Below are 54,232 nucleotides of genomic sequence, written 5' to 3'. Positions count from 1 at the left end.
CGTCCGCCTTCATGCGCGCGATGATCGCGTAGCGGCTGCGATCGGCGAGACAGACGTTGCACGGTGCGCCGGTCGGCACGTACAGCTTGCCGTCGGGGCCGAACGCGATGAATTTCCAGCCGTGATGGTGTTCGGTCGGCAGCGCGTCGGTGACGACGGCGGGTGCGGGCGGCGTGGCGAGCCGGTCGTCGATGCGATCGAGCCGCAGGATGCGCGATACGGCTGATATATAGAGTGCGCCGTCACGGTAGGCGACACCGACGGGCATGTCGAGCCCGGAAGCGATCACGTAGCGCGCGCTGATCCGGCCCTCGTGCATCACGAACGCGTGCACGCGGCCTTCCCGCGTGCCGACATACAGGATGCCGCGTGGCGACCACGCCATTTCGCGCGCGGTCGGTACCGCGTCGGCCAGCACTTCGACGTGGAAGCCGGGCGGCACGACGAGTTCGCCCACCGGCAGCGGCGCGGCTGACGCCATTGCGGATACGAGGCAGGCAAGGCCGGCAAGCAGCGCCGCAAAACGGTGCTGCTTGCGGCGCATCGAGGCGGCGCGAAGGGGCGGCATGACGGTGTGGAACGTCCCGGACACGACGATTCTATGCCCGGCGGACAGGCCGCCCGCGGATTTTTTGCGCGTAAGTGTTTGTTGTACCTCTGGTTTCCGGCTATAATCGCGTGTTTCAGTAGTTTCGAACCCGGTTTTCCCGAAGGACATTATATGGTTATCATCCGTCTGGCTCGTGGCGGCTCGAAGAAGCGCCCGTTCTACAACATCGTTGCTACCGATTCGCGCAACCGTCGTGACGGCCGCTTCATCGAGCGCGTCGGCTTCTACAACCCGGTCGCCACTAAGGGCGAATCGCTGCGTATCGCTCAGGATCGCCTGACGTACTGGCAAGGCGTTGGCGCGCAACTGTCGCCGACCGTCCAGCGTCTCGTGAAGGAAGCGCAAAAGGCGCAACCGGCTGCCTAACATGGCACGGTGTGCCGGTCGTGCCGGCTGTGAGGTGCATTGATGGCGGGTCACGATTCCGGTAATGCAAGGCGCGGGCGTGCGTCGTTTGGCGCATTCGTCCGCAAGCCGGTCGAGCGCGACGTTGTCGCGAACGCCGGTCAGGCTGCCGAGCAGGGCAGTCTCGAAGTGGCGCAAGCCTGGCCCGACGATGCCGTCGAGGTCGGGGCTGTGGTCGACGCCTATGGCCTGAAGGGTTGGGTCAAGGTGGCGACGCATGCCGACGCCGGTCGCGGTGGCGACGCGCTGCTCAAGGCGCGCCGCTGGTGGCTGGAGCGCGGTGCGGAGCGGCTTTCCGTCCGCATCCTGCAGTCGAAGACGCACAGCGACACTGTCGTTGCGCAACCCGCGGGCGTGAGCGACCGCGATGCCGCGCTGGCCATGCGCGGTTTTCGCGTGTTCGTGCGCCGGGAAGATTTCCCGGCATTGGCCGCGGACGAATTCTATTGGGTCGACCTGATCGGTCTCGATGTCGTCAACGAGCAATCGGTGGCGCTCGGAAAGGTGAGCGGGATGATCGACAACGGCGTGCATTCGATCATGCGTGTCGAGTATCCGGCGACCGGCAAAGACGGTCAGCCGACCACCGACGAGCGGTTGATTCCGTTCGTCGGCGTATACGTCAAAACGGTGGATCAGGCGGCGCGTCGCATCGTCGTCGACTGGGAAGCCGATTACTGAAATGAACCAGGTTACCGAGAGCGCGGTGCAGTTCGACGTCGTCACGCTCTTTCCCGAGATGTTCCGTGCACTGACCGACTGGGGGATCACCAGCCGGGCCGTCAAGCAAGGGCGCTTCGGGTTGCGCACCTGGAACCCGCGTGATTTCACGACGGACAACTACCGCACGGTCGACGATCGTCCGTACGGCGGCGGTCCGGGCATGGTGATGCTGGCCAGGCCGCTCGAAGCCGCGATCGATGCCGCGAAAGCGGCGCAGGCGGAACAGGGTATCGCGAGCACGCGTGTCGTGATGATGTCGCCGCAAGGCGCACCGCTCACGCACGATCGCGCGGTGCGGATGGCGCAGGAACCCGGCGTTGTCGTGCTGTGCGGCCGTTATGAAGCGATCGACCAGCGCCTGCTCGATCGTTGCGTCGACGAGGAAATCAGCCTCGGCGATTTCGTATTGTCGGGCGGCGAACTGCCGGCGATGGCGATGATGGATGCGGTCGTGCGGTTGCTGCCCGGCGTGCTGAACGATTCGCTGTCGGCCGTGCAGGACAGTTTCGCCGACGGCCTGCTCGATTGTCCGCACTACACGCGCCCCGAGGAATACGATGGCATGCGCGTGCCGGACGTACTGCTCGGTGGGCATCATGCCGAGATCGAGCGGTGGCGGCGCCAGGAAGCATTGAGGAATACGTTGCGGAAGCGGCCGGACCTGATCGTCCGGGCGCGCCGCGAGAAGTTGTTGAGCCGGGCCGACGAGGCGTGGCTTGCGAACCTCGCACGCGAAGCGAAGGACGCCTCCTGAGGCGGTGTCGCGGGCGGGAATTGGCGGTGTCGTGCATGCGTGTGCGGCGCCTGATGTGAATCCATCCTCTATCGGGGCCAGGCCTGGAAGCAGGCGGGTGCCAACGCCGACACGATGGCATAAGGAGTCAGTAATGAATCTGATCGCAAAACTTGAGCAGGAAGAAATCGAGCGCGCGCTCGCCGGCAAGACGATCCCCGAATTCGCCCCGGGCGATACGGTGATCGTGAACGTGAACGTGGTTGAAGGTAACCGCAAGCGCGTTCAGGCCTACGAAGGCGTCGTGATCGCTATTCGCAACCGTGGCCTGAACTCGAATTTCATCGTCCGCAAGATCTCGTCGGGCGAAGGCGTCGAGCGTACGTTCCAGACGTACTCGCCGCTGCTGGCAAGCATCGTCGTGAAGCGCCGCGGTGATGTGCGTCGTGCGAAGCTGTACTACCTGCGCGAGCGTTCGGGCAAGTCGGCTCGTATCAAGGAAAAGCTGGTGTCGAAGGATCGCGCCGCAGCAGCTTCCCAAGAGTAAGAGCTGTAAGGAAAAAGCACCCACCCGGGTGCTTTTTTCATTCTGGCGCGACAATATGCTCGATACGACACAAACACGAGAGCCCCATTGAATCGCCGCCCCATCATCGATCCCGAAGTCCTGCCGGTCGAAGGCACCGGCGCCGGCCTGCCGGCCATCGATTCCCGCCTGATGACACCGTCCGGCCTGCGCGACCGTTTCGCGCGCACGCTCGAGTGGAGCGTCGAGCCCGACGAGGCGAGACTGCAGGAGGGCGTCGATCCGCGTAGCGCGGCCGTCCTCGTCCCGCTCGTCGTCCGCGAGTCCGGCCTCACCATGCTGCTGACCCAGCGCGCCGACCACCTGAACGACCACGCCGGACAGATCAGCTTCCCCGGCGGTCGCCGCGAACCGTTCGATCGTGACGCGACCGCAACCGCGTTGCGCGAGGCGAAGGAAGAGATCGGGCTGGCGGACGAGCGTGTCGAGATCCTCGGCGCGTTACCCGACTACCTGACCGGCACGGGCTTCTGCGTGACGCCGGTGGTCGGCCTCGTGCATCCGCCGTTCACCGTGCAGGCCGACACGTTCGAAGTGGCCGAGATTTTCGAGGTGCCGCTCGCGTTCCTGATGAATCCCGCGAACCATCAGGTTCGGGTGTTTCGCTGGGAAGGCGGCGAGCGTCGTTTTTTTGCGATGCCCTATCCGAATGGCGAACCCGGCGGGCATTACTTCATCTGGGGCGCAACTGCCGGCATGTTGCGCAATCTGTACCGCTTCTTGGCCGCCGGCTAGGCGCGCACGGCGGCCGGCGCGCGCGGCCGGCTGCCGCACGACCGCGCCGGCAGCCATCCGGTGCTTACGCTGTGCTATCGTTATGCAAAAAATGACATAACTCCGAAGACGGCGCCACGCATGACTTTCTTTTCGGTTCTCCTCGCCCTCATCATCGAACAGGTCCGCGCGTTGTCGCCGAACAATCCGGTGTTCGCGCTGTTCCAGTTTCATGCGGAAACCGTCGCGCATGGTCTCGACGCAGGCAAGCAGAAGCACGGCATCCTCGCATGGCTCGCGGTCGTGCTGCCGTGGGTGCTGATCGTCGCGCTGATCTATTTCCTGCTGTACAAGGTGAGCTTCGTGCTCGCGTTCATCTGGAACGTCGTCGTCGTGTATTTCACGCTCGGCTTCCGCCAGTTCAGCCACTACTTCACCGACATCCACCTCGCGCTCAACAACGATGACGTGCCGCGTGCGCGCGAAATCCTGCACGAGTGGACGGGTATCGACACGGTCGACATGCCGGTCGGCGAAATCGTCCGCCATACGCTGATTCACGCCGTTGTCGCATCGCATCGTCACGTGTTCGGCGTGTTCTTCTGGTACGTGCTGCCGATCGGCCCGGCCGGCGCCGTGCTGTACCGGATTTCCGAATACCTCGCGCGCAGCTGGTCGACGCCGGGCGACGACCGCACGGCAGCTTTTTCGACGTTCGCGCAGCGCGCGTTCTTCGTGATCGACTGGATTCCCTCGCGACTGACCGCGCTCGGCTTTGCAATCGTCGGTAACTTCGAGGACGCGATCTACGCGTGGCGCAACCATACGCGCCAGTGGCCCGATCCGAACGACGGCGTCCTGCTGGCAGCCGGTAGCGGTGCGCTCGGTGCACGCCTCGCGGGGCCGCTCGCGGAACCGTCGAGCCTCGATGCGCTGGCGGTCGGTGACAGCGGTCCGTTGACGGTCGGCGACGATTGCACGCCGCGTACGCTGCAATCCGCGGTTGGCCTTGTCTGGCGCGCGGTGATCCTGTGGATGATTCTGCTGCTGATGCTGACGCTCGCCGTCTGGGTGTCGTGACGGGGCAGTGCGGTGCCCGATGAAAGACAAAAGGCCGGCTTGATGCCGGCCTTTTTGCTGTGCGGGTCAATCGTCGCGCGGGTCGCGCACGGCGCCGCATTGCCAGCAGGCCGTGAACTGGGCCTCGAGCGCCTCCCCGCACTGCCGGCAGCGCCACGGCGCGGCGCCGGCGGACGGGCCGTGCGAAGCGGCATCGAGGAGCCGGCGCGCGAGCGCGTCGTCGCGTTCGTCGTCGAGCCACAGCTCGGGCGTGCACGCGTCGGCAGGCAGGCCGCCGAGTGCGCCGGTCGCGTAGCAGTTATGCAGCTCGCAACCGATGCCGGCCACCTGGAGCACGTTGGCCCAATGCTGCGCCGTCGCGAGATCGGGTGCCTTGAAACGCATCGCGGCTCCTGTCGGTGAGGGCCGGCCCGCATGGCACCGGCTGGCCGCCGCGCGCGTGCCGCGCGATCAGCGGACGATCTGGCTTGCCTCGTGCACGAGCTGCGCATACAGCGCATGCCGTGTCGGCGCGATGCGGCCGTCGGCGACGGCTTCGAGAATCGCGCAGCCGGGTTCGTGCAGATGATGGCAATTATAGAAACGGCAGTCCGCGAGCAGCGGCCGGAACTCCGGAAACGCGCGCTCGAGACGGCCTTCCGTCAGGTGGTAGAGGCCGAATTCCTGGAAGCCCGGCGAATCGATCAGGGCGCCGCCGCCTTCCAGCGGGTAGAGGCGCGTGAACGTCGTCGTGTGACGGCCGCTGTTGAGCGCGGCCGAAATCTCGCGGGTGGCGGCTTCGGCGTCGGGAACGAGCAGGTTCACGAGCGTCGACTTGCCCATCCCGGACTGGCCGAGCAGGATCGTCGAATGCCCGGCGAGGTGCGGCATCAGTTGCGCGCGCGCGTCGTCGGGCGAGCCTTTCACCGACAGCTCGAGCACGTCGTAGCCGAGTGCGCGGTAGGGCGCGAGGCGCTCGCGCGCGACCGGCAGCGCGGCTTCGACGTCGATCTTGTTCAGCACGACGAGCGGCTTCAGCTCGTTTGCCTCGGCGGCAATCAGCGCGCGGCCGAGCAAGTCCTCGCTGAAATAGGGCTCGGTCGCGAGCACGATCAGCAACTGGTCGAGGTTGGCCGCGAACAGCTTCGACTTGAACTGGTCGGAACGGTACAGCAGGTTGCGCCGTTCGCCGATCTCGACGATGACGCCCTGGTCGGCCGAGGCGAGTTCGTACGCGACACGGTCGCCGACCGCGATATCGCTCTTCTTGCCGCGCGGGAAGCACTGCAGCATCGGGCCGCCATCGTCGGGCGCGACGATGTAGTGACGCCCGTGCGCCGCGATCACGCGGCCTTCGGCACGCTGCGCGCCCGACGCGCGCGGGGCCGGCTTGCGGGAGGTCGGCCGGCTCATGCGTGCTGCAGCAGGCGGTCGATCCGCTGCGAGGCGGGCGGATGCGAGTAGTAGAAGGCCGTATAGACAGGGTCGGGCGTCAGCGTCGACGCATTGTCCTCATAGAGCTTCACGAGCGCGCTGACGAGATCCTGCGCGTCGGTCTGGCTGGCCGCGAATGCGTCGGCCTCGAATTCGTGCTTGCGCGACGTGAGGCTGCCGAACGGCGTCGCGAAGAACAGGAACACGGGAATCGCGAGGAAGAACAGCACGAGCGCGGCGCCCGCGTTGCTCGTGTCGAGCGACGGCGTGACGCCGAGCCCCGTGTAGAACCACGTGCGCTGCGCAAGCCAGCCGAGCAGCGCGAGCAGCACGAGGCTCAGCACGAACGACACGAGCATTCGCTTCATCACGTGGCGGCGCTTGAAGTGGCCGAGTTCGTGCGCGAGCACGGCCTCGATTTCCTGGCCGGACAGCCGCGCGAGCAGCGTGTCGAAGAACACGATCCGCTTCGAGGCGCCGAAGCCAGTGAAGTACGCGTTGCCGTGCGCGGAGCGGCGGCTGCCGTCCATCACGAACAGGCCCTTCGCCGCGAAGCCGCAGCGCTTCATCAGCGACTCGATGCGCGCGCGCAGCGCGTCGTCCTTGAGCGGTTCGAACTTGTTGAAGATCGGTGCGATGAAGGTCGGGTAGATCAGCAGCACGAGCATCTGGAACGCGACCCAGACGATCCAGGTCCACAGCCACCACAGGCTGCCGGCCTGGTTCATCAGCCACAGCACGACGAACAGCAGCGGCAGGCCGAGCGCGGCGCCAAGCAGCGAGTTTTTCAGCATGTCGGTGAAGAACAGCCGCTTGGTCATCCGGTTGAAGCCGAAGCGCTGTTCGATTCCGAACTGGCGGTAATACTCGAACGGGACGTCGATCGCGCTCGTGATCACGAGCACCGCGGCGACGAGCGCGACCTGCTGCCCGTAGCCGCGGCCGAGCCAGCCGGTGAGCAGCGTGTCGAGCGCGCCGACGCCGCCGAGCAGCGTGAGGCCGACCAGCACGGCCGCGCTGACGACGATCTCGAGCATCGTCAGCCGGGTGCGCTCGACCGTATAGTCGGCCGCGCGCTGGTGGGCGGTCAGCGGGATGGTCGCGCTGAACTGCGCGGGGACGCCGTTGCGGTGCGCGGCGACGAAGCGGATCTGCCGCGACGCGAGCCACAGCTTGGTGACGACCATCGCGAGCACGGCGAGCGCGAACAGCAGGGTGAACGAAAAGGGTGACATCGAAGGCGCCAAAGGGTTCTATGCGAGAATTATATGTTCTTGCGGACCGGGCCCGCTGATGCGATGCCGGCCGCCCGGGCGGCGCCGCGCGCTGCCCGCCATTTTCCAGGATGACTCATGACCGATACCGCCGCTTCCACCAGCCAGCCCGCGCTCGTGCGCAACGAGTTGAACCTCGTCTGGCTCGACATGGAGATGACGGGCCTCGACCCGGATAACGACCGCATCATCGAGATCGCGGTCGTCGTGACCAATTCCACGCTCGACGTCGCCGTCGAAGGCCCCGTGTTCGCGATCCACCAGAGCGACGAAACGCTCGCGAAGATGGACGACTGGAACAAGTCGACGCACGGCCGCTCGGGCCTGATCGACCGCGTGCGCGCGTCGACCGTGACCGAGGCGGACGCCGCCGCGCAGCTGCAGGCCTTCCTCGCGCAGTACGTGTCGCCCGGCAAGTCGCCGATGTGCGGCAACTCGATCTGCCAGGACCGCCGCTTCATGGCGCGCTGGATGCCCGAATTCGAGCGGTTCTTCCACTACCGCAACCTCGACGTCAGCACGCTCAAGGAGCTGTGCCGCCGCTGGCAACCGGCGATCTACAAGGGGTTCCAGAAGCGGGCGATGCACACGGCGCTCGCGGACATCCACGAGTCGATCGACGAGCTGAAGTACTACCGCGAGCATTTCCTGATTCCGGCCGCGTCGGCTCCGGCAGGCGAGTCCGCGCCGGCCGCCTGAGCGGGCCGGCACGCGCCCGGCGCCGGGTACAGGCTCAGCGCCGCGCGCTTTTCGGCCGGAACGCCGCGACCACCGCGGCGTCGGTCTCGATATACGGGCCGCCGATCAGGTCGATGCAGTAGGGCACCGCGGCGAAGATGCCGGGCACGGTCGACTTGCCGTCGGCATCGCGCAACCCTTCGAGCGTTTCCCGGATCGATTTCGGCTGGCCCGGCAGGTTGATGATCAGCGCCGCATGGTCGGCTTGGGCCGTTTCGCGGATTACCGCGACCTGCCGCGACAGGATCGCGGTCGGCACGAAATTCAGGCTGATCTGCCGCATCTGTTCACCGAACCCGGGCATTTCCTTCGTCGCCACGGCCAGCGTGGCCTCGGGCGTCACGTCGCGGCGCGCGGGGCCCGTGCCGCCGGTCGTCAGCACGAGGTCGCACCCCGCGACGTCGACGAGCTCGGCGAGCGTGGCGGAGATCGTGGGCGCATCGTCCTGGATCAGGCGCGTTTCGGCGCGCCACGGCGACGTGAGCGCGCCGGCGAGCCACTCCTGCAACGCCGGAATGCCCTTGTCTTCGTAGACGCCCGTGCTCGCGCGGTCGCTGATCGACACGAGGCCGACGACGAGCTCGTCCGGGTGGTTACGCTTCGTCGTCATGGTCGTCTCCGGCGTCGTCCGCCGCTTCGTCGTCCGCATCGGACGTGCCGCCGGCGGCCTTGATCCACTGGAACAGCTCGCGGAAATAGCGCGGCGGCTTGCCCTGCTGCGCTTCCTTGCGTGCGTTGCGGATCAGCGTGCGGCCTTCCTGGATATCGGCTTCAGGGTGCTGGCGCAGGAATTCGGTCAGCGCATCGTCGTTCGCGAGCAGCTGTTCGCGCGTGCGTTCGATCCAGTGAAGGCGGGCCGTCGCGGCCTTGTTCACGCCGCGCTGCGCGTCGAGCGCGGTGCGCAGCGCGGCCGTCTCGTCGTCGGTCAGCGAGCGCATCACGCGGCCGACGTACTGGAGCTGGCGGCGCTTGCCTTCGTGATCGGTGATCCGGCGGGCTTCGCGCACGGCGTCCGCGAGATCTTCGGGCATCGGCATGCGCTTGAGGGCGTCCTTCGGCAGGTCGACGAGCGCCTGGCCGAGCTCCTGCAGCGCGTGCATTTCGCGTTTCAACTGGGATTTGCTGGGGCGATCGTAGCCATTGTCGTCGTCCTCGACGGCATGCTCGATCGGCTGGATTCGGGTTTTGCGTGTCATGGACGGCATTGTATCGCGCCGCGGACACGCCAAGCTTGTCGGTGTCCGGCCCCGGACCTTGCTATGATCGCGGGATACGCAACATTTTGAACATGCGGGCGCCCGCCCGCCACCGGATATCAAGACGATGGCAGCCAATCTCGACGTACAAGCGCGCTATTTCCCGCACACGCAGGACCAGCTCAAGGAAATCGCCTCGGACATCCTTCGCCATGCGAAGGCCCTCGGCGCGACGGATGCCGCGACCGAAATCTCCGAGGGCGACGGCCTGTCGGTGTCGGTGCGCCGCGGCGAAGTCGAAACGATCGAGCACAACCGCGACAAGATGGTCGGCGTGACCGTGTTCATCGGCAAGAAGCGCGGCAACGCGAGCACGTCGGATTTCTCGCCGGGCGCGATCAAGGATACCGTCGCCGCCGCCTACAACATCGCGCGCTTCACGGCCGAGGACGAGGCCGCCGGCCTCGCTGAAGCCGAGCTGCTCGAAACCGACCCGCGCGACCTCGATCTGTACCACCCGTGGGCACTGACGGCCGACGAGGCCGTCGAGCTCGCCCGCCGCGCGGAAGATGCCGCGTTCGCGGTCAGCCCGCAGATCCGCAATTCGGAAGGCGCGAGCGTGTCGGCCCAGCATTCGCAGTTCGTGCTCGCGACGTCGCGTGGCTTCCTGTCCGGCTACCCGTACTCGCGCCACTACATCGCATGCGCGCCGATCGCGGGCAGCGGCCGCCACATGCAGCGCGACGACTGGTATTCGTCGAAGCGCAGCGCGACCGATCTTGCGGCGCCCGAAGCGGTGGGCCGTTATGCGGCCGAGCGTGCGCTTGCGCGGATGGGCGCGCGCCGTCTCGACACCCGCAAGGTGCCCGTGCTGTTCGAGGCGCCGCTCGCGGCCGGCCTGCTCGGCGCATTCGTCCAGGCGGTGAGCGGCGGTGCGCTGTACCGCAAGACGTCGTTCCTGGTCGACAGTCTCGGCAAGCCGGTGTTCGCGCCGCACATCCAGGTCGTCGAGGATCCGCACGTGCCGCGCGCGATGGGCAGCGCGCCGTTCGACGAGGAAGGCGTGCGTACGCGTGCGCGCAGCGTCGTCAAGGATGGCGTGGTCGAAGGCTACTTCCTGTCGACCTATTCGGCGCGCAAGCTCGGCACGCAAACCACCGGCAACGCAGGCGGCTCGCACAACCTCGCGCTGCGTAGCTCGAACACGCAGCCGGGCGACGATTTCGACGCGATGCTGAAGAAGCTCGGCACGGGCCTGTTGCTGACCGAGCTGATGGGGCAGGGCGTGAACTACGTGACGGGCGACTATTCGCGCGGCGCGGCGGGCTTCTGGGTCGAGAACGGCGTGATCCAGTATCCGGTCGAGGAAATCACCGTCGCGAGCACGTTGCAGGAAATGTTCCGGCATATCGTCGCGATCGGCGCCGATTCGATCGTGCGCGGCACGAAGGAAACCGGCTCGGTGCTGATCGAGCAGATGACGATCGCCGGGCAGTAAGCGGCGCGCGGCATCGGCCGCCATCAAACAAAAAAGCCCGACGGCGTGAGTGAGCCGGTCGGGCTTTTTTATTGCGCGCGATGCGTCAGCCGCGCTTGCGCTCGTAGACGACGAACGCATAGCCGAACGTGTTCGGCGCGGCCGCCTGGTGCGCATCGCGCGACACTTCCTGCCAGTGCTCGGCGTCGGGTGCCGGGAACGACGCGTCACCGTCGAAGTCGGCATCGATCTCGGTGACGACCAGCTTGTCGGCGAGTGCGAGACCTTCCGTGTAGAGTTGCGCGCCACCGATCAGGAACGCCTCGGGCACCCCGTCGCGCGAGGCGAGCGCCAGTGCGTCGGCGAGCGACGTGACCGTGTCGCAGCCGTCGAAGCGTCGCGCCGCATCGCGCGTAACGACGATGTTGCGGCGGCCCGGCAGCGGCCGGCCGATCGACTCGTGGGTCTTGCGGCCCATCACGATCGGTGCGCCCATCGTCGTGCGCTTGAAGAAGGCGAGATCCTCGGGAAGTTTCCAGGGCAACTGGTTGTCGCGGCCGATGATGCCGTTGCGGGCACGCGCGACGATCAGGGTCAACGTCGTCATGAAGGTCGGGGAGAGGAAAACCGGAATGGCGCCGATTCTACCGGAACGGCGGCGCGCACCGGTTCCGGGTGCGCGCATCCGCCTTCCGGCGCTGTGCGCCGCGACGGTCGAAGCCACGCGTCGCGGCGACGGAATGAATAAAAAGCGTGCCCGCCGGGGGACGGAGCACAAAACCGTTTCGTGTCGAGAGATCGCGAATGCAGCCACTGATCGATGCTCTCCGGCCTGCCCGGATCAATACGTCATCCTGATCAAATGGCTCGATCGACGGTCATTGGTGCGTACTGCCTTGTGCGGTGCCTTCCATCGCGTGCTGCACGTCGCCCGGCTGCGGTATCGGGAGCGGCATCGGCAACTGGGGCGGCGGGGGGATCTCGTCCCACAGTGTCACCGACGTCCTGCCGGCCGGCAGCGGTTGCGGCGCCGACACGGTCACGATGCCGAATCCGACACCGTGCTGCATGCCCGGCGCGTTCGATGCAAGCAGCATGGCGTGATCCGGCTTCGAGCTTTCGTCTGCGTGTACGGGCGAGGGCGGGCCGGCGGCCGCGACCGCAATGGTCATCGGCACGAAAGAAAGTAAAAGATGTTTTCGCATGGTCGATGTCTCCGACGGTTTCCCTATTCAGCGAAATGCATGCCATCGCGCCGCGACCGTTGTCGAGACTGCGATTCGTGCGCAAGCGTTGCGAGTTGCGTCGGAAAACGACTGAAAATGTTTCAGGCCTGAAACGAGGGGGCTCGGGAATACTGCGGATTCAATCGATACGCTTCAAGGATGAAAATCGGTGCATGTGTCGATGACTGCATGCATCGCTGCACAGGTGCTATGTGCAGACGATTGACATGCATCGACCTCCTGAGCGATTCGGCCGTATCGCCCGCGGCACTGAAATCGGATTGTCGTATTCAGTGCCTATAACTAAGCTATCTTGATCAAAATAACTGGACGCGAGATAAGCGCCATCATGCGAGGCTTTGTCGTTGCCGAGCATCGGCATGGCGAATCGAGCCGCCTTCGGCTGCCCCGATTCGATCCTTTCGCACGCATACTGACGTGCACGGCAATCGTTAGACGGTTGAGGAACGGGGTGAGCATATGGGAGTCGATCAGCGGCATGTGATCTACTATTCGCGCGAGCCGAACGACGCGTTGCGCGGCCATTTCGACGAATGCGGCTGGCGTGTCGATCTCGCGGAGACCGTGCGGGACGTACGGCGCGTCGTGCAGCACGGTGTCGCGACGGCCGGGCTGCTGGATTTTTCGCCGGGCTTCAAGCCCTCGGACCTGCGCGAACTCGAATCCTGTCTGAGCATTCAGCACATCGGCTGGATCGCGGCGACGCGCCGCGGCCAGTTGCAGGACGCCACGCTGCGCCATCTTATTCGTGACTACTGTTTCGACTACGTGACGATGCCGTACGAGACGTCGCGGATCGTCGAGACCGTCGGTCATGCGCACGGCATGGTCGCGCTGACCGAAACCGCTGCACCGCCCGTCGGCACGGGACGCAGCGAAGGCGAAATGGTCGGAACCTGCGATGCGATGCTCGGGCTCTTCAGGACGATTCGCCGCGTCGCGGCGACCGACGCACCGGTGTTCATCTCCGGCGAATCGGGTACGGGCAAGGAGCTGACGGCGGTCGCGATTCATGAGCGCTCGTCGCGCGCGCACGCGCCGTTCATCGCGATCAATTGCGGCGCGATCCCGTCGACGCTGCTGCAGGCCGAGCTGTTCGGCTATGAGCGCGGCGCGTTCACCGGCGCGAACCAGCGCAAGATCGGCCGCGTCGAGGCCGCCAACGGCGGCACGCTGTTTCTCGACGAGATCGGCGACTTGCCGCTCGAAAGCCAGGCAAGCCTGCTGCGCTTCCTGCAGGAAGGCAAGATCGAGCGGCTCGGTGCCCACGTATCGGTGCCCGTCGACGTGCGCGTGATCTGTGCGACGCACGTGGACATGGACGCAGCGCTGCGCGAAGGACGGTTCCGCGAGGACCTGTTCCATCGCCTGTGCGTGCTGAAGATCGAGGAGCCGCCGCTGCGCGCGCGCGGCAAGGATATCGAGATACTTGCGCGCCACATGCTCGAGCGTTTCAAGGGCGACGCACATCGCCGCCTGCGCGGCTTTTCGCCTGATGCGGTCGCGTCGCTGTACGGCTATTCGTGGCCGGGCAACGTGCGTGAACTGATCAATCGCGTGCGCCGCGCGATCGTCATGTCGGAGGGGCGGATGATCACCGCCGCCGATCTCGAGCTGAACGAATTTGCGACACTCGCACCCGTGTCGCTGCTGGAGGCGCGTGAGGCGGCCGAACGGCAGGCGATCGAGCAGGCGCTGTTGCGCCATCGCGGCCGTTTCGCAGATGCCGCGCGCGAACTCGGCGTGTCGCGCGTCACGCTCTACCGGCTGATGTGTGCGCACGGCATGCGCGATCGCGGCGACACGCTGACAGGGTTTTCGGCGCCGTTGCAGGAGCTTCCGCATCACGCTTGCTAAAATTGGCGGGTACGGCCGCCCTCGCGGCCGAAGGAACCCGCATGAAACAGTATCTCGATCTCGTTCGTACCATTCTCGATACCGGCACCTGGCAGGAGAACCGCACGGGGATCCGCACCATCAGCATGCCGGGCGCGATGCTGCGCTTCGACCTGCAGCAAGGCTTCCCGGCCGTGACGACCAAGAAGCTCGCGTTCAAGTCGGCGATCGGCGAACTGGTCGGTTTCCTGCGCGCTTCCCGCAGCGCGGCCGATTTCCGCGCGCTCGGCTGCAAGGTGTGGGACGCGAACGCGAACGAGAATGCCCAGTGGCTTGCGAACCCGTATCGCCAGGGCGTCGACGATCTCGGCGACGTGTACGGCGTGCAATGGCGCCAGTGGCCGGGCTACAAGGTGCTCGACGCGGGCGCCGACGCGCAGATCGCCGATGCGACGCGCCGCGGCTTCCGGATCGTTACGCGTTTCGACGAAGACGGCGCACCGAAGGTGCTGCTGTACAAGGCGATCGACCAGTTGCGCCAGTGCCTGGACACGATCATGGAGAACCCGTCCGATCGTCGCATCCTGTTTCACGCGTGGAACCCGGCCGTGCTCGATCAGATCGCGTTGCCCGCGTGCCATCTGCTGTACCAGTTCCTGCCGAACGCTACGAAGCGCGAAATCTCGCTGTGCCTGTACATCCGCAGCAACGACGTCGGCCTCGGCACGCCGTTCAACCTGACGGAAGGGGCCGCGCTGCTGGCGCTCGTCGGCCGGTTGACCGGCTACACGCCGCGCTGGTTCACGTACTTCATCGGCGACGCGCACATCTACGAGAACCAGCTCGACATGCTGCAGCGCCAGCTCACGCGCGAGCCTTACGACAGCCCGCGGCTCGAGATTTCCGAGCGTGTGCCGGATTACGCGAAGACGGGCGTCTATGAGCCGGAGTGGCTGGACCGGATCGAGCCGTCGGATTTCTCGCTCGTCGGCTATCGTCACCACGAGCCGCTGACCGCACCGATGGCCGTCTGATCGCGCGGCCCGGGCCGCGCGGAGGCATCGATCCGCTTCCCGCAGGAAAATGGCCCGACCGGCTGATACCGGTCGGGCCATTTTGTTTCACGTTTGCGGCGCTTACTGGCGGTGCCGCTCTTCGTGGCCGCCTTGCGGGGGCGGGTTGCTCGGGTGTGGCGCCTCGACGTGCGGCGCCGGTTGCGGCCGCGGTTCAATGCGCGGTGCGGGCATCGACGGGCGCGGCTCCATGCGTGGCGCCGGTTGCGGTCTCGGCTCCATGCGCGGCGCCTGCGGTTGCGGGCGCGGCATGTCATGCACGGCCGGGGCCGGCGGCCGGTACTCGTTCACACGTGGCGGGGCGACCTCGCGGTGCGGCGCCGGTTGCGCGAATTCGGGGTGCGGTTGCCCATGCTGCGCCGGTGTCGGGAATTCGGGGCGCGGGCGCGGCTGCGGAATCTGCGCCGTATTGTCGAGCCGTGGTTGCGGCAGTGCGCGCGGCGTTTCGTTCCGGCCGCCGGGCTGCGCGCCCTGCAGTGTGGGCGCGCCCTCCGGGTGCGGGATCGCCGCGCTGCGCACCGGCGGCAGCGCATTCTGTCCCGCCGCATGCAGTGCAGTGGGCGGAGCAGGGCGCTGGCGCTCCATCGGTGTGTGCGGCTGCATCCACGCGGGCGACGGCGCCTCGGCCGCGTGCGCATTGCCGATGCCGGCCGGACGATTGTTCGCTACCGGCGGATGGGGGACACCGTTGCCGGGCCCGAACGCCTGATGCGGCGCGGGGTTGCCGGGTGCCTGCGGCATGCCGCCGTTGGCGAAGTGCGGTGCGCCGGGGTTTTCGCCGTTCGTGGGCCGCGCGACATTCGGCACGCCGGGCATCGGTGTTCCCGGCCGCCCGGCCTGCAAGGCGGCCGGCTGGCCCTCGCGAGGCGCGCGAGCCGGCTGCACGACGGGGCCGTGCGGATTCACGAGCTGCACGTTGTGCATCGCCCATGCGCCGCCACCCGGTTTGCCCGGTACGCGGACCGGACGCGCCGTATAGTCGGCCGGCACGTTCGTCTTCACGACGGGCGCGCCGGCACCCGGCACGCGCCCGCCTTGCTGCACGAGGTGGGCGGCGGCCTGGTCGCGATACGCGGCCGGCACGGCGGGATTGCGCGTGGCGACGTACGGATGCTGGGCAATTGCCGCCGGCGGGCGGTAGCTCGCATTGCGCAGCCCGCCGGTGAAGCTCTGGCGCACCGGCGCAATGCCCGGCGTACCCGGCGTGACATGCGCATTGCGCCATTGCTGCGGGTCGACGTGCTGCGAGAAGTGTGCGACAGGCTGGCCGTGCACGAACGCGGAAGCCGGTACGGCCGTGATCGCGTGCGGCGCACGGAAGTTGACGTAGGTCTTGTTGATGTTGGTGATATTGGTGATGTTCGTCACGTTCACGGTCTTGTTCACGTTGACGTTGTTCACCACGATGTTGCGGTTCACACGGTCGTAGTAGTGCGGGCTCCAGCCGCCCCAGCCCGGATGCCACGGTTCGCCCGGGCCGAGCGCGAACCACGCGCAGCCGGCCGCGGCGACGCCGCCCACCGTGAGCGCGACGCTCCAGTCGGGGCCGCCGCCACCGCCGACGAACGCGACGAGTGCCGGTGCATAGGCCGGCGGCTGGCTGACGGCCAGCGGGCCCGGTACCCAGGCCCAGCTATCGTCCACGTACGCCCAGCGGCCGTAGTGATACGGCGCGAAACCCCATGGCGCGTCGTCGACCCACGTCCAGCCCCACGGGGCCTGCCAGATCCAGTGGCCGTCGTGATACGGCGCCCAGTCCGCCGGCGTATCGTTCGGCACCCATACCTGGCCGTAATTCGGGGTGTCGCGCCACGTGCCGTTCGCGTCGAGATCCTGGTAGCCGGGAATGTCACGGGACACATAGCGGGCCGACACCGAGCGCTCCTCGGCCGCATCGCGGCTGGCGGCCCACCGGTCGAGCGCATCGGGGCCGGGGGCGGCGGCTTGCTGCGCGACCTGCAGGTCGGTGCCCGTGAACACGACCTGCTGCCCCGGTGACAGCGGATACTGGCCGTTGCTGCCGTAGACGGTCGCGCTGCCGCTGCGCACCGTGACCGTCGTGCTCGCGCCGTTCGGCGCGACGTCGACGCGATAGTCGCCGGGGCCCGTGATGCCGAGCGCGAGGTTCGGCGTGTCGATTTCGTACGATCCGCCGGCCGGCAGATCGCGCACGTGAGTCGATACGGTGCCGAGCCCCACTTTCAGCTGGGTCGTCGTGTCGTCGAGGTTCAGTACCGACAGGCTCGTCGACTCGCCGAGCCGCACCGCGGTCGAGCCGATATGCAGTTCCGAGCGCGCACCGGCATCGTTCCAGAGCTGGTCGCCGGTCGTCAGCGGCCGGTTCACGGCGGCATACGACCACGTATCGGTGCCGGCCGGCTCGGTCGTCACGGCGCCCGACAGGTAATTGAGCCGTGCGACACGGCTGGGCGGGTCGCCGCCCGGTTGCCGTGCCGCGGCCGCATACGGAGGGGCGTCGGCCGATTGCGCGAATGCGGGGGGCAGGGCCGCAAGCGCGACGAACGCGAGCAGCGTGCAGCGGGCGGTTCGCTTGAGCGTGAACAGGGTGGCCATGGTGAGCGTCTTCGTCATTGTCGCGGCGCGTCGATTCGTGCCGTTGAGTTCACAATATCCGCTCGGCCTGTTTCAATGCTCGGTGTTTTGTAAGTCGAATGGCACGCGATGTAACAAAACCTGTCGATCGCGCGCCGTTGTCGTGCAGACGCAATGCGGGCGTCAAGCGGACGTAAGCCACTCGTCGAAAACCTGCTGTCCGGGCACGGTGACGCGCAGCACGCGCGGCCGTGCCGCACGCTCGATCCAGCCGTGCGCGCAGAAGCTCTCGAGCAGTGCCGCGCCGAGCGCGCCGCCGAGGTGTGAACGCCGCTCGCTCCAGTCGAGGCATCCGCACGCGAAGCGGCGCCGGCGCGTGCGCTGCTGTGCGACGTCGATGCCCCATTGCGCAAGCGCCTGCGTGCCGAGTTCGGTGGTCTCGATCGCATCGCCGTCCGCCTGCAGCCAGCCGCGTGCGGTGAGCCCGTCGAAGATGCGCACCGCGAGTTCGCCGGCCATGTGGTCGTAGCAGGTGCGCGCATAGCGCAATTCGGCCGGGACCGTGCGGGACGGCGGCGGCGCCGCGCGATGCGGCGCGGCCGCGCGGGCGACGTTCGCGAGTGCCTCGAGCGATGCCGCGATGTCGGCCGATGCGATCCGGTAGTAGCGGTGCCGGCCGCGCACGTCGAGCGCGAGCAGGCCGCCTTCGGTCAAGCGTGAGAGGTGGGCGCTTGCGGCGGAGGGCGACAGCCCCGCGATCATCGTCAGCTCGCCTGCCGGCCGTGCGCTGCCGTCCATCAGCACCCACAGCATCGCGGCGCGTCCCGGGTCGGCGATCAGCGAACCGATGCGGCTCAGGCCCGGAAAGTGGTGGTCGTCTTGGTCGGTCATCGTCGTGTCTCGTCAGGCGGGATGGTCTCCAGTGTAGTGGGCGCGCGCATTCGATGTTTCGGTTCCGGCTGAAATGTCGGATGCAGACGCGCCGGCGGCGTCGGTGCGGCGAACCGGGCCGCGGCCGCGTGCGGCCCGCGCGTAGAATGGCCGAAAGCGGCGGCAGCGGGCTGCCGCACGTGACACGACGCAACGATGAAGACGATTTTCTGTTTGCTGGCGGCAGCGCTCGTCTGCGCGGCCTGTGCGCAGGGCGGTGCGGGCGCGGCCGGCGAGCGCGGCGGCAGCCTCGAGATGTACGGGACGATCGATCAGGGCATCACGGTGCGCCGCTGACCGGCGCCGGCCACATGCACACCGGGCACGGCCCCACAGCCGCGCCACGCGGGGCGCCCCGCGACGCGTTGCCGCAGTGCAACGTATAATCGGCCGATTACAGCGCCCCTGCCGCCTGGAGCCAACACGATGTCCCAACCGTTCCCCGTACCGGCCGCCCTCGACCGCACCGAAACCGTATTCCGCTTCCTCGCCGAACCGTCGTCCGTGAACTTCGGCGGCAAGGTGCACGGCGGCGCGCTGATGAAGTGGATCGACGAAGTCGCGTATGCGTGCGCGGCCGTCTGGTCGAGCCGCTATTGCGTGACGGTCAGTGTCGGCAACATCCGTTTCCAGCGTCCGATCTTGGTCGGCAATCTCGTCGAGCTGAAGGCGCGCGTCGTTGCGACGGGCCGCACCAGCATGCACATCCATGTGTCCGTCCATGCCGGGGATCCGAAGGGCGGTGTGCTGCGCCAGACGACCGATTGCCTCGTCGTGTTCGTCGCGGTCGACGAGAACGGCAACCCGGTGCCGGTGCCGGCGTTCGTGCCCGAGACCGATGAGCAGAAGGTGCTCGCGAAATATGCGGCCGACGTGCGGGCCGCGCTCGACAAGATCGTCGAGATGAAGCCGGAAGAAGTCGCGAAAGGCGCGGTCTGACCGCGGCGGGCGCCGCGCATCGCGCCGCGCCCGCGATTCCGCCGGTCGTCGTTCCGTCAGCGCGACCCGATCATCTGCTCGGGGCGCACCCACGCATCGAATTCCGCCTCGGTCAGGTAGCCGAGCGCGAGCGCGGCTGCCTTCAGCGTCGTGCCTTCCTTGTGCGCCTTCTTTGCGATCTGCGCCGACTTGTCGTAGCCGATGTGCGGATTGAGCGCCGTCACGAGCATCAGCGATTCGTTCAGCAGCAGGTCGATCCGCGAGCGGTTCGGCTCGATGCCCACCGCGCAGTGGTCGTTGAAGCTCTGCGCGCCGTCGGCGAGCAGCCGCACCGACTGCAGCACGTTGTGCGCGATCATCGGCCGAAACACGTTCAGCTCGAAATTGCCGCTCGCGCCGCCGACGTTGACCGCGACGTCGTTGCCGAACACCTGGCAGCACAGCATCGTCACGGCTTCGGACTGCGTCGGGTTCACCTTGCCCGGCATGATCGAGCTGCCCGGCTCGTTTTCCGGAATCGACAGTTCGCCAAGCCCGCAGCGCGGCCCGCTCGCGAGCCAGCGGACGTCGTTCGCGATCTTCATCAGGCCGGCAGCCACCGTCTTCAGGGCGCCGTGCGCGAACACCAGTGCATCGGCGGCCGCCATCACCTCGAACTTGCTCGGCGCCGTCACGAACGGCAGCTTCGCGAGCCGGCCGATTTCATCGGCGACACGCACCGCGAACTCCGGATGCGCGTTCAGCCCCGTGCCGACCGCGGTGCCGCCGAGCGCGAGCTCATACAGGTGCGGCAATGCCGATTCAACGTGACGGATGCCCTGGTCCAGCTGCGCGACATAGCCGGAAAACTCCTGGCCGAGCGTGAGCGGCGTGGCGTCCTGCAGGTGCGTGCGGCCGATCTTCACGATGTCGGCGAAGGCCTTCGACTTCGCGTCGAGCGTCGTGCGCAGCGTGCGCAGCGCCGGCAGCAGGTGGTTGACGATCGCGTACGCGGCCGCGACGTGCATGGCGGTCGGGAACACGTCGTTCGACGACTGGCCGCGGTTCACGTCGTCGTTCGGATGAACCTTGCGCGCTTCGCCGCGCTCGCCGCCCATCAGTTCGCTCGCGCGATTCGCGATCACCTCGTTGAGGTTCATGTTGGTCTGCGTGCCGGAGCCCGTCTGCCACACGGCGAGCGGGAATTCGCGCGGATGCTTGCCGGCGATGATCTCGTCGGCCGCGTCGATGATGGCGCGCGCCTTGTCGTCGGCCAGCACGCCGAGCGACTGGTTCACGGCCGCCGCGGCGCGCTTGACGATCGCGAGCGCGTGGATCAGCTCGGGCGACTGCTTCTCGGTCGAGATCCGGAAATTCTGCAGCGAGCGCTCGGTCTGCGCGCCCCAGAGCCGGTCGGCCGGTACGGCGATCTCGCCGAACGTGTCGCGTTCCATCCGAACTGCTTCGTTCATGATCCACTCCTCCAGGAAAGGGGAAAGGCCGCGCGTCGTCGCGCGGCATCAGGCATAACCAGACGTATCGTGAGGCAGTCGCGCCGCTGGCGCGGCGTCTCGAGGTCTTCAGCCGACTAGCATAGCGCCGGCCGGGATTTCGCGTCGTGTCGCGCTCAGTGCGGCGACGTCATGAGCGACGCGCTCTTCAGATGAAAGCGCCACGCCATCAGCACGGCCACGCTGGCAAGGCCGGCCGCGAGACCCCACCAGAGGCCGCGGGCGCCGAGGCCCACGTGGAACGCGAACCAGTAGCCGGTCGGAAAACCGATGCCCCAGTAGCCGAGGGTCGCCGCGAGCATCGGGATGCGCGTGTCCTTCAGGCCGCGCAGCGCGCCCGACGCGACGGTCTGCGCGCCGTCGACGATCTGGAACACCGCGGCGATACCGAGCAGCGACGCGGCGAGCGACACCGTGGCCGCGTTCGACGGATCGTCGAGGTTCAGGTACAGGCCGACGATCGCGTGCGGCGCGACGATCAGCACGATGCCCGACAACGTCATGAACGCGACACCGAGGCCGAGTGCGACGAAACCCGCGTGCCGCGCGGCGACGGGCGCCCCCGCGCCGACCCAGTAGCCGACGCGCACGTTGGCGGCCTGGCCGATCGCGAGCGGCACCATGAACGCCACCGACGCGACGTTCAGCGCGATCTGGTGCGCGGCCAGCGACGTCGCGCCGAGCACGCCGATGGTCAGGCCGGTTGCGAGGAACAGCGTCGACTCGACCCCGTACGTGATCGCGACCGGCCAGCCGATGCCGATCAGCTCACCCATCATGGGCAGCTTCGGGCGCGCGGCGGTGACGAAATGACGGAAGCGCTGCCGGCCGTGCAGCAGCCAGATCAGGGCGAGCGCGGTGAGCCAGATCGTGATCGTCGTCGCGACCGCCGAACCGAGGAAGCCGAGGCGCGGCAGCCCGAACGCGCCGTGGATCAGGCCGTAGTTCAGCACGGCGTTGACGCCGACGCCGCCGATCGACACCCACAGCAGCCGCCGCGCCGCGCCGATCGCCGGAAGGAATGCACGCATCAGCCCGACACCGATCAGGCTGCCGAGCGCGGCGAAGCGCAGGATGCCCGTGTATTCGCCGACGTGACGCGCGAGCAACGGCGGCTCGTGGAACATCAGCAGGATCGGTTCGGACAGCGACAGCGCGATGATGGCCGGAATCGCGAGCAGCACGGACAGTGCGAAGCCGGTCCAGTAGATGTGCGGTACGCGCTCGTCGGCCTTGGCGCCGCGTGCGTGCGCGACGCTGACGCTGACCGACGACAGGACGCCTTGCAGCACGGTCACGATGACGAAGAAGAAGTTCGCGCCGAGCCCGCCCGCGGCGAGCGAATCGGGGCCGAGCGAGCCGAGCAGCACCGTGTCGGTGACGCTCATCGCCATCTGCGAGAGCTGCGCGATCGCGAGCGGCGCGGCGAGGCGGGCGGTATCGGCGGCATGACTGGACAGGGACGGCGGCGCGGCGGCCGTCCGCGTAAGACCGGAATGCGACATGGAATGGGCGCTCGCGCGGGTGCGGGCCCGCGCTATATGTATTTATTTTGAGAGACGGCTAGCTTACGGCTTTATTCGAACCGTGTCGAACGCGCGCGCCGATGGCCATGTCGCAGGCAGGGGAACCGTCGGCCCTAGGCTTCGCGCACCGCAATGCGCGTGTCGCCGAGCAGGACGACCTGGCCCGCGCGGATCTTGCAGGTCTTGCGCAGTTCGACCGCGCCGTCGACTTTCACCGCGCCGGATGCAACGATCAGCTTCGCGCTGCCGCCGCTGTCCGCGAGGCCGGTGATCTTGAGAAGGTTGTGCAGCTCGACGTATTCGCCGGTCAGCGTGAAATCCAGGTTGGGCATGACGAAGAAGGTGCGCAAGGCGCGGGAGGAAACGCTCCGCATCATACGGCACCGCGGGCCGGCACGCGAGCGCGGGCCGCCGCGGCATGCAGTTGTTAAGGACTGTGAGCGATTCGTCAGCAAATGAAACGGTGGGTAACAGTCTGAGAGATTCGAGAACCGGCCGGGCGCGCCGCGGGTCTTTTTCGTACCTGCTGCGTGTTGCGGCAGGGGAAGCGACGGGCCGCATCGCTGCGGTTCGGGCTCACAACTTCCTGAGGAGAATTGCCATGTCCAAGATTCGTACGATGCTGATCGGTGCCGCGCTGACGGCGTTCGCTACTTCGGCCGCATTTGCCCAGACGGGCACGGCGGTGCAGGGCACGGCCGGTGCCGGCGTGCAGGCGCAGACGCCGGCGGCGGGTGTCGGTGCCGGCATGCAGGGCAGTGCGGGCGCGAACGCGTCGGGCAATGCCGCCGGCGGTGCAACCGATGCGGTCGGCGCGGCAGCCGACGGCGCGAAGGATACGGCGGCGTCGGCCGTCCACTCGGCCAAGAAGCACACGAAGCATGCCGCGAAGTCGGCCAAGAGCCATGTCGGTTCGGCCAAGGCGAAGGCCGGCGAAGCGACCGAAGGCGGCGCATCGGTCGGTGCTGAGGGCGGTGCATCGGCCCAGGGCGCCACGCAGTAAGCGGTGCCTGGCGCCGCGCGACGCTCGTCCCTGACGGTGCGTCGCGACGGCGGTCATCCAACGGCCCGGTTCGCATTGCGCTAACCGGGCCGTTTTCGTGTGTCGATGCGCTTGGGGGCGCCGTTACGGGCGGCGCTGTCCTTGCCCTTGTCCCGGACCCTGTGCCGGCCGCGCGGCAGCCGGGGTGAATACGCTGCGCAGCCACGCGGCGAGCCGTGCGAAGACGTCGTACGGCTCCTCGACGAAGATCTCCGGCTTCAGCAGCCGCAGGTATTCCATGATCTGCTGCGCTTCCTGCTTCTGGAACGAGCCGTGCGCGAGCCCGAGCCGCAGCAGCCCGCGCAGTTCGCCGAGCTTGTCGCGCGCGGTGCTGCCGACGCTCATCTCGCACGCGAGCTTGGCCTCGTAGACCCGTTGCCGCAGCGATTCCGCGAGCCGCCACGCCGGTGTCTGCATCAGTTCCTCGAGTGCCTGGATGTCTTGCGCCGCTCCCTTGATCTGCGACGCGAGCGGGTCGATCAGCGACGGGTCGCCCTGCGCTTCGGCGACGATCGCCTTCGCCCAGTCGCGGCACGCCTTCGCGAGTTCGTCGGGGGTCCATTCGGAGCGGGACGCGAAGCCGAAGCCGAATTCGCCGGCCTGTCGCATCAGGATCGCGACGACGTCCGGGAATTCCTTGTCGAGCGTGCGTTTGGCCCACGCGTACTGGCCGCCCTGCAGCATCCGCTGTACCGCGTGCTCGGTCAGCGGCACCATGTTGTCGAGCAGTTTGGCGCGCAGGAAATCCTCGAACGACGGCGTCGCGAACTGCGGGTCGAGTTTCAGCGACACGCGGACGAACGCATCGTAGTCCTTGCGCAGGGACTCGAGCGTGTCGTCCTTGAGGGAAAGGGTGATCTGGCCCATGAATCGTCTCGATGGCGGCCCGCGCAAGCCGGCGGCCGGCACGGCGCACCGGGGCGGGCGCAGCGTCGACTGACCGGTGCGCGCCGAGGCCGGTGGCGGGTCTTCATCCCCTATATCGGCCTGCCGGGCGGAAACTTGAGCGCGGGTGACCGAGCGTGTGCTCAGGCGGGCAGCCAGTGGGGCAGCACGACCCCTTGCCAGAAGAAGAACACCGCGAGCCCTGCCGCGATCGTCACGAGCGGGCGGCGGGTCGCTGCCGACACGAGCACGGCCGCCAGCGCGCCGACGAGCTGCGGATTGCGCCAGGTCAGCTCGGCCGTGCCGCCGTGCGGCGAGACGGCCATCGGCACGATGATCGCGGTCAGCACGGTGACGGGCACGAAGCCGAGCGCGGTCCGCACGAGCGGCGGGAAGGCCAGCCGTTCGCCGAACAGGAACAGCGTCGAGCGGATCGCGTACGTGATGACAGCCATCCCGAGAATCAGCAGCGCGTAGCTCACGATGCGGCCTCCGTGCGCGAGCCGGCACGCGATCGTTCGTGCAGCAGCGTGAGCGCGACGCCGATCGCGACGCCGGCGGCGACGGCGCCGAGCAGTCCGAGCTTGTACGGCCAGCCCTGCCAGAAGTACGCCAGCGTGCCGGCCGTCACGGCCGCCGCGAAATAGCGCAGGGTGCCGAGCTGCGGGACGACGATCGCAATGAAGGTGGCCGCCATCGCGAAATCGAGGCCGAGCGACTGCAGGCCCGGGAACGCCGCGCCGAAACCGATGCCCGCGAGCGTCCAGACCTGCCAGTTCAGGTACATCGCGAGCCCCGAGCCGAAGAAGTAGTGGGGGCCGATCGCGCCGGGCGGGAAATGCCGGTAATGCGCATAGGCGACCGCGAACACCTCGTCGGTCATCAGCGCGCCGAGCGTTGCGCGCCAGCGCAGCGGCAGGTGCGCGACATAGGGCGCGAGCGTCGCGCTGTACAGCAGGTGACGCAGGTTCACGATCAGCGTGGTCGCGAGCACGACGACGAAGCTCGCGCTACCCGCGATCAGGCCGAGCGCGATGAACTGCGCGGAGCCCGCGAACACGGCAAGCGACATCAGCGTGCCATGCCACGCGGCGAGCGGGCCGCCGCCGACGAGCGTGCCGAAAATCACGCCGAACGGGGCGGCGCCAATCATCATCGGGATCGTGTCGCGCGCGCCGTCGAGCCATTCGTTGAACGGGCGGCGAGCGGGCGATGCGGGTGTCGGGTTCAAAGGGTGCTCCTCCATGAACGGGAGGATAGCGGGCGGGGGGCGAGCCGGCTTGTATGTTCTTGCGCTTGGGTGCCTGCTTGCAGGCGCCGGCGGCATCGCGTTGGCGGGCCGGACGCCGCGCGTCAGCTCGCCTGCCAGCGCCCGGGCGGTACGCCGAACATGCGTTTGAAATGTCGTGTGAAGTGGCTTTGGTCGACGAAGCCGCTGGCCGCCGCGACATCGGCGACGGGCACGCCCGCGCGCAGCGGCGCCAGCGCGCGCTGCAGGCGCAACTGGTTGCGCCACGCATGCGGCGGCATGCCGTTCGTGCGGGTGAACAGGCGCGCGGCATGGAACGGCGACAGGCCGGCTGCCTGCGCGACTTCGTCGAGCGTCACCGTGCACGTCAGATCGGCGGCGAGCCGTTCGCGCATCGCGTCGACGCGGGGTTCGTCCGACGCGAGCGGCGCCGGTCGCGGCTGGGCGTCGGCATGGCGCACGATCAGCGTCGACAACGCATCGAGCATCGCCGTTTCGGCGGCGAGCGGATCGTAGATGCGGGGTGCGCCCGTCGCCGGAACGTCAGCTGCTTGCCCGTGCGCCTGCGAGGGCAGTGCGTGCTCGCTGCCGGCCTCCATCATCCGGTGTGCCAGCGTGAGCCGCGCCGCCAGGTCGGCGTCGCGAATCACGTCGGGCGCAAACCACGGCGCGTCCTGCGGGCGGCCGGCGATCGCGCTGGTGAGTTCGCGGATGAAATCGACCGGCATGTAGCTGACGCGATAGCACCAGCCCTCGTCGGCCGCACGCGACCCCGTATGCACTTCGCCGGGATTGATCACGGGCACGGTGCCGGTTTCTGCGACATGGCCGCTGCCGCGATAGGTGAAGCGTTCCGCGCCTTCGAGAATCACGGGGATCGTATACGCGTCGTGCCAGTGGGGCGCGAACGTGTGGTCGCGATAGGTGGCCGTGACGAGATCCGCATCGGGCAGCAGCGGCGTGCGCCAGTAGCGTGCGGAGTCGGGAAGGCGGGTGGCGGACATGATCGGGCGCGGAGCGGTCGAACCGACAGTGTATCGCTCGCGCGCCCGGCGGGCGCGGGCTTTACTTGACCGGAATCGTCGTGCCGGCCGGCATCGGCACCGCGGTGACGGCGTTCTTCGGGCTGCCGCTGACGATGCGGTCGCTGTAGGTCAGGTAGACGATCGTATTGCGCTTGGTGTCGACCACGCGCACGACGTGCAGGGTCTTGAAGATGAACGACATGCGCTCGCTGAACACGTCGGTCTGCTGCTTGAGCGGCTCCTTGAAGCTGATCGGGCCGACCTGCCGGCACGCGATCGACGCTTCGCTCGGATCCTCGGCGACGCCGAGCGTGCCCTTGATCCCGCCGGTGCGCGCGCGCGACACGTAGCAGGTCACGCCGTTCACGACCGGATCGTCATACGCCTCGACGACCACGCGATCGGAGCCCGTGACGCGGAAATGGGTGTTGACGCTGCCGACTTCCTCCGCGTGTGCGAGCGGTGCCGCGGCGAATGCGGAAAGCAGGAGGGCGAGTGGTGCTGAGCGGAGGAGGCGGTGCTTCATCGACGGAACCGGATGCGAATGCGGGACAGAGACTCTAGCATGCGCGCGACCGGGCGATGAAAGCCGAAAGGCGGGCCGGAAAAACAAAAGGCCCGTCGAATGACGGGCCTTTCGCTATTTGGCTCCCCGACCTGGGCTCGAACCAGGGACCTACGGATTAACAGTCCGGCGCTCTACCGACTGAGCTATCGGGGAATAAATCGGTACATCTGCTTGTTTGTCTACCAGCAAAAAGCCCGTCCACTTTCAACGGGCCTTTGCGTTTTTGGCTCCCCGACCTGGGCTCGAACCAGGGACCTACGGATTAACAGTCCGGCGCTCTACCGACTGAGCTATCGGGGAACAAACAACAACAGCAGAGAAACGAGATTGTATGGAGCGTTGATCAACCTGTCAACACTTTTGGGCCGCGGCGCACAAAAATTTTTTGCGGCCGCTGCGCGATCAGCGCTCGAGCAGGTGCAGTTTGTCCTGCACGTCCTTCCACTCGTCCGCGTCGGCCGGCGCCGGCTTGGTCTTCGTGATCGACGGCCAGTCCTTTGCCAGCTCGGCGTTCAGCGCGGTGAACTGCTGCTGGTCGCCCGGAACGTCTTCTTCGGCATAGATCGCATTGGTCGGGCACTCGGCGACGCACACGGCGCAGTCGATGCACTCGTCCGGATCGATGGCGAGAAAGTTGGGACCTTCACGGAAGCAATCCACCGGGCACACATCCACGCAGTCCGTGTATTTGCACTTGATGCAGCCTTCGGTCACAACGTGAGTCATTAAAACGCTCCTGCTTGGCGGTATATATGGGGTGGCGTTTGCGCCAAAACCGGCATTGTAACTGAAGCGCAAAACCCGCATGGCGTGGTCGGCTATCCGGCTTATATCGTTTCGTGATTAGTTTATGGCGGCCCGCAGAAGGGACTCGCCGACGGGGCGCGTGTGCCGTACGGCGGCGCGGCCGGGCAGGGCGGCGGGCGGTTTCGCGATGGTCGGGCCCGCATTCGGGTAACATGGCCGGCAGACCGGGCGGCGCGCGGTGCGCCGGGGCCCTGTCACGATACTGGCGGTGCCGTAATCATGATCATCACTTCGCTGCTCGACACGGATCTCTACAAGTTCACGATGATGCAGGTCGTCCTGCATCACTTTCCTGCCGCAAACGTCGAGTACCGCTTCCGGTGCCGTACGCCCGGCGTCGATCTCGTGCCGTACATCGACGAGATCCGCGACGAGGTGCGCGGCCTGTGTTCGCTGCGCTTCACCGACGTCGAACTCGACTACCTGCGGCGCATGCGCTTCATCAAGAGCGATTTCGTCGACTTCCTCGCGCTGTTCCACCTGAACGAGAAGTACATCTCGATCACGCCATCGCCGAAGGGCAACGGCGAGATCGACATCGTGATCGAGGGGCCGTGGCTGCACACGATCCTGTTCGAGATCCCGGTGCTCGCGATCGTCAACGAAGTCTATTTCCGCAACACGCAGCGCGAGCCCGACTATCGCGAAGGTCGCGAGCGGCTGTGCGAGAAGATCAAGCTGCTCGGCGCGAAGCCCGAGTTCGCCGACTGCAAGATCGCCGACTACGGCACGCGCCGGCGCTTCTCGAAGGTGTGGCACGAGGAAGTCGCCCTCACGCTGCGCGACGGGCTCGGCCCGCAGTTCGCCGGCACGAGCAACGTGCTGTACGCGATGAAGCACGGCATCACGCCGCTCGGCACGATGGCGCACGAGTATCTGCAGGCGTGCCAGGCGCTCGGCCCGCGGCTGCGCGATTCGCAGATCTACGGTTTCGAGATGTGGGCGAAGGAATATCGCGGCGACCTCGGGATCGCGCTGTCGGACGTCTACGGGATGGACGCGTTCCTGAACGACTTCGACATGTACTTCTGCAAGCTGTTCGACGGCGCGCGCCACGATTCGGGCGATCCGTTCGAGTGGGGCGAGCGCATGCTGCGCCACTACGAGGCGAACCGCTGCGACCCGCGCACCAAGGTGCTCGTGTTCTCGGATGCGCTCGACATCCCGAAGGTGATGCAGTTGTACGAACGGTTCCGCGGCCGCTGCAAGCTCGCATTCGGCGTCGGCACCAACCTCACGAACGACCTCGGCTACGTGCCGCTGCAGATCGTGATCAAGATGGTTCGCTGCAACGGGCAGCCGGTCGCGAAACTGTCGGATACGCCGGGCAAGAGCATGTGCGACGACAAGGCGTATCTCGCGTACCTGCGCCAGGTGTTCGGCATCGCGCAGCCGGTCGAGGAAGGCGCGTCGAAGTAAGCGTCGGCCGAACGGCCAAAACTGCGTCGCGGCGGGGCCGGCCGGTATAATCCGACGGTATCGCCCGCCAACGTCACGAGGACCGTTCATGGACACTTCCGCTGCCCGTCGCCAGATCCTCGCGCGCATTCGCGCGGCGCAGGGGCGTGCGGCCGAACCCGATGCGGCCGAGCGCGACGGCGTTGCCGACTATCTCGCCCGTCATCCGGAGGGCCCGCGCCCGCCGGCGCCGGCCGACCTCGTCGCGGCATTCGTCGACGAAGCGGCCCGTCTGTCGACGACGGTCGACGAAGTCGCAGCGCTTGCCGATGTGCCGGCCGCCGCGGCCCGCTACCTGTCCGCTCATGGCCTGCCGACGCAGGCCGTCGCATGGCGCACGCTGGCCGATTTCGACTGGGCGGGCGCAGGCCTGTCGGTCGAGTTCCGCAAGCCGCGCGACGGCGATCTGGTCGGCCTTACCGGCTGTTTTTGCGCGACCGCCGAAACAGGCTCGCTGGTGCTGCTGTCCGGCCCCGACACCTATGCGTCGGCGGGCCTGCTGCCGGAAACGCACATCGCGATCGTTCCCGCGTCGCGGATCGTTGCCGGTCATGAAGACGCATTTGCGCTGATCCGCGCGGAGCGCGGCGAATTGCCGCGCGCGGTCAATTTCGTGTCGGGTCCGTCGCGCACGGGCGATATCGAGCAGACCATCGTACTGGGCGCGCACGGCCCGTACCGCGTTCACGTGATCGTCGTACGGGGCGCATGACGCGCCCGCTGCATCCACCACCATTCGAACAAGGAAGTTCTGCATGAAACGACATGCCGCCTGGGCGGGCATGGCGTCGGGGATCGCGCTTGGCGCCGTTCCCGCGCTTGCATCGGCCGCAACGCTCGACGGTGCCGCGCTGTCTGCCCTCTGGGGTATCCCGTTCGCCGGGATCCTGCTGTCCATCGCACTGTTCCCGCTCGTCGCCCCCGTTTTCTGGCATCACCACTTCGGCAAGATTGCCGCCGCGTGGGCGGTCGTGTTCCTGATCCCGTTCGGATTCGCGTTCGGTGCGGGCACCGCGTTCGGCACGCTCGTGCATGCGCTGCTCGAGGAATACATTCCGTTCATCGTGCTGCTCACCGCGCTCTATACGGTCGCGGGCGGCATCTGCGTGAACGGCAATCTGCATGGATCGCCGAAGCTCAATACCGCGATCCTCGCGCTCGGCACGCTGCTCGCGAGCGTGATGGGTACGACGGGCGCCGCGATGCTGCTGATCCGGCCGTTGCTGCGCGCCAACGACAATCGCAAGCATGTCGTGCACGTCGTGATCTTCTTCATCTTCCTCGTCGCGAACGCGGGCGGCTCGCTGTCGCCGCTCGGCGATCCGCCGCTGTTCCTCGGTTTCCTGAACGGCGTGAGCTTCTTCTGGACGACCACGCACCTCGCGCTGCCGATGCTGTTCATCTGCGCGGTGCTGCTGACGCTGTTCTTCGTGCTCGATACGTACTTCTACCGGAAGGGCGGCGAGGAGCGGCCGGCCGTGCTCGACCCGACGCCGGACGGCGCGGCGCTGTCGATCGACGGGAAGATCAACTTCGTGCTGCTCGCGGCCGTGGTTGCGCTCGTGCTGATGAGCGGCATCTGGAAGCCGGGCATCGCGTTCGACGTATGGGGCACGCACGTCGCGCTGCAGAACCTCGTGCGCGACGTCGCGCTCGTGGGCGTGACGCTCGCGTCGCTCGCGCTGACGCCGCGCTCCGCACGCGAGGGCAACGCGTTCAACTGGGCGCCGATCGAGGAAGTCGCGAAGCTGTTCGCGGGGATCTTCGTGACGATCGCGCCGGTGATCGTGATCCTGCGCGCCGGCGCCGACGGCGCGTTCGCGCAGATCGTCCACCTCGTCACGGGGCCGGACGGCAAGCCGATCGACGCGATGTACTTCTGGGCGACGGGCATTCTTTCGTCGTTCCTCGACAACGCGCCGACCTATCTCGTGTTCTTCAACCTCGCGGGCGGCGATGCCCAGTCGCTGATGACGACCGGCGCGTCGACGCTCGCCGCGATTTCCGCGGGCGCGGTGTTCATGGGCGCGAACAGCTATATCGGCAACGCACCCAACTTCATGGTGAAGGCGATCGCCGAATCGCGGGGCGTGAAGATGCCGAGCTTCTTCGCGTATCTCGGCTGGGCGCTGGTCGTGCTGATACCGGTATTCCTGCTGACGTCGTGGCTTTTCTTCACGGCGTAAGCTGACGATTTTCAACCTTGAGCGGGCGGTCCCGGCGGCGCACGGCGCGCTTCGATCCGCCCGCGGCATGCGGAGATGGCGATGCAGAAGATCCTGGTCGCGCGTCCGATCTTTCCGGACGTGATCGAGCGGCTCAAGCAATATTTCGACGTCGACTGGAACAACGGCGACGCACTCGCGCCCGGCGCGCTCGCCGCGCGTCTGGCCGACAAGGACGGTGCGTTGACGGCCGGCGATCCGGTCGGCGCGGCCGAGCTCGCCGCCGCGCCGCGCCTGCGCGTCGTGGCGAACATGGCGGTCGGCTACAACAACTTCGACATGGCTGCGTTCAACGCGGCGAACGTGCTCGGCACCAACACGCCCGACGTGCTGAACGAGTCCACCGCCGATTTCGGCTGGGCGCTGATGATGGCCGCCGCTCGCCGGATCGCCGAATCCGAGCACTGGCTGCGCGCCGGCCACTGGCAGAAGTGGGCTTACGATGGGTTCCTCGGCAGTGACATCTACGGCTCGACGCTCGGCGTGATCGGAATGGGGCGCATCGGCCAGGCGCTCGCGCGCCGCGCGCGCGGCTTCGGGATGCAGGTGATCTATCACAACCGGTCGCGTGTCGCGCCCGAGATCGAGGCGGAGCTGAACGCCGAATACGTATCGAAGGATGCGCTGCTCGCGCGCGCCGATCACGTCGTGCTCGTGCTGCCGTACACGCAGGAAAACCACCATACGATCGGCGCGGCCGAACTCGCGAAGATGAAGCCCACCGCGACGCTGACCAACATCGCGCGCGGCGGGATCGTCGACGACGCGGCGCTGGCCGTCGCGCTGCGCGACGGGACGATCACCGCCGCCGGCCTCGACGTGTACGAAGGCGAGCCGACGGTGCATCCGGCGCTGCTCGAGGTGCCGAACGTCGTGCTGACGCCGCATATCGCGAGCGCGACCGAAAAAACGCGCCGCGCGATGGCGAACCTCGCCGCCGACAACCTGATCGCCGCGCTGGGCGAAGGGCCGCGCGCGGGGCGGCCGCCGAATCCGATCAACCCTGACGTGATCGGGAAGCCGCGCGCATGACGATGACGTTGTTGCTTGCGGCGGTCGTCGTGCTGGCCGTCGCGCTCGCGGTGGCGATCGTCGCGCTCATGCGTGGCACTGGCCGTCACGACGATGCGGCTGTACTGGGCGACCAGATCGAGGACGCCGCGCACGCGCAGGCGCGCGCGGTCGAGCGGCTCGAACGCGAATTGCGCGGCGAGATCGTCGAGAACGCGCGCGGCTCGCGCACCGAGCTGGCCGGCAGTTTTGCGCAGCTTCAGCAGACGCTCGCCGCGCAACTGACGAGCGTGGCGACCGTGCAGAACAACCAGGTCGAGGGCTTCGCCCAGCAGCTCGGCAAGCTCGTCGCCGGCAATGCGCAGCAGTTCGACGCGATGCGCGAGAGCCTGCAGCGTCAGGCGCAGCAGGCGCGCGAGGAGCAGACGGGCGCGCTCAGGCTGTTCGGCGACACGTTGAACCGGCAGCTCACGCAACTGACCGAGGCGAACGATCGCCGGATCGGCGAAGTGCGCGCGACGCTCGAACAGCGGCTGAAGGAAATCGAGACGAACAACGCGGCGAAGCTCGAGGAGATGCGCCGCACCGTCGACGAGAAACTGCACGCGACGCTCGAGCAGCGGCTCGGCGAATCGTTCAAGCTCGTGTCGGACCGGCTCGAGCAGGTGCATCGCGGGCTCGGCGAGATGCAGACGCTCGCGGCGGGCGTCGGCGATCTGAAGAAAGTGCTGACCAACGTGAAGACGCGCGGCACCTGGGGCGAAGTGCAGCTTGAGGCGCTGCTCGAGCAGATGCTGACGCCCGAGCAATACGCGAAGAACGTCGCGACGGTGCCGAAGAGCAGCGAGCGCGTCGAGTTCGCGATCCGGCTGCCGGGGCGCGATGCCGGTACGCGCGACGCGCCGCCCGTGTGGCTGCCGATCGACGCGAAATTCCCGCGCGAGGATTACGAGCGGCTGATCGACGCGCAGGAGCGCGCCGATGCGGTGGCGGTCGAGGAAGCGGCCCGCGCGCTCGAAGCGCGCGTGCGGCTCGAGGCGCGCACGATCGCCGAGAAGTACGTCGCGCCGCCGCACACGACCGATTTCGCGCTGTTGTTCCTGCCGACCGAAGGGCTCTATGCGGAGATCCTGCGTCGCCCGGGGCTGACCGACCTGCTGCAGCGCGACTATCGCGTGACGGTGGCCGGCCCGACGACGCTCACCGCACTGTTGAACAGCCTGCAGATGGGTTTCCGCACGCTCGCGATCGAGCAACGATCGAGCGAGGTGTGGCAGGTGCTCGGCGCGGTAAAAACGGAATTCGGCAAGTTCGGCGACGTGCTCGCACGCACGAAGGCGCAGCTCGAAACGGTCACGCGCTCGATCGAGTCCGCCGAGCAGCGTACGCGCGTGATGAACCGCAAGCTGAAGCAGGTCGAGGCGCTGCCGGGCGACGCGGCGGCCGGGCTGCTCGGTGCGGAAGGTAGCGACGGCGCCGATGCGGACGACGCGTGACGCGCGTTGCCGATACCGGCCGGAACGAAAACGGGCGCCGCGGCGCCCGTTTTTTCATGCAGCGACTGCCGGTGCGGCCGCGATGCGCTCAATGCCCGGCGAGCGTGTCCAGCGCGTCACCCGTCACGCGAACGATGCGCCAGTCGGGCAGCACGGTGGCGCCCATCTTCTCGTAGAAATCGATCGCAGGCTGGTTCCAGTCGAGAACCGACCATTCGAAGCGCCCGCAACGGCGCTCGACGGCCAGGGCCGCGAGGTGACGCAGCATCGCGGTGCCGAGGCCCGTGCCGCGTTGCGACGGCTGCACGTACAGATCCTCGAGATAGAGGCCGCGGCGGCCGAGGAACGTCGAGTAATTGTGGAAGAACAGCGCATACGCGACGATCGCGCCGTCGTGTTCGGCCACCCGTGCCTCGGCGGCAGGCCGCGCGCCGAACAGTGCGTCGGCGAGGTCGGCCTCGGTCGCGACGAACAGATGCGTGAGCTTCTCGAATTCGGCGAGCTCGCGCATCAGCGCGAGGATCGCACCGACGTCGCTCGCTTGCGCCGCACGGATCAGCGGCGTGCCGCTCACGCTTCCTCCGGCGGATCGGACAGCACGATCTCGATGCCGCCGAATCGCGATGCGACCCAGTTGTACGCGTGGCACGCGATCCACAGCAACACGAAGCCGAGGATGGCGTTCAGCAGCAGCGCGCTCAGGATCGTGCTCAGTTCGACCATTCCGTAACGAACGTAGGCGACGAGAATGCCGAGCAGCACGATCGGCACGCTGAACGTCAGGTAGACGAGGATCAGCGCCTTTGCGGTCTGCCCCGCGGCGATCGACGAAATTTGTTTCTTCATGTGCGGATTGCCCCCGTAGAGATATACCGATAGTGGAATTCAGATCAGGCCGTCGAACGGCAGGATGTCGACCGGGGTGCCCGCGTCGACTGCCGCGGTATCGTGGCCCAGGACGATGAAACAGTTGGCGGCCGAGAGGCTGCTCAGCGACGCGGAACTCTGCGAGCCGGCAGGTGCGACTTGCCAGCGGCCGTCGGCGGCGCGTGTCGCGATGCCGCGCAGGTAGTCGGTGCGGCCCGGGCGCGTCTTCAGCGCATGCGTGCTGAGTGCCGTATGCATCGCCGGCGGCTGGGCCTGCGCGCCGGCCAGCGTCAGCAGTGCGGGGCGCACGATCGCGTAGAACGTCACGGCGGACGCGACCGGATTGCCGGGCAGGCCGAAGAACAGCGCGTGACCGGTGCCACCGGGCGCGCGTGCGAGCGTGCCGCACGCGAGCGGCCGGCCGGGACGCAGCGCGAGGCTGGCGAACGTCACGTCGCCGAGCCGTGCCATCACGTCGCGCGTGAAATCGGCTTCGCCGACCGATACGCCGCCGGACGTGATCACCGCGTCGGCCTGCGCGGCGACGGCGTCGCGCAATGCGGCTTCGAGCGCGGCCGGCTCGTCGCGGACGATCCCGAGGTCGACCGCGTCGACATGCAGTCGTTCGAGCATCGCGATCAGCATCCCGCGATTGCTGTCGTACAGTGCGCCGGGGCCGAGCGGCTCGCCGGGCTCGCGCAGTTCGTCGCCGGTGGAGAACACGGCGACGCGCACGCGCCGGCGCACCGTGACCTCGGTGATGCCGAACGACGCGAGCAGGCCGAGATCGGACGGTCGCAGGATGCGGCCCGCGGCGAGCGCGCAGGCGCCGCGCGCGAGATCCTCGCCGGCCTTGCGGCAGTTCGCGCCGCGCGCGATGTCATGTGCGACGAAGCGAATCGTGTCGCCGTCGGCGCGCACGCGTTCCTGCGGAATCACCGTGTCGCATCCGGCCGGCATCGGCGCGCCCGTCATGATGCGCACGCATGATCCGGCCGCCACGGCGCCGTCGAACGGATGGCCGGCGAGCGCGGTGCCGGCGACCGTCAGCGCGACATCCGCTTGCGGCGCCGCGTGCGTGCCGGTGCTGCCGTCGAACGCGTAGCCGTCCATCGCCGAGTTGTCGTACGCGGGAATGTCGAACGGTGCGTTCACGTCGGCCGCGAGCACGCGGTCGAGCGCATTGCGCAGCGCCACCGCCTCGCACGCCGCGACGGGCACCGCAAAGCGGCACGCGAGTGCCTGCGCGTCGGCGAGCGACAGCGGGGCATCGGAATCGGGGGCGCTTCGGGAGGCGGGCGAGGATTGCGTGATCATCAGTCGGACTGCGCCGCAAGGCGTATCGGGTTCGTGGCCGGTGGCGCGAGGAGGGTGCCTGGGCGCGGGTTTCGCGTGCGGCGGGCGGGAACCGCGCGAGTGCCGTCAGCGGCGGGCCAGCGCGGCGAGTTCCTGCCAGGAGTTGGCATTGTAAAACGCACGCTCGTCGTGAAACTCGACTTCGACCGTCTTGTGGCGTGCGTACCACGCACGCACCTTGCGGTCGCCGGCCGCGAGCCGGGCGGCGAGATCGTCGGCCAGCGACGTGCGCAGCAGCGCGAACGTCGGCTGCGGCGAGCGCGCCTGCTGCGCGTCGACGGTCACCGCCATGGCGATGTCGGCCTGCTGCGCGTCGAGCGCCGCGTGCAGCCGTGCGACGAGGTCGGCGGGCAGGTAGGGCGTATCGCATGGCGAGCACGCGACGAGCGGCGCGCGTGCCGCCCGCATGCCGGCGAGCAGGCCCGCGAGCGGGCCGGGGAAGTCGGGTGTTTCGTCCGCGACGATGCGCGCGTCGAACGGCGCACCGAGTTCGGCATAACGATCGGCATGGCGATTCGCGCTGATCAGCGTTTCGTCGACCTGTGGCGAGAGACGGCGCAGCACGTGCAACGCGAGCGGCGTGCCGTCGAGCAACTGCAGGCCCTTGTCGACGCCGTCCATGCGCGTGGCCCGCCCGCCTGCGAGCAGCAGGCCGGCGATCGAGGGAGAGGTGGAAGCGGGCATCGCGAGAAGGCGGAGGGCAGCGTGCGTCAGCCGCCGATATACGACATCTCGACACGCTTGCCGGCGCCGTCGGGCACGGTGTCGGCAGATGCGCTGCCGCGCAGCTGCGAATAACGGTCGGTGCGGGCCTGCCAGATGCGGGCGATCGCGGTCGCGATCTCGGCGTCGCTCGCGCCGCCGCGTACGAGTGCGCGCAGGTCGTGGCCCGTTGACGCGAACAGGCACAGGTACAGCTTGCCTTCGGTCGACAGCCGCGCGCGCGTGCAGTCGCCGCAGAAGGCCTGCGTGACGCTCGAAATCACGCCGAGTTCGCCGCTGCCGTCCGCGTAGCCCCAGCGCTGCGCGGTTTCTGCCGCCGTGTGCGGCTCGAGCGGTACGAGCGGGAAGTGTTCGGCGATGCGTGCGATGACGTCCGCCGACGGCAGCACCTCGGTCATGTTCCAGCCGTTCGACGTACCGACGTCCATGTACTCGATGAAGCGCAGGATCACGCCGGTACCGCGGAAACGCTCCGCCATCGGCAGGATCTCGCTGTCGTTGGTGCCGCGCTTCACGACCATGTTGACCTTGACCGGCGCGAGGCCCGCGGCCTGGGCGGCGAAGATGCCCTCGAGCACGTCGGCGCTCGCGAACTCGGCATCGTTCATGCGCTTGAACAGCGTATCGTCGAGCGCGTCGAGGCTGACCGTCACGCGCGTGAGCCCGGCGTCCTTCAGCGCGCGCGCCTTGCGGGCGAGCAGCGAACCGTTGGTCGTGAGCGTCAGGTCGAGCGGGCGGCCGTCATGCGTGGTCAGGCGGGCGAGGCGCTCGATCAGGAATTCGAGATTCTTGCGCAGCAGCGGCTCGCCGCCCGTGATGCGAATCTTCTCGACGCCGTGTGCGACAAAGAGTCGCGCCACGCGTTCGATTTCCTCGTGGGTGAGCAGCGCGCTGTGCGGCAGGAACGGGTAGTCCTTGTCGAAGACGGCGCGCGGCATGCAATACACGCAGCGGAAGTTGCAGCGATCCGTCACCGAAATGCGCAGGTCGCGCAGCGGCCTGGCGAGCGTGTCGGCCAGCGTGCCGTCCGGGGCGTGCGCGACGCCGGAGACGTCCGGCATCCCGCTGACGTCGGCGAGAGGAATGATGCGTCGGGACATGTTGAAAGAAGTGCGAACCAGGCCTCTATTTTAGCCGCAAGCGGCGGGCCGGGCCGGTGGGCGGAAACCCGCAGCGCGGACGTGAAAAAGCCCGCCGGAGGCGGGCTTTTCCTGGTCGGGCGATGTGCCGGTCAGTGATGCGTCGTTTCGACCTGCTGCATCGGGGCCGTATCGACCGGCGGCAGTGCCTTGCGTTCGCGCGGCACGCGAGCCGGACGCGGGAGTCGCGACGCGGCTTCCTGCGCGGCGGCGAACTTGTCGGCGTCCGTGTTCACCCAGACGAGACCGGCCTGCTCCAGCACGACATCCAGGCTCGCCGAAGCGGGCGCGGCTGCCGGTTGCGCGGGAACCGGTGCCGGTGCTGCGACGGCCTCGACCGGCGCAGCTTCGACCGGTGCCGGCTCGACAGCCGCCGGAGCGGCTTCGATCGCCACGGCCGGCGCGGCTTGCTCGACGGGCGCGGACTGCGGTGCTTCGACCGCGGCAGGCGCTGCCGGCACTTCGAACGCGTCCGTCGGCGAAACCGCGACCGGAGCCGGACCGGCTTCCGTTTCGACGGCCGGTGCGACCGGAGCCGGTTCTGCCGCGTGGGCAACAACCGCCGGTTCGACCGGAGCCGCTTCGACGTGTACCGGTGCCGGCTGCGGTTCGACAGCGGCCGGCGCAACCGGTTCGGCGTGGTGCTCGACCGCTGCTTCGGCGACGACGGCGCCTGCCGCAGCCGCGGCCACGACGACTGCCGGTGCGGCCGTGTGGGCCGGTTCGGCAGCAGCCGGTGCTTCCGGCGTCACGGCTTGCACGGCGGTTTCGCCATCTGCGCCTTGCTCGGCGTGGTCGACGACTGCGCCGTCTTCCTCGCGCTCGCGGCGACCGCCGCGGCGGCCGCGACGGCGACGGCGACGTTCCTCGCCATCACGCGCGCCGGCTTCCGCGTCGGCTGCCAGCTCGGCGCCGGGCAGGGCCTCGGCGACGGCCTTGTCGGCTTCCGGTTCCGGATGCGTTTCGCCACGGTTGACCGTTTCGAGCGTAGCCGCATGCTGGGTCGGCTTGCGGCGCTCGCCGCGCTCGCCGCGCTCGCGACGTTCCTGGCGCTCGCCACGGCCGGCGGCTTCGACGCCTTCCGGCTGCTCGGCACGCTCGCGCGGTTCGCGGTTCTCACGCGGTTCGCGGCTTTCACGCGGCTCGCGGCCTTCGCGCGGGCCGCGGCCCTCACGGCCTTCGCGGATCTCGCGACCTTCACGCGGCTCACGGCCCTCGCGCGGTTCGCGGTTCTCGCGCGGCTCACGTGCTTCACGCACTTCCTTGCCTTCGCGTTCCTGGCGTTGCTGCTGGCCGCGGCCTGCCGCTGCCTGGTCGCGTCCGCCTTGTGCCTGCTGGGCGCCGCCGCGACGGTTGCGGTTGCGATCGCCGCCGCGTTCGCCGCGTTGCTCGGACTTCTCGGCGCGTTCGCCGCGAGCCGGGCGGGCTGCCTGCTCCTTCGCCGGTGCCGGGGCAACCGGTGCGGGCGCCGGAGCCGGCGCCACACCGAACAGGCCCTTCAGCCAGCCGATGAAACCGCCGCTTGCCGGCGCGACGGGCGCGGGCGCGGCAACGGGTTCGACCGGACGCTGCGGTGCCGGGCTCGGCGCCGGACGCTCGGGCGTGATGCCCTTGACCGCGGCTTCCTGCTTCGGTTTCACTTCCGCCGCGCGCTTGCTGTAGCCGGTTTCCGACTCGAGTTCGCGGGCCGCTTCCTCGGCCATCTTCCAGGATGCGCGCGGATCGTCGAGACGTGCGTCGTCGTGGCGCAGGCGCTCGAGCTTGTAGTGCGGCGTATCGAGGTGCTTGTTCGGGATCAGCACGATGCCGACCTTGAAGCGCGACTCGATCTTGTTGATTTCCTGACGCTTTTCGTTGAGCAGGAAGGCGGTCACCTCGACCGGCACCTGGCAGTGGATCGCCGCGGTGTTTTCCTTCATCGCTTCTTCCTGAATGATCCGCAGGACCTGCAGCGCGGACGATTCGGTATCGCGGATGTGGCCGGTGCCGTTACAACGCGGGCAGGTCACGTGGCTGCCTTCCGACAAGGCCGGACGCAGGCGCTGGCGCGACAGTTCCATCAGGCCGAAACGGGAGATCTTGCCCATCTGGACGCGCGCGCGGTCATGCTTGAGCGCGTCTTTCAGGCGCTGCTCGACTTCGCGCTGGCTCTTCGCCGATTCCATGTCGATGAAATCGATCACGATCAGGCCGCCGAGGTCGCGCAGGCGGAGCTGGCGGGCGACTTCGTCGGCCGCTTCGAGGTTCGTGCGGGTCGCCGTTTCCTCGATGTCCGCGCCCTTGGTCGCGCGCGCCGAGTTCACGTCGATCGCGACGAGCGCTTCGGTGTGGTCGATCACGATCGCGCCGCCCGACGGCAGCGGCACCGTGCGCGAGTACGCGGTCTCGATCTGGTGCTCGATCTGGAAGCGGGAGAACAGCGGCACGTCGTCGTGGTAGCGCTTCACCTTCGCGACGTTGTCCGGCATCACGATATCCATGAATGCGCGGGCCTGATCGTGGATCTCGTTCGTATCGATCAGGATTTCGCCGATATCGGGCTGGAAATAGTCCCGGATCGCGCGGATCACGAGGCTCGATTCCAGGTAGATCAGCATCGGCTGGCCGGCGTTGCCGCTTTGCGACGCCGCTTCGATCGCGCGCCACAGTTGCAGCAGGTAGTTCAGGTCCCACTGCAGTTCCTCGGCGCTGCGGCCGATGCCCGCGGTACGGGCGATCATGCTCATGCCGTCCGGAATCTGCAGTTGCGCCATCGTTTCGCGCAGTTCCTGACGCTCGTCGCCTTCGATCCGGCGCGACACGCCGCCGCCGCGCGGGTTGTTCGGCATCAGCACCAGGTAGCGGCCGGCGAGCGAGATGAAGGTGGTGAGGGCGGCGCCCTTGTTGCCGCGCTCTTCCTTTTCGACCTGGACGATCAGCTCCTGGCCTTCGCGCAGCGCATCCTGGATGCGCGCGGAGCGCATGTCGATGCCTTCCTTGAAATACTGGCGGGCGACTTCCTTGAACGGCAGGAACCCGTGGCGGTCTTCGCCGTAATTGACGAAGCACGCTTCGAGCGACGGCTCGATACGGGTGATGACACCTTTGTAGATATTGCCTTTGCGCTGTTCGCGCCCGGCGGTTTCGATGTCGATGTCGATGAGCTTCTGCCCATCGACGATGGCGACGCGCAGCTCCTCCTGCTGCGTCGCATTGAACAGCATGCGTTTCATGAACGGCTCCAGGCGGCTCCGCTGCCGGCGCCTCGCGGTTGTCAGTCGCGAGGGCGGGAACGACGGCAGGCCGCACCTTGTTGTGTTGTCACAAGCACGCTGGAGCGGGAACGATGGCGGGGAGAATTGCCTGAAGAGGCGCTTGGGCCCCGAAAGACGGGGCCGGCGGCCGTAGGGCACCTGCGAATACGGCTTCAAAGCACGGCGTTCACACACCGCACGCTGCACAAGCGCGCTAAGCCTGAGTCCGGGCATTGCCACGGGCGCGCGCAATGCGTCGCGCGCGCCGACGGGCGGCAGATGCTGCGGCTTGGGCCGCAGCGGGGAGTATCGAATCCAGCCCGACTTTCCCGCTTGGGGTGTACTTCCCTGGTTTGACGTCGCCAAGTCCCGCACGCTTCGCGGAACCAAATCGGGCGCAACGCCGTAATTTTCGCAACCGGCAGCTTGCGGACGCACTTCGCGCCGTCTGGCTGCCGATCAAATTCTTTTCAACCAACTTTCCGTTACCGCGGCACCTTGCCGACCGAATCCGCCTGTGGGCGCGATCCTTGCCGGCGAGCGGTGCCGTGCGTGCAACTTGCTGCATCTCTTTGATTAGGGGCGAGCAGCGGACCCCCGGCGCAAGTAAAATAGCGGTTTGCGCTTGCGCCTTGCCCGATTCGGTCGGGGCCGGCCGGTCAGGCCACCCACAACGTCAGGCTGGGCAAAATTATATTCAGTATGAATGAGTTAGGCAAAATATCCCAGAATTCGGTCGCAAGCGGCCAGGTATCGATGATCGAGATCGACGAAAACTCGGCCGGTCAGCGGATCGACAACTTCCTGTTGCGCGTCTGTAAAGGCGTGCCCAAAAGCCATATTTACCGGATCCTGCGCAGCGGCGAAGTGCGTGTGAACAAGGGCCGGATCGACGCGCAGTACCGTCTGGCCCTTGGCGACATCGTTCGCGTGCCGCCCGTGCGCGTGGCGGCGGCGGACCTCGCGCGCGCCGACACGCCCGTCGTGCCGCCCGCGAATTTCCACGTGCTGTACGAGGACGACGCGATGCTCGTCATCGACAAGCCGGCGGGGGTCGCGGTCCACGGTGGCAGCGGCGTCGCGTTCGGCGTGATCGAGCAGATGCGCCAGGCGCGCCCGCGTGCGAAGTTCCTCGAACTCGTGCACCGGCTCGACCGCGAGACGTCCGGGATCCTGATGCTCGCGAAGAAGCGCACGGCGCTGGTGGGCTTGCACGAGCAGATTCGCGAGAACCGGATGGACAAGCGCTACTTCGCGTGCGTGCACGGCGAATGGCAGCCCGACTGGGGTCGCCGTCGCGCGGTGAAGGCGCCGCTGTTCAAGTATTCGACCCCGGAAGGGGAGCGCCGCGTGCGCGTGCAGGACGACGGGCTGCCGTCGCATACGGTGTTCAACCTCGTCGACCGCTGGCCGGACTACGCGCTCGTCGAAGCGGAACTCAAAACGGGTCGGACCCATCAGATCCGGGTGCATCTCGCCCATCTCGGTCTGCCGATCGCCGGCGACGCCAAGTATGGCGATTTCGCACTGAACAAGGCGCTGGCGCGCGCGAATGCGCAGCCGTCGTTGAAACGGATGTTCCTGCATGCGCACCGGCTGCGGCTCGCCCACCCGCTGACCGGCGAGGCGCTGCAGTTCGATGCGCCGCTGCCGGACGAATGCCGGCGCTTCCTCGACCAACTCAGCGCATTGCGCGATACCGCCTGAACCTGAACCGCATGGCTCGACAGCAATTTGACCTGATCGTCTTCGACTGGGACGGCACGCTGATGGATTCGACTGCGCACATCGCGCACAGCATCCAGGCCGCATGCCGCGATCTCGGCCTGCCCACGCCGTCCGACGAGGCGTCGCGCTACGTGATCGGCCTCGGCCTGCGCGACGCGCTGCAGATTACCGCTCCGACCCTCGATCCGTCCGACTATTCGCGGCTCGCCGAGCGCTACCGCTACCACTATCTGCTCGACGACCAGCGCATCGAGCTGTTCGCCGGCGTGCGCGAACTGCTCGCCGAGCTGCGCGACACCGGTTATCTGCTCGCGGTGGCAACCGGCAAGGGCCGGGTCGGGCTGAATCGCGTGCTCGACCAGTCGAAGCTGACGAGCCTGTTCGATGCGACGCGCTGCGCGGACGAGACTTTCTCCAAACCCCATCCGGCGATGCTGCATGAGCTGTCCCGGGAACTGGGGCAGGATCTTTCTCGCACCGTGATGATCGGCGACACGACGCACGACCTGCAGATGGCCGCGAGTGCCGGGGCGGCCGGCGTTGGTGTCGCTTACGGCGCGCACACGGCCGATGCGCTGGCTGCGCTCACGCCGCGCTTCGTCGCGCCGGACGTCGAAGCGCTGGCCGCGTGGTTGCGGGAGCACGCATGAGCGCGGCGCCGGACGCGATGCGCGTGTGCGCATCGGATGCCCTGGCCGACGGCGGTGCCGGCGTGCGCGTCGACGCGACGCTGCGCGGCGAGCAGGCCGTCGTGTTCTTCGTGCGCTACGAGGGGCGCGCATACGGTTACCTGAACCGCTGCGCGCATGTGCCGATGGAGCTCGACTGGGCCGAAGGGCAGTTCTTCGAATCGTCGGGCCTCTACCTGATGTGCGCGACGCATGGCGCGATCTACGAGCCGAACACCGGCAAGTGCGTCGGCGGCCCGTGCCGGGGCGGCCGGCTGCGGCCTGTCGAGGTCGACGAGCGCGACACGGCCGACGGGCGTGCGGTATTCTGGGTGCCCGACGCCGACCTGCGTCCCGCCGTTTCCGCCACGACCGACTGACGACAACACCGCATGGCCGACCAACCGAATTCCCCGGATTCCTCCTCCCGTCCCGACAGCCGTGAACCGAACTGGGAGCGTGCGGCGCTCGAGCGGATCGCGCTCGCGGCCGTCAAGGAGCAGCGCGCGGCACGGCGCTGGAAGATCTTCTTCCGCTTCGCGTTCCTCGGCGTGTTCGTGCTGCTTGCGTTCGCGCTGATCGATTTCTCGAGCGATGCGAAGTTCTCGGCGAGCGGGCGGCATACGGCGCTCGTGACGATCGACGGCGAGATCGCCGCCGGCGTCAACGCGAACGCCGACGACATCAACACGGCGCTCGACGCCGCGTTCGACGACGACGGTACGGCCGGCGTCGTGCTGCGGATCAACAGCCCGGGCGGCAGCCCGGTGCAGGCCGGGATGGTCTACGACGAGATCCGGCGGCTGCGCGCGAAGCATCCGGACAAGCCGCTGTACGTCGTCGTGACCGACATGTGTGCATCGGGCGGCTATTACATCGCGTCCGCGGCCGACAAGATCTTCGTCGACAAGGCAAGCATCGTCGGGTCGATCGGCGTGCTGATGGACGGGTTCGGCTTTACCGGCCTGATGGGCAAGCTCGGCGTCGAGCGGCGCCTGCATACCTCGGGCGAAAACAAGGGCTTCTACGACCCGTTCTCGCCCGACACGCCGAAGATGGACGCGCATGCGCAGGCGTTGCTCGACCAGGTGCACGCGCAGTTCATCAAGGCGGTGAAGGATGGCCGCGGCAAGCGGCTGCACGAGACGCCCGACATGTTCTCGGGCCTGTTCTGGACCGGCGAGAAGAGCGTCGAGCTCGGGCTCGCCGACGGCTTCGGTACGACCGACACGGTCGCGCGCGACGTGCTGAAGGCGCCCGATCTCGTCGACTATACGGTGAAGGAAAGCCTGACGAACCGTGTCGCGCGCAAGTTCGGCGCGGCCGTCGGCGGCGCCGCGATGAAGGCGCTGACGGCCGGCGGCGCGTCGGTCAGCCTGCGCTGACCGGAAGCGGGCGGGCCGCGATGGCCCGCCGATCGGCTGCCGGGCAGCCGCCGGTCGCGGCTTCAGTTCGCCAGCAGCAGGAAGATCGCAGGGCGCTTGTGCAGATTCGGCGCAGGCGCCTTTTTCCAGTCCGTCACGGTGCGGCTCGCGATCGTCTCGGTCGCGAGGGTCAGGTCGGCCGCGACGCAGATCTGCGTCGACGGTGCGCAGGTCGCGACGAGCGTGTCGAGCATCGCCTGATTCCGGTACGGCGTTTCGATGAAGATCTGCGTCTGGCGCGCCTTGCGTGACAGCTGCTCGAGTTCGCGCAGGCGTTTCGCACGCGCGGCCGCGTCGACCGGCAGGTAGCCGTTGAACGCGAAGCTCTGGCCGTTCAGGCCCGATGCCATCAGCGCGAGCAGGATCGAACTCGGCCCGACGAGCGGCACGACCTTCACCCCGCGCTCGTGTGCGCGGCGCACCAGCAAGGCGCCGGGATCGGCGACGGCCGGGCAGCCGGCTTCGGATACGAGGCCGGCGTCCGCACCGGCCAGCACGGGCGCGAGCAGCCGGTCGATCTGGCCGGCCGGCGTATTGACGTTCAGTTCGCTGATTTCGATTTCCTGGATCGGGCGCGTCGTGCCGATCTTCTTCAGAAACGCGCGCGTCGTCTTCGCGTTCTCGCCGATGTAATAGCCGAGCGTGCCGGCGCGTGCCTGCACGGCCGCGGGCAGGACGGCCGCGAGCATCGATTCGTCGCCTTCGCCGAGCGTGTTCGGAACGAGATAGAGCGTGCCGGCCGTCATGCGCGGTCTCCACGGGTGGTTGCAAACAGCGGATATTCGGCGGCGCGCAGCATCCGCGTGAGCGCGATCAGCGGCAGGCCGACGAGTGCCGTCGGGTCGTTCGAGTCGATCGCGTCGAGCAGCGCGATGCCGAGCCCTTCCGACTTGGCGCTGCCGGCGACGTCGTACGGCGTTTCCGCGCGCAGGTACGCATCGAGTTCGGCCTCGGGCAGCGAGCGGAAACGCACGCGCGTGACGACGTCCTCGACCTGCGCTTCGCCCGTGCGGCTGTCATACAGGCAGAGCGCGCTGTGGAATTCGACTTCGCGGCCCTGCATCGACGCGAGTTGCGCGAGCGCGCGCTCATGCGTGCCGGGTTTGCCGATCTGGAGCCCGTCGAAGGTCGCGACCTGGTCGGACCCGATTACGAGCACGCCGTCCGGCGCGTCGATCGTCGCGGCGACGGCGCGCGCTTTCGCGCCCGCAAGGCGCAGTGCGGTCGCGGCCGGCGTCTCGCCGTCGTGCGGGGTTTCGTCGAGGTCGGGCGACACGACGTCGAAGGGGATGCCGAGGCGCTCGAGGAGCGCGCGGCGGTAGCGTGAACTGGAGGCAAGAATCAGCCGCGGCGGGCGGCAAACGGTATCCGGCATGGTCGGTGGGATTGGTGAGTCGTCGGGTGTTGCGCAGCGTTGCTGCGGACGCAAGCTTAAGTGATTGACTGCAAAAGGTAAAACAGGTATGCTTTCCCGCTTTTCGTCGGCAGGCTTCCGTTGTGGTGGCGCCTGCCGGGTCTTCGGAAGTAAAGTACGGTCACCCGTACGCGAGCGGTGCCAAGCCGGATCCGCAAGTCAGCCTGTAGGCAGGAGCGCACATGAACACTTCTTCTGGCAAACCTGCTGCGGCGCCACTTGATCCGCATGCAGTCGACCTGTTCGAGTTCGCCCGCAGCGGGCGGCAGGCAGCAGGCGCGGTGCACCTCTCGCAACTGCCGCGCATGTTAAACGAAGTGCCCGCGGACGCGCCAGATCGCGACACGGTCTTCACATGGCAGGCGGAAGGGTTCACCCAGAAGGAGTTGCAGGACGACGGCGCCGACGGGCAGCAGCCGTATCTGCGCCTCGCGGTGCACGGTCATGCATGGCTCACGTGCCAGCGCTGCATGACCCCGTACGACCAGACGTTCGACGTCGACATGACGTACCGGGTCGTCGCGACCGAAGAAGAAGCTGAAGAATTTCCGCTCGACGACGATGAAGCCGATGTGATCGTGGGCTCACGCCAGTTCGATCTCGTCGACTTGATCGAAGAGGAATTGCTGCTTTCGTTGCCGCTCGTGCCCAAGCACGAGGTTTGCCCGGCAGTTCACGAAAGCCTCGTGTCGGGTGCGAGCGGTCCCGCGGAAGAGACGGACGAGGAGTCCGACGAAGCCGGGGACGAAGGCAAACGGCCGAATCCGTTCGCGGCGCTGGAAGCGCTGAAGAAGGGCGGTGACGGCACCAAGAAACACTAAGCAGTTGTGGCGCGGGAAGGCGTAAAGGCTTTGGGCCAGGGTAGTTAAGCGCCGGATCGGGCTGTGTTAGAATCCGGAAAATTATTTAGGAGTTAGTCATGGCAGTCCAGCAAAACAAGAAGTCGCCGTCGAAGCGCGGCATGCATCGTTCGCACGATTTCCTGACGGCAGCGCCGCTGGCAGTCGAGCCGAGCACGGGTGAAGTGCACCTGCGTCACCACGTCAGCCCGAACGGCTACTACCGCGGCAAGAAAGTCGTCAAGACGAAGAACGACTAAGCGTCAAGTCACGCGTTGCGCGCTACGTTTGCCGTTCGCGTGACAACTGGTTCGCTTGACACTTTCCTGGCTCAACAAAAAGGCGGCATTCAACTGCCGCTTTTTTGTGCCTGAAATTCGTCGCATTCCATGACCGTAAAGCTCACAATCGATTGCATGGGAGGCGACCACGGCCCGTCCGTGACCGTTCCCGCGGCAGTCAAGTTCGTCCGCGCGCATCCCGATGCGCACCTGATGCTCGTCGGCATCGAAAGCGCGATCCGCGCTCAGCTGAAAAAGCTGAAAGTCCTCGACGATCCCGCGCTGACCATCGTTCCCGCCACCGAAGTCGTGGCGATGGACGACCCTGTCGAAGTGGCGCTGCGCAAGAAGAAGGATTCTTCGATGCGCGTCGCACTCAACCACGTCAAGGAAGGCGCGGCGCAGGCCTGCATCTCCGCCGGCAATACCGGCGCGCTGATGGCCGTTTCCCGTTACGTACTCAAGACGCTGCCCGGCATCGAGCGGCCCGCGATCGCGTTCGCGCTGCCGAACCCGACCGGCTACACGATGATGCTGGACCTCGGCGCGAACGTCGACTGCGAGCCGCAGCACCTGCTGCAGTTCGCGGAAATGGGGCACGCGCTCGTGGCTGCGCTGGAAGGCAAGGAGCGTCCGACGATCGGCCTCTTGAACATCGGCGAAGAGATGATCAAGGGCAACGAGACGATCAAGCGCGCAGGCGAACTGCTGCGCGCCAGCACGCTCAACTTCCGTGGCAACGTCGAAGGCAACGACATCTACAAGGGCACGGTCGACGTGATCGTGTGCGACGGCTTCGTCGGCAACGTCGCGCTGAAGACGTCCGAGGGGCTCGCGCAGATGCTGTCGGACATCATCCGCGAAGAGTTCGGCCGCTCGCTGATGTCGAAGCTGATGGCGCTGCTCGCGCTGCCTGTCCTGATGCGTTTCAAGAAGCGCGTCGATCACCGCCAGTACAACGGCGCGGCGCTGCTGGGGCTGAAGAGCCTCGTGATCAAGAGCCATGGTTCGGCCGATGCCTACGCGTTTGAGTGGGCAATCAAACGCGGGTATGATGCCGTCAAAAACGGCGTGCTGGAGCGCCTCACGCGTGCGATGGCGGATAATTCGGTGTCGCTCGGCGACGGCGAACACAACGCGGGCGGCGCGGGCCATGCAAGCCCCGCCGCAGGCCATCACGCCGAACCTTCCGCTGCGCAATCCTCTAAAGCATAAATGGCCCAATCGACTCTCTATTCCCGCGTGCTCGGCACGGGCAGCTACCTGCCGCCTGACCGCGTCACGAACCAGCAGTTGACCGATCGTCTTGCGAAGGAAGGCATCGAGACGAGCGATGAATGGATCGTTGCGCGCACGGGCATCCATGCGCGCCATTTCGCCGCACCGGACGTCACGACCAGCGACCTCGCGCTCGAGGCGTCGCGTCGAGCGATCGAGGCCGCCGGCATCGATCCGCAGTCGATCGACCTGATCATCGTCGCGACTTCGACCCCCGATTTCGTGTTCCCGAGCACCGCGTGCCTGCTGCAGAACAAGCTCGGCATCAAGAACGGCGGCGCGGCCTTCGACGTGCAGGCCGTGTGTTCGGGCTTCGCGTACGCGATGGCGACGGCCGACAGCTTCATCCGCAGCGGCCAGCACCGCACCGCGCTCGTGGTGGGCGCGGAGACGTTCTCGCGCATTCTCGACTTCAAGGACCGCACGACCTGCGTGCTGTTCGGCGACGGCGCGGGCGCGGTGATCCTGTCCGCGTCGGAAGAGCCGGGCGTGCTCGGCAGCGCGCTGCACGCGGACGGCAGCTACTCGCATATCCTCTGCACGCCGGGCAACGTCAACCGCGGCGTGATCGAAGGCAGCGCGTTCCTGTACATGGACGGGCAGGCCGTGTTCAAGCTCGCGGTCAACGTGCTCGAGAAGGTCGCGATCGAGGCGCTCGCGAAGGCGAATCTCGCGCCCGAGCAGATCGACTGGCTGATTCCGCACCAGGCCAACATCCGCATCATGACCAGCACCTGCCGCAAGCTCGGCCTGCCGCAGGAGCGCATGGTCGTGACGGTCGACCAGCACGGCAACACGTCGGCCGCGTCGATCCCGCTGGCGCTCGATACCGCGGTACGCGACGGTCGCATCCAGCGTGGCCAGCACGTGCTGATCGAAGGCGTCGGCGGCGGCTTCACCTGGGGCGCGTCGGTCTTCCGCTACTGATCCGCGGCGCGCGACTGCTGCGCGCGGATCCCACCGGCGCGCCATTCGTGCGCGCCGTCCGAATCGATTCAATTGGGGACGATATGAAATTTGCATTCGTATTTCCGGGGCAGGGCTCGCAGGCGGTCGGCATGCTCAACGCATTCGCCGATCTGGCCGTCGTGCGCGAGACGCTCCAGGAGGCGTCCGATGCACTCAATCAGGATCTCGGCAAGCTGATCGCCGAAGGCCCGGCCGAAGAGCTGAACCTCACCGCCAACACGCAGCCCGTGATGCTGACCGCGGCCTATGCGTGCTATCGCGCGTGGCAGCAGGCGGGCGGCCCGGCGCCGTCGATCGTCGCCGGCCACAGCCTCGGCGAATACACGGCGCTCGTCGCCGCCGGCGCGCTCGCGTTCAAGGATGCCGTGCCGCTCGTGCGCTTTCGCGCGCAGGCGATGCAGACGGCCGTGCCGGTCGGCCAGGGCGGCATGGCCGCGATCCTGGGGCTCGATGACGACACGGTGCGTGCGGTATGCGCGGAAGCCGCGGAAGCGGGCGTCGTCGAAGCAGTGAACTTCAATGCGCCTGCACAGGTCGTTATCGCAGGCAACAAGGCCGCGGTCGAAAAGGCCTGCGAGATCGCGAAGGCGAAGGGCGCGAAGCGCGCGCTGCCGCTGCCGGTGTCGGCGCCGTTCCATTCGTCGCTGCTCAAGCCGGCGTCGGATCAGTTGCGCGACTACCTCGCGAACGTCGACGTGAAGGCGCCGCAGATTCCGGTCGTCAACAACATCGACGTCGCCGTGGTCAGCGATCCGGCCGCGATCAAGGACGCGCTGGTGCGCCAGGCCGCGGGCCCGGTGCGCTGGGTCGAGTGCGTGCAGCACATCGCAGGCACGGGCGTCACGCACGTGATCGAATGCGGTCCGGGCAAGGTGCTCGCCGGCCTGACGAAGCGCATCGACAGCAACCTGACGGGTGCGTCGGTGTTCGATCCGGCGTCGCTCGACGAAGCGCTCAAGCTGGTGACCGCCTGACGCGGCGCCTTTTCTCAAGAGACGGATATTCGATTCATGGACAAGACTCTCGATAAACAGGTTGCGATCGTTACCGGCGCATCGCGCGGCATCGGCCGTTCGATCGCGCTCGAACTCGCGCGCCTGGGCGCGACGGTGATCGGCACGGCGACGAGTGAGTCGGGCGCCGCAGCGATCACCGCGGCGTTCGCGGAAGCGGGCGTCACGGGTCGCGGTGCGGTGCTGAACGTCAACGACGCGGCAGCCGCCGAGGCGCTGATCGACGCGACCGTGAAGGAATTCGGTGCGCTGAACGTGCTCGTCAACAACGCGGGCATCACGCAGGACCAGCTCGCGATGCGGATGAAGGACGAGGACTGGGACGCAGTGATCGACACCAACCTGAAGTCGGTGTTCCGCCTGTCGCGCGCGGTGCTGCGCCCGATGATGAAGGCGCGTGGCGGGCGCATCATCAACATCACGTCGGTGGTCGGCTCGGCCGGTAACCCGGGTCAGGTCAACTACGCGGCTGCGAAGGCCGGCGTCGCGGGCATGACCCGTGCGCTCGCACGTGAAATCGGCAGCCGCGGCATCACCGTGAACTGTGTGGCGCCGGGCTTCATCGACACCGACATGACGAAGACGCTGCCGGAAGAACAGCAGGCCGCGCTCAAGACCCAGATTCCGCTCGGCCGCCTCGGCAGCCCGGAAGACATTGCCCATGCCGTCGCGTTCCTCGCATCGCCGCAGGCCGGTTACATCACCGGTACGACGCTGCACGTGAACGGCGGCATGTACATGTCGTAACGATTTTCGTTTACCATCCGCGCCGTATCCCGTTTTTCAGGCGGATCGGCGCTTGATCGACCATCAAGCCAACGCGCGTTTTGGCGTCAGCAAACCTGATAAAATGCGCGCACTTGTAAATCTGAACTTTCCCTCGGAGGGGTAATGGACAACATCGAACAACGTGTCAAGAAGATCGTCGCTGAACAACTGGGCGTCGCGGAAGCCGAGATCAAGAACGAAGCTTCGTTCGTGAACGACCTGGGCGCCGACTCGCTCGACACCGTCGAACTGGTGATGGCTCTCGAAGACGAGTTCGGCATGGAAATCCCGGACGAAGAAGCAGAGAAGATCACGACCGTTCAGCAAGCGATCGACTACGCTCGCGCAAACGTCAAGGCGTAACAGGCGCCTTTCGCGCTTGTCCGCCACGTCGCCGCGATCTTCGCGATTGACGCGCCATCCTGCCGGCCTCGCGCCGGACGGACTAACAGCCACAGGGCTCGCAGGGCTGGTTCCTGTGGCCACTGTGGCTTTTGTTTTTGTCATCCAATAATGGAAAAGAGGTTACCGTGAGCCGCCGTCGTGTTGTTGTTACAGGCCTGGGGCTGATTTCGCCTGTTGGCAATAATGTTGCCGACGGCTGGGCCAATCTCGTCGCCGGCAAGTCCGGCATTGCCACCGTCACGAAGTTCGACCCGTCGAACCTCGCCGTCCATTTTGCGGGCGAAGTGAAGGGGTTCAGCGCCGAGGAGTACATCCCGGCGAAGGAAGCCCGGAACATGGATACGTTCATCCATTACGGCATCGCCGCCGGCGTCCAGGCCATCAAGGACAGCGGGCTGGAAGTGAACGAAACCAATGCGGAACGCATCGGCGTGCTGGTCGGTTCCGGCATCGGCGGCCTGCCGATGATCGAAGATACGCACCAGACCTACGTCGATCGCGGCGCGCGCCGGATTTCGCCGTTCTTCGTGCCGGGCTCGATCATCAACATGATCTCGGGTCACCTGAGCATCATGTTCGGCCTGAAGGGCCCGAACCTCGCGGCCGTCACGGCCTGCACGACCGGCCTGCACAGCATCGGCCTCGCGGCGCGCCTGATCCAGGCCGGCGACGCCGACGTGATGGTCGCGGGCGGCGCCGAATCGACGGTGTCGCCGCTCGGCATCGGCGGTTTCGCGGCAGCGCGCGCGCTGTCGACCCGCAACGACGATCCGGCCACCGCGTCCCGACCGTGGGACAAGGACCGCGACGGCTTCGTGCTGGGCGAAGGTGCGGGCGTGATGGTGCTCGAGGAATACGAAGCGGCGAAGGCGCGCGGTGCGAAGATCTACGCGGAAGTCTCGGGCTTCGGCATGACGGGCGATGCGTACCACATGACCGCGCCGAACATGGACGGCCCGCGCCGCTGCATGGTCGCGGCACTGCGCGACGCCGGCGTGAACGCGGACGAGGTCCAGTACCTGAACGCGCATGGCACGTCGACGCCGCTGGGCGACAAGAACGAGTCCGACGCGGTGAAGGCGGCCTTCGGCGAGCATGCGTACAAGATCGTCGTGAACTCGACGAAGTCGATGACGGGCCACCTGCTGGGCGGCGCGGGCGGCCTCGAGTCGGTGTTCACGGTGCTCGCGCTGCACAACAACGTGTCGCCGCCGACCATCAACATCTTCAACCAGGACCCCGAGTGCGATCTCGATTACTGCGCGAACACCGCACGTGACATGAAGATCGACGTGGCCGTGAAGAACAACTTCGGCTTCGGCGGTACCAACGGCACGCTGGTGTTCAAGCGCGTCTGACGCCGCAGTCACTTGACGAGTCCATTCGATGCGCCGGCCGGGCGTCCGCAGCGCTTTGCGTTGCGGGCCTCGGCCGTGTCATATGTCGTGCTGGCCGCGTTCGTCGCGTCGGCTGCCGCGTCGGCCTACCTGTTCTGGGCGCCGCGCGCGGGCGCTGCTGCGGGCGCATGCGTGTCGGCCGTGACGGCCGCGCTGCTGGCCGTATGCGCCGCACGGGCCTGTGCCCGCCGGCTGCCGGCCGAGCTGCGGATCGACGCGTTCGGGGAAATTGCGGCGTTTGGCCGCACCGGGCGCCTGCTGGCCCGTGGCCGCGTGACGGGGCATGCGCACTGGAGCAGCCTGCTGCTGGTGCTGTCGGTCGGGCAGGGTGCCCGGCGGGCCCGGCCGCTGCTGATTCCGGCCGATGCGCTCGACGCCGCATCGTTCAGCGCGCTTTCCGTGCTGGCGAAGACGGCGGGCG

General features: G+C 67.4%; 58 protein-coding genes and 2 tRNA genes (2 of these 60 cut by a window edge). 31 read left to right on the top strand and 29 right to left on the bottom strand.

The annotated features are described in order from the left end of the window. Positions 1 to 568: the 5' portion of a PQQ-dependent sugar dehydrogenase gene (locus tag ABIC51_RS33555; protein ID WP_175897851.1), read on the bottom strand. The gene continues 572 nt to the left of window position 1, outside the view; 568 of the gene's 1,140 nt are visible here — the first part of the coding sequence; it begins with the start codon at positions 566 to 568; the stop codon falls past the left edge of the window. Positions 569 to 721: 153 nt separating this feature from the next. Between ABIC51_RS33555 and rpsP the strand changes: the two genes are divergently transcribed. The 6 genes from rpsP to ABIC51_RS33525 all read left to right on the top strand — a co-directional run bounded on the left by rpsP (position 722) and on the right by ABIC51_RS33525 (position 4,851). Then, complete coding sequence (rpsP, locus tag ABIC51_RS33550; protein ID WP_006476550.1) at positions 722 to 976, top strand: 30S ribosomal protein S16; 255 nt, start codon at positions 722 to 724, stop codon at positions 974 to 976. A gap of 42 nt (positions 977 to 1,018) precedes the next feature. Continuing rightward, the gene (gene rimM, locus ABIC51_RS33545; protein WP_027788045.1) at positions 1,019 to 1,696 is read left to right on the top strand and encodes a ribosome maturation factor RimM; all 678 of its coding nucleotides are present in this window, start codon (positions 1,019 to 1,021) and stop codon (positions 1,694 to 1,696) included. A gap of 1 nt (position 1,697) precedes the next feature. Then, positions 1,698 to 2,492 carry a tRNA (guanosine(37)-N1)-methyltransferase TrmD gene (trmD, locus tag ABIC51_RS33540; protein ID WP_027788044.1) on the top strand — a complete coding sequence of 265 codons (795 nt, stop codon included), beginning with the start codon at positions 1,698 to 1,700 and terminating at the stop codon, positions 2,490 to 2,492. 133 nt (positions 2,493 to 2,625) lie between these two features. Next, positions 2,626 to 3,018, top strand: coding sequence for a 50S ribosomal protein L19 (rplS, locus tag ABIC51_RS33535; protein ID WP_006753174.1), 393 nt, complete (start codon positions 2,626 to 2,628; stop codon positions 3,016 to 3,018). 87 nt (positions 3,019 to 3,105) lie between these two features. Next, a complete protein-coding gene (locus ABIC51_RS33530; RefSeq protein ID WP_021159741.1) occupies positions 3,106 to 3,792 on the top strand; it encodes a CoA pyrophosphatase in 687 nt (228 codons plus the stop codon). A gap of 120 nt (positions 3,793 to 3,912) precedes the next feature. Continuing rightward, entirely contained in the window at positions 3,913 to 4,851 is a 939-nt protein-coding gene (locus ABIC51_RS33525) for a CobD/CbiB family protein (protein ID WP_021159740.1), read from the top strand. A 66-nt stretch (positions 4,852 to 4,917) separates the two neighbouring features. Here the strand turns inward: ABIC51_RS33525 and ABIC51_RS33520 are convergent, their stop codons facing one another. The 3 genes from ABIC51_RS33520 to ABIC51_RS33510 form a co-directional block, all read right to left on the bottom strand. Continuing rightward, positions 4,918 to 5,235 (bottom strand): putative signal transducing protein, encoded by a 318-nt coding sequence (locus tag ABIC51_RS33520; protein WP_021159739.1) that lies wholly within the window; start codon positions 5,233 to 5,235, stop codon positions 4,918 to 4,920. A gap of 66 nt (positions 5,236 to 5,301) precedes the next feature. Continuing rightward, a complete protein-coding gene (gene rsgA, locus ABIC51_RS33515) occupies positions 5,302 to 6,243 on the bottom strand; it encodes a ribosome small subunit-dependent GTPase A (protein WP_021159738.1) in 942 nt (313 codons plus the stop codon). Next, a complete protein-coding gene (locus ABIC51_RS33510) occupies positions 6,240 to 7,499 on the bottom strand; it encodes a M48 family metallopeptidase (protein WP_021159737.1) in 1,260 nt (419 codons plus the stop codon). The genes rsgA and ABIC51_RS33510 overlap by 4 nt, the downstream gene beginning before the upstream one ends. Positions 7,500 to 7,616: 117 nt before the next feature. On the opposite strand from ABIC51_RS33510, the gene orn reads away from it, so the two are divergent. Next, positions 7,617 to 8,237 carry an oligoribonuclease gene (orn, locus tag ABIC51_RS33505; protein WP_021159736.1) on the top strand — a complete coding sequence of 207 codons (621 nt, stop codon included), beginning with the start codon at positions 7,617 to 7,619 and terminating at the stop codon, positions 8,235 to 8,237. A 34-nt stretch (positions 8,238 to 8,271) separates the two neighbouring features. On the opposite strand, the gene mog is transcribed toward orn, so the two are convergent. Both mog and yjgA read right to left on the bottom strand, forming a co-directional pair. Then, positions 8,272 to 8,886: a molybdopterin adenylyltransferase gene (gene mog, locus ABIC51_RS33500; protein ID WP_027788041.1), complete on the bottom strand. Its 615-nt coding sequence runs from the start codon at positions 8,884 to 8,886 to the stop codon at positions 8,272 to 8,274. Beyond that, positions 8,870 to 9,472 carry a ribosome biogenesis factor YjgA gene (gene yjgA, locus ABIC51_RS33495; protein ID WP_272481468.1) on the bottom strand — a complete coding sequence of 201 codons (603 nt, stop codon included), beginning with the start codon at positions 9,470 to 9,472 and terminating at the stop codon, positions 8,870 to 8,872. The genes mog and yjgA overlap by 17 nt, the downstream gene beginning before the upstream one ends. A 127-nt stretch (positions 9,473 to 9,599) precedes the next feature. Here yjgA and pmbA point away from each other — a divergent pair, with 127 nt between their 5' ends. Next, entirely contained in the window at positions 9,600 to 10,970 is a 1,371-nt protein-coding gene (gene pmbA / locus ABIC51_RS33490; protein WP_027788039.1) for a metalloprotease PmbA, read from the top strand. Positions 10,971 to 11,055: 85 nt separating this feature from the next. On the opposite strand, the gene ABIC51_RS33485 is transcribed toward pmbA, so the two are convergent. Beyond that, positions 11,056 to 11,556 (bottom strand): dihydrofolate reductase, encoded by a 501-nt coding sequence (locus ABIC51_RS33485; RefSeq protein ID WP_060357421.1) that lies wholly within the window; start codon positions 11,554 to 11,556, stop codon positions 11,056 to 11,058. A gap of 271 nt (positions 11,557 to 11,827) precedes the next feature. Further along, complete coding sequence (locus tag ABIC51_RS33480) at positions 11,828 to 12,046, bottom strand: hypothetical protein (protein ID WP_226128618.1); 219 nt, start codon at positions 12,044 to 12,046, stop codon at positions 11,828 to 11,830. Positions 12,047 to 12,655: 609 nt separating this feature from the next. Here ABIC51_RS33480 and ABIC51_RS33475 point away from each other — a divergent pair. Next, entirely contained in the window at positions 12,656 to 14,053 is a 1,398-nt protein-coding gene (locus tag ABIC51_RS33475; protein WP_027788036.1) for a sigma-54 dependent transcriptional regulator, read from the top strand. Between the two features lie 41 nt (positions 14,054 to 14,094). Then, positions 14,095 to 15,066 carry a thymidylate synthase gene (locus ABIC51_RS33470; protein WP_027788035.1) on the top strand — a complete coding sequence of 324 codons (972 nt, stop codon included), beginning with the start codon at positions 14,095 to 14,097 and terminating at the stop codon, positions 15,064 to 15,066. Positions 15,067 to 15,168: 102 nt separating this feature from the next. On the opposite strand, the gene ABIC51_RS33465 is transcribed toward ABIC51_RS33470, so the two are convergent. Next, positions 15,169 to 17,679, bottom strand: coding sequence for a DUF6600 domain-containing protein (locus ABIC51_RS33465; RefSeq protein WP_175897943.1), 2,511 nt, complete (start codon positions 17,677 to 17,679; stop codon positions 15,169 to 15,171). Positions 17,680 to 17,841: 162 nt separating this feature from the next. Next, on the bottom strand, positions 17,842 to 18,549 hold the full coding sequence (locus ABIC51_RS33460) for an ArsR/SmtB family transcription factor (RefSeq protein ID WP_027788033.1): 708 nt from the start codon (positions 18,547 to 18,549) through the stop codon (positions 17,842 to 17,844). A gap of 195 nt (positions 18,550 to 18,744) precedes the next feature. On the opposite strand from ABIC51_RS33460, the gene ABIC51_RS33455 reads away from it, so the two are divergent. Then, positions 18,745 to 18,885 (top strand): hypothetical protein, encoded by a 141-nt coding sequence (locus ABIC51_RS33455; protein WP_006753078.1) that lies wholly within the window; start codon positions 18,745 to 18,747, stop codon positions 18,883 to 18,885. Between the two features lie 129 nt (positions 18,886 to 19,014). Further along, the gene (locus ABIC51_RS33450; RefSeq protein ID WP_175897850.1) at positions 19,015 to 19,527 is read left to right on the top strand and encodes an acyl-CoA thioesterase; all 513 of its coding nucleotides are present in this window, start codon (positions 19,015 to 19,017) and stop codon (positions 19,525 to 19,527) included. A gap of 56 nt (positions 19,528 to 19,583) precedes the next feature. On the opposite strand, the gene fumC is transcribed toward ABIC51_RS33450, so the two are convergent. From fumC to ABIC51_RS33435, 3 genes are all read right to left on the bottom strand, one after another. After that, positions 19,584 to 20,978: a class II fumarate hydratase gene (fumC, locus tag ABIC51_RS33445; protein ID WP_027788032.1), complete on the bottom strand. Its 1,395-nt coding sequence runs from the start codon at positions 20,976 to 20,978 to the stop codon at positions 19,584 to 19,586. Between the two features lie 155 nt (positions 20,979 to 21,133). Further along, a complete protein-coding gene (gene norM / locus ABIC51_RS33440; protein WP_175897849.1) occupies positions 21,134 to 22,522 on the bottom strand; it encodes a multidrug efflux MATE transporter NorM in 1,389 nt (462 codons plus the stop codon). A 134-nt stretch (positions 22,523 to 22,656) separates the two neighbouring features. Further along, positions 22,657 to 22,875 (bottom strand): RNA-binding S4 domain-containing protein, encoded by a 219-nt coding sequence (locus ABIC51_RS33435; RefSeq protein ID WP_021159725.1) that lies wholly within the window; start codon positions 22,873 to 22,875, stop codon positions 22,657 to 22,659. A 269-nt stretch (positions 22,876 to 23,144) separates the two neighbouring features. On the opposite strand from ABIC51_RS33435, the gene ABIC51_RS33430 reads away from it, so the two are divergent. After that, on the top strand, positions 23,145 to 23,546 hold the full coding sequence (locus ABIC51_RS33430; RefSeq protein WP_124545037.1) for a hypothetical protein: 402 nt from the start codon (positions 23,145 to 23,147) through the stop codon (positions 23,544 to 23,546). Between the two features lie 123 nt (positions 23,547 to 23,669). On the opposite strand, the gene ABIC51_RS33425 is transcribed toward ABIC51_RS33430, so the two are convergent. The 8 genes from ABIC51_RS33425 to fdxA all read right to left on the bottom strand — a co-directional run bounded on the left by ABIC51_RS33425 (position 23,670) and on the right by fdxA (position 28,038). Next, positions 23,670 to 24,452 (bottom strand): DUF4088 family protein, encoded by a 783-nt coding sequence (locus ABIC51_RS33425; protein ID WP_027788029.1) that lies wholly within the window; start codon positions 24,450 to 24,452, stop codon positions 23,670 to 23,672. Positions 24,453 to 24,613: 161 nt separating this feature from the next. After that, positions 24,614 to 24,952 carry an AzlD domain-containing protein gene (locus ABIC51_RS33420; RefSeq protein ID WP_027788028.1) on the bottom strand — a complete coding sequence of 113 codons (339 nt, stop codon included), beginning with the start codon at positions 24,950 to 24,952 and terminating at the stop codon, positions 24,614 to 24,616. After that, positions 24,949 to 25,716 (bottom strand): AzlC family ABC transporter permease, encoded by a 768-nt coding sequence (locus tag ABIC51_RS33415; RefSeq protein WP_059486557.1) that lies wholly within the window; start codon positions 25,714 to 25,716, stop codon positions 24,949 to 24,951. The genes ABIC51_RS33420 and ABIC51_RS33415 overlap by 4 nt, the downstream gene beginning before the upstream one ends. 107 nt (positions 25,717 to 25,823) lie before the next feature. Next, positions 25,824 to 26,723 (bottom strand): AraC family transcriptional regulator, encoded by a 900-nt coding sequence (locus ABIC51_RS33410; RefSeq protein ID WP_060173749.1) that lies wholly within the window; start codon positions 26,721 to 26,723, stop codon positions 25,824 to 25,826. Between the two features lie 61 nt (positions 26,724 to 26,784). Next, the gene (locus ABIC51_RS33405; protein ID WP_027788025.1) at positions 26,785 to 27,270 is read right to left on the bottom strand and encodes a CreA family protein; all 486 of its coding nucleotides are present in this window, start codon (positions 27,268 to 27,270) and stop codon (positions 26,785 to 26,787) included. 119 nt (positions 27,271 to 27,389) lie between these two features. Further along, positions 27,390 to 27,465, bottom strand: a tRNA-Asn gene (locus ABIC51_RS33400). A gap of 71 nt (positions 27,466 to 27,536) precedes the next feature. Further along, positions 27,537 to 27,612, bottom strand: a tRNA-Asn gene (locus tag ABIC51_RS33395). A 102-nt stretch (positions 27,613 to 27,714) separates the two neighbouring features. Then, positions 27,715 to 28,038, bottom strand: a complete 324-nt coding sequence (gene fdxA, locus ABIC51_RS33390) for a ferredoxin FdxA (RefSeq protein ID WP_011351384.1) — start codon at positions 28,036 to 28,038, stop codon at positions 27,715 to 27,717. A gap of 300 nt (positions 28,039 to 28,338) precedes the next feature. Between fdxA and pncB the strand changes: the two genes are divergently transcribed. The 5 genes from pncB to ABIC51_RS33365 all read left to right on the top strand — a co-directional run bounded on the left by pncB (position 28,339) and on the right by ABIC51_RS33365 (position 34,309). Beyond that, positions 28,339 to 29,538 carry a nicotinate phosphoribosyltransferase gene (gene pncB, locus ABIC51_RS33385; RefSeq protein ID WP_021159717.1) on the top strand — a complete coding sequence of 400 codons (1,200 nt, stop codon included), beginning with the start codon at positions 28,339 to 28,341 and terminating at the stop codon, positions 29,536 to 29,538. Positions 29,539 to 29,626: 88 nt separating this feature from the next. Then, entirely contained in the window at positions 29,627 to 30,289 is a 663-nt protein-coding gene (locus ABIC51_RS33380; RefSeq protein ID WP_060196080.1) for a LutC/YkgG family protein, read from the top strand. 43 nt (positions 30,290 to 30,332) lie between these two features. Further along, the gene (locus ABIC51_RS33375) at positions 30,333 to 31,763 is read left to right on the top strand and encodes a sodium:proton antiporter (RefSeq protein WP_027788023.1); all 1,431 of its coding nucleotides are present in this window, start codon (positions 30,333 to 30,335) and stop codon (positions 31,761 to 31,763) included. Between the two features lie 81 nt (positions 31,764 to 31,844). Beyond that, positions 31,845 to 32,834 (top strand): 2-hydroxyacid dehydrogenase, encoded by a 990-nt coding sequence (locus tag ABIC51_RS33370; RefSeq protein ID WP_175862123.1) that lies wholly within the window; start codon positions 31,845 to 31,847, stop codon positions 32,832 to 32,834. Further along, complete coding sequence (locus ABIC51_RS33365; protein ID WP_060196082.1) at positions 32,831 to 34,309, top strand: DNA recombination protein RmuC; 1,479 nt, start codon at positions 32,831 to 32,833, stop codon at positions 34,307 to 34,309. The genes ABIC51_RS33370 and ABIC51_RS33365 overlap by 4 nt, the downstream gene beginning before the upstream one ends. A gap of 88 nt (positions 34,310 to 34,397) precedes the next feature. Here the strand turns inward: ABIC51_RS33365 and ABIC51_RS33360 are convergent, their stop codons facing one another. The 6 genes from ABIC51_RS33360 to ABIC51_RS33335 form a co-directional block, all read right to left on the bottom strand. Then, complete coding sequence (locus ABIC51_RS33360) at positions 34,398 to 34,883, bottom strand: GNAT family N-acetyltransferase (protein ID WP_027788021.1); 486 nt, start codon at positions 34,881 to 34,883, stop codon at positions 34,398 to 34,400. After that, positions 34,880 to 35,155, bottom strand: coding sequence for a hypothetical protein (locus ABIC51_RS33355; RefSeq protein WP_006401288.1), 276 nt, complete (start codon positions 35,153 to 35,155; stop codon positions 34,880 to 34,882). The genes ABIC51_RS33360 and ABIC51_RS33355 overlap by 4 nt, the downstream gene beginning before the upstream one ends. A gap of 39 nt (positions 35,156 to 35,194) precedes the next feature. After that, entirely contained in the window at positions 35,195 to 36,493 is a 1,299-nt protein-coding gene (gene moeA, locus ABIC51_RS33350; RefSeq protein ID WP_175897847.1) for a molybdopterin molybdotransferase MoeA, read from the bottom strand. A gap of 105 nt (positions 36,494 to 36,598) precedes the next feature. After that, entirely contained in the window at positions 36,599 to 37,216 is a 618-nt protein-coding gene (gene mobA / locus ABIC51_RS33345) for a molybdenum cofactor guanylyltransferase MobA (protein WP_048022956.1), read from the bottom strand. Between the two features lie 26 nt (positions 37,217 to 37,242). Further along, positions 37,243 to 38,355 carry a GTP 3',8-cyclase MoaA gene (gene moaA / locus ABIC51_RS33340; RefSeq protein ID WP_175862126.1) on the bottom strand — a complete coding sequence of 371 codons (1,113 nt, stop codon included), beginning with the start codon at positions 38,353 to 38,355 and terminating at the stop codon, positions 37,243 to 37,245. 131 nt (positions 38,356 to 38,486) lie between these two features. After that, positions 38,487 to 41,606, bottom strand: coding sequence for an Rne/Rng family ribonuclease (locus tag ABIC51_RS33335; RefSeq protein WP_175897846.1), 3,120 nt, complete (start codon positions 41,604 to 41,606; stop codon positions 38,487 to 38,489). Between the two features lie 723 nt (positions 41,607 to 42,329). Between ABIC51_RS33335 and ABIC51_RS33330 the strand changes: the two genes are divergently transcribed. From ABIC51_RS33330 to ABIC51_RS33315, 4 genes are read left to right on the top strand one after another with little or no spacing between them, the layout of a single operon-like run. Then, positions 42,330 to 43,334 (top strand): RluA family pseudouridine synthase, encoded by a 1,005-nt coding sequence (locus tag ABIC51_RS33330; protein WP_027788017.1) that lies wholly within the window; start codon positions 42,330 to 42,332, stop codon positions 43,332 to 43,334. Positions 43,335 to 43,345: 11 nt separating this feature from the next. Next, positions 43,346 to 44,005: an HAD-IA family hydrolase gene (locus ABIC51_RS33325; protein ID WP_027788016.1), complete on the top strand. Its 660-nt coding sequence runs from the start codon at positions 43,346 to 43,348 to the stop codon at positions 44,003 to 44,005. Then, positions 44,002 to 44,403 (top strand): Rieske (2Fe-2S) protein, encoded by a 402-nt coding sequence (locus ABIC51_RS33320; RefSeq protein WP_021159704.1) that lies wholly within the window; start codon positions 44,002 to 44,004, stop codon positions 44,401 to 44,403. Before ABIC51_RS33325 ends, ABIC51_RS33320 begins: the two co-directional genes overlap by 4 nt. A 12-nt stretch (positions 44,404 to 44,415) precedes the next feature. Then, positions 44,416 to 45,408, top strand: coding sequence for a S49 family peptidase (locus tag ABIC51_RS33315; protein ID WP_027788015.1), 993 nt, complete (start codon positions 44,416 to 44,418; stop codon positions 45,406 to 45,408). A 62-nt stretch (positions 45,409 to 45,470) separates the two neighbouring features. Here the strand turns inward: ABIC51_RS33315 and ABIC51_RS33310 are convergent, their stop codons facing one another. After that, positions 45,471 to 46,193, bottom strand: coding sequence for an SAM-dependent methyltransferase (locus ABIC51_RS33310; protein ID WP_027788014.1), 723 nt, complete (start codon positions 46,191 to 46,193; stop codon positions 45,471 to 45,473). Then, entirely contained in the window at positions 46,190 to 46,822 is a 633-nt protein-coding gene (locus tag ABIC51_RS33305) for a Maf-like protein (protein ID WP_175897845.1), read from the bottom strand. Before ABIC51_RS33305 ends, ABIC51_RS33310 begins: the two co-directional genes overlap by 4 nt. 221 nt (positions 46,823 to 47,043) lie before the next feature. On the opposite strand from ABIC51_RS33305, the gene ABIC51_RS33300 reads away from it, so the two are divergent. The 9 genes from ABIC51_RS33300 to ABIC51_RS33260 all read left to right on the top strand — a co-directional run. Continuing rightward, positions 47,044 to 47,682 carry a DUF177 domain-containing protein gene (locus ABIC51_RS33300; protein WP_021159702.1) on the top strand — a complete coding sequence of 213 codons (639 nt, stop codon included), beginning with the start codon at positions 47,044 to 47,046 and terminating at the stop codon, positions 47,680 to 47,682. 98 nt (positions 47,683 to 47,780) lie between these two features. Continuing rightward, on the top strand, positions 47,781 to 47,960 hold the full coding sequence (gene rpmF, locus ABIC51_RS33295; protein ID WP_006051932.1) for a 50S ribosomal protein L32: 180 nt from the start codon (positions 47,781 to 47,783) through the stop codon (positions 47,958 to 47,960). Positions 47,961 to 48,089: 129 nt separating this feature from the next. Further along, positions 48,090 to 49,196: a phosphate acyltransferase PlsX gene (gene plsX, locus ABIC51_RS33290; protein WP_027788012.1), complete on the top strand. Its 1,107-nt coding sequence runs from the start codon at positions 48,090 to 48,092 to the stop codon at positions 49,194 to 49,196. After that, positions 49,197 to 50,186, top strand: a complete 990-nt coding sequence (locus ABIC51_RS33285) for a beta-ketoacyl-ACP synthase III (protein WP_027788011.1) — start codon at positions 49,197 to 49,199, stop codon at positions 50,184 to 50,186. Between the two features lie 83 nt (positions 50,187 to 50,269). Beyond that, positions 50,270 to 51,202: an ACP S-malonyltransferase gene (fabD, locus tag ABIC51_RS33280; RefSeq protein WP_175897844.1), complete on the top strand. Its 933-nt coding sequence runs from the start codon at positions 50,270 to 50,272 to the stop codon at positions 51,200 to 51,202. Between the two features lie 36 nt (positions 51,203 to 51,238). After that, on the top strand, positions 51,239 to 51,988 hold the full coding sequence (gene fabG / locus ABIC51_RS33275) for a 3-oxoacyl-ACP reductase FabG (RefSeq protein ID WP_006476504.1): 750 nt from the start codon (positions 51,239 to 51,241) through the stop codon (positions 51,986 to 51,988). 144 nt (positions 51,989 to 52,132) lie between these two features. Beyond that, positions 52,133 to 52,372 (top strand): acyl carrier protein, encoded by a 240-nt coding sequence (gene acpP / locus ABIC51_RS33270; RefSeq protein ID WP_004197638.1) that lies wholly within the window; start codon positions 52,133 to 52,135, stop codon positions 52,370 to 52,372. A 167-nt stretch (positions 52,373 to 52,539) separates the two neighbouring features. Continuing rightward, positions 52,540 to 53,772, top strand: coding sequence for a beta-ketoacyl-ACP synthase II (gene fabF, locus ABIC51_RS33265; RefSeq protein WP_021159697.1), 1,233 nt, complete (start codon positions 52,540 to 52,542; stop codon positions 53,770 to 53,772). Between the two features lie 12 nt (positions 53,773 to 53,784). Then, a protein-coding gene (locus ABIC51_RS33260) for a hypothetical protein (protein WP_048022972.1) crosses the window boundary here: on the top strand, positions 53,785 to 54,232 show its 5' portion. It continues 17 nt past the right edge of the window; only the first 448 of its 465 coding nucleotides appear in the window; its start codon is at positions 53,785 to 53,787; the stop codon falls past the right edge of the window.

This window comes from Burkholderia sp. 572 (assembly GCF_040545135.1).
Taxonomy (GTDB): domain Bacteria; phylum Pseudomonadota; class Gammaproteobacteria; order Burkholderiales; family Burkholderiaceae; genus Burkholderia; species Burkholderia cepacia.
The sequence above is the reverse complement of the archived record's forward strand: the minus strand, read 5'-3'. Positions and strand labels throughout refer to the sequence as shown.

Excerpts from the sequence above, each read along its gene's own strand:
- rpsP (WP_006476550.1), top strand. The coding sequence starts at position 722 with ATGGTTATCATCCGTCTGGCTCGTGGCGGCTCGAAGAAGCGCCCGTTC.
- rimM (WP_027788045.1), top strand. The coding sequence starts at position 1,019 with ATGGCGGGTCACGATTCCGGTAATGCAAGGCGCGGGCGTGCGTCGTTT.
- trmD (WP_027788044.1), top strand. The coding sequence starts at position 1,698 with ATGAACCAGGTTACCGAGAGCGCGGTGCAGTTCGACGTCGTCACGCTC.
- rplS (WP_006753174.1), top strand. The coding sequence starts at position 2,626 with ATGAATCTGATCGCAAAACTTGAGCAGGAAGAAATCGAGCGCGCGCTC.
- ABIC51_RS33525 (WP_021159740.1), top strand. The coding sequence starts at position 3,913 with ATGACTTTCTTTTCGGTTCTCCTCGCCCTCATCATCGAACAGGTCCGC.
- ABIC51_RS33520 (WP_021159739.1), bottom strand. The coding sequence starts at position 5,235 with ATGCGTTTCAAGGCACCCGATCTCGCGACGGCGCAGCATTGGGCCAAC.
- rsgA (WP_021159738.1), bottom strand. The coding sequence starts at position 6,243 with ATGAGCCGGCCGACCTCCCGCAAGCCGGCCCCGCGCGCGTCGGGCGCG.
- ABIC51_RS33510 (WP_021159737.1), bottom strand. The coding sequence starts at position 7,499 with ATGTCACCCTTTTCGTTCACCCTGCTGTTCGCGCTCGCCGTGCTCGCG.
- orn (WP_021159736.1), top strand. The coding sequence starts at position 7,617 with ATGACCGATACCGCCGCTTCCACCAGCCAGCCCGCGCTCGTGCGCAAC.
- mog (WP_027788041.1), bottom strand. The coding sequence starts at position 8,886 with ATGACGACGAAGCGTAACCACCCGGACGAGCTCGTCGTCGGCCTCGTG.
- yjgA (WP_272481468.1), bottom strand. The coding sequence starts at position 9,472 with ATGACACGCAAAACCCGAATCCAGCCGATCGAGCATGCCGTCGAGGAC.
- pmbA (WP_027788039.1), top strand. The coding sequence starts at position 9,600 with ATGGCAGCCAATCTCGACGTACAAGCGCGCTATTTCCCGCACACGCAG.
- ABIC51_RS33485 (WP_060357421.1), bottom strand. The coding sequence starts at position 11,556 with ATGACGACGTTGACCCTGATCGTCGCGCGTGCCCGCAACGGCATCATC.
- ABIC51_RS33480 (WP_226128618.1), bottom strand. The coding sequence starts at position 12,046 with ATGCTGCTTGCATCGAACGCGCCGGGCATGCAGCACGGTGTCGGATTC.
- ABIC51_RS33475 (WP_027788036.1), top strand. The coding sequence starts at position 12,656 with ATGGGAGTCGATCAGCGGCATGTGATCTACTATTCGCGCGAGCCGAAC.
- ABIC51_RS33470 (WP_027788035.1), top strand. The coding sequence starts at position 14,095 with ATGAAACAGTATCTCGATCTCGTTCGTACCATTCTCGATACCGGCACC.
- ABIC51_RS33465 (WP_175897943.1), bottom strand. The coding sequence starts at position 17,679 with ATGGCCACCCTGTTCACGCTCAAGCGAACCGCCCGCTGCACGCTGCTC.
- ABIC51_RS33460 (WP_027788033.1), bottom strand. The coding sequence starts at position 18,549 with ATGACCGACCAAGACGACCACCACTTTCCGGGCCTGAGCCGCATCGGT.
- ABIC51_RS33455 (WP_006753078.1), top strand. The coding sequence starts at position 18,745 with ATGAAGACGATTTTCTGTTTGCTGGCGGCAGCGCTCGTCTGCGCGGCC.
- ABIC51_RS33450 (WP_175897850.1), top strand. The coding sequence starts at position 19,015 with ATGTCCCAACCGTTCCCCGTACCGGCCGCCCTCGACCGCACCGAAACC.
- fumC (WP_027788032.1), bottom strand. The coding sequence starts at position 20,978 with ATGAACGAAGCAGTTCGGATGGAACGCGACACGTTCGGCGAGATCGCC.
- norM (WP_175897849.1), bottom strand. The coding sequence starts at position 22,522 with ATGTCGCATTCCGGTCTTACGCGGACGGCCGCCGCGCCGCCGTCCCTG.
- ABIC51_RS33435 (WP_021159725.1), bottom strand. The coding sequence starts at position 22,875 with ATGCCCAACCTGGATTTCACGCTGACCGGCGAATACGTCGAGCTGCAC.
- ABIC51_RS33430 (WP_124545037.1), top strand. The coding sequence starts at position 23,145 with ATGTCCAAGATTCGTACGATGCTGATCGGTGCCGCGCTGACGGCGTTC.
- ABIC51_RS33425 (WP_027788029.1), bottom strand. The coding sequence starts at position 24,452 with ATGGGCCAGATCACCCTTTCCCTCAAGGACGACACGCTCGAGTCCCTG.
- ABIC51_RS33415 (WP_059486557.1), bottom strand. The coding sequence starts at position 25,716 with ATGGAGGAGCACCCTTTGAACCCGACACCCGCATCGCCCGCTCGCCGC.
- ABIC51_RS33410 (WP_060173749.1), bottom strand. The coding sequence starts at position 26,723 with ATGTCCGCCACCCGCCTTCCCGACTCCGCACGCTACTGGCGCACGCCG.
- ABIC51_RS33405 (WP_027788025.1), bottom strand. The coding sequence starts at position 27,270 with ATGAAGCACCGCCTCCTCCGCTCAGCACCACTCGCCCTCCTGCTTTCC.
- fdxA (WP_011351384.1), bottom strand. The coding sequence starts at position 28,038 with ATGACTCACGTTGTGACCGAAGGCTGCATCAAGTGCAAATACACGGAC.
- pncB (WP_021159717.1), top strand. The coding sequence starts at position 28,339 with ATGATCATCACTTCGCTGCTCGACACGGATCTCTACAAGTTCACGATG.
- ABIC51_RS33380 (WP_060196080.1), top strand. The coding sequence starts at position 29,627 with ATGGACACTTCCGCTGCCCGTCGCCAGATCCTCGCGCGCATTCGCGCG.
- ABIC51_RS33375 (WP_027788023.1), top strand. The coding sequence starts at position 30,333 with ATGAAACGACATGCCGCCTGGGCGGGCATGGCGTCGGGGATCGCGCTT.
- ABIC51_RS33370 (WP_175862123.1), top strand. The coding sequence starts at position 31,845 with ATGCAGAAGATCCTGGTCGCGCGTCCGATCTTTCCGGACGTGATCGAG.
- ABIC51_RS33365 (WP_060196082.1), top strand. The coding sequence starts at position 32,831 with ATGACGATGACGTTGTTGCTTGCGGCGGTCGTCGTGCTGGCCGTCGCG.
- ABIC51_RS33355 (WP_006401288.1), bottom strand. The coding sequence starts at position 35,155 with ATGAAGAAACAAATTTCGTCGATCGCCGCGGGGCAGACCGCAAAGGCG.
- moeA (WP_175897847.1), bottom strand. The coding sequence starts at position 36,493 with ATGATCACGCAATCCTCGCCCGCCTCCCGAAGCGCCCCCGATTCCGAT.
- mobA (WP_048022956.1), bottom strand. The coding sequence starts at position 37,216 with ATGCCCGCTTCCACCTCTCCCTCGATCGCCGGCCTGCTGCTCGCAGGC.
- moaA (WP_175862126.1), bottom strand. The coding sequence starts at position 38,355 with ATGTCCCGACGCATCATTCCTCTCGCCGACGTCAGCGGGATGCCGGAC.
- ABIC51_RS33335 (WP_175897846.1), bottom strand. The coding sequence starts at position 41,606 with ATGAAACGCATGCTGTTCAATGCGACGCAGCAGGAGGAGCTGCGCGTC.
- ABIC51_RS33330 (WP_027788017.1), top strand. The coding sequence starts at position 42,330 with ATGAATGAGTTAGGCAAAATATCCCAGAATTCGGTCGCAAGCGGCCAG.
- ABIC51_RS33325 (WP_027788016.1), top strand. The coding sequence starts at position 43,346 with ATGGCTCGACAGCAATTTGACCTGATCGTCTTCGACTGGGACGGCACG.
- ABIC51_RS33320 (WP_021159704.1), top strand. The coding sequence starts at position 44,002 with ATGAGCGCGGCGCCGGACGCGATGCGCGTGTGCGCATCGGATGCCCTG.
- ABIC51_RS33315 (WP_027788015.1), top strand. The coding sequence starts at position 44,416 with ATGGCCGACCAACCGAATTCCCCGGATTCCTCCTCCCGTCCCGACAGC.
- ABIC51_RS33310 (WP_027788014.1), bottom strand. The coding sequence starts at position 46,193 with ATGACGGCCGGCACGCTCTATCTCGTTCCGAACACGCTCGGCGAAGGC.
- ABIC51_RS33305 (WP_175897845.1), bottom strand. The coding sequence starts at position 46,822 with ATGCCGGATACCGTTTGCCGCCCGCCGCGGCTGATTCTTGCCTCCAGT.
- ABIC51_RS33300 (WP_021159702.1), top strand. The coding sequence starts at position 47,044 with ATGAACACTTCTTCTGGCAAACCTGCTGCGGCGCCACTTGATCCGCAT.
- rpmF (WP_006051932.1), top strand. The coding sequence starts at position 47,781 with ATGGCAGTCCAGCAAAACAAGAAGTCGCCGTCGAAGCGCGGCATGCAT.
- plsX (WP_027788012.1), top strand. The coding sequence starts at position 48,090 with ATGACCGTAAAGCTCACAATCGATTGCATGGGAGGCGACCACGGCCCG.
- ABIC51_RS33285 (WP_027788011.1), top strand. The coding sequence starts at position 49,197 with ATGGCCCAATCGACTCTCTATTCCCGCGTGCTCGGCACGGGCAGCTAC.
- fabD (WP_175897844.1), top strand. The coding sequence starts at position 50,270 with ATGAAATTTGCATTCGTATTTCCGGGGCAGGGCTCGCAGGCGGTCGGC.
- fabG (WP_006476504.1), top strand. The coding sequence starts at position 51,239 with ATGGACAAGACTCTCGATAAACAGGTTGCGATCGTTACCGGCGCATCG.
- acpP (WP_004197638.1), top strand. The coding sequence starts at position 52,133 with ATGGACAACATCGAACAACGTGTCAAGAAGATCGTCGCTGAACAACTG.